The organism is Herbiconiux sp. FW305-C-125, from assembly GCF_058783455.1.
Genome location: NZ_JBYSYO010000010.1, coordinates 108221 through 164123 on the forward strand (window position 1 = coordinate 108221; position 55903 = coordinate 164123).

A 55903-nucleotide genomic window follows, 5' to 3' on the forward strand; every position below is an offset into this window, starting at 1 on the left:
TCGGTGGTGCTGGCGTCGCCGATGATGGCGATGCCGTTGCCGCCGGCGGTGATGGGTGCGGTGATGTCGGGTGCGACCTGGTTGCCGCCGGCGATGCCGTCCTCGCCGGTGGTGGTGGCGCCGTCGCCCGAGCCGGCGGTGGTGCTGCCGGTGGTGGTGACGTCGGAGTCGGTGGTGCTGGCGTCGCCGATGATGGCGATGCCGTTGCCGCCGGCGGTGATGGGTGCGGTGATGTCGGGTGCGACTTGGTTGCCGCCGGCGATGCCGTCCGAGCCCGATGTCGTGGCGCCCTCGCCGGCAGCGGAGCCGCCGTCGGTGGTCGCGACTGTCGAGCCGTCGGAGCTCGAATCGCCGATCACGGAGATGGCGTTGCCGCCCGCCGTCACCGGCACCGACACGTCGATCGGCAGCTGGTTGCCGCCGGCCACACTGTCGTCACCGGAGGTCGACGCGGGGGTCGACGGCGGCGCCGAACCTGTCGTGTCCTCGGGTGGCTCGGCGCTGTCAGCATCCGACACCGCCGAATCCTCCGACGTCGAGTCGCCGATGACCGACACCGCGTTGCCCCCGACCGAGACGGGCACCGCGACATCGACGATGGCCTGGTTGCCGCCGATCAGCGAATCCGCGCCGTCGGTCGACACCGCCACTGCGGGTGACTCCGCGGCGGGCGTGGGGTCGGCTGACGATGAGGCGGTCGAATCCTCGGTCGACGAGTCGCCGATCACCGACACCGCGTTGCCGCCGATGTTCACCGGGAGCTCCACCGAGATGATGGCCTGGTTGCCGGACGCCGCCGCATCGTCGCCGCTCGTTTCAGCGGCGTTCGCGACGCCCGCGCCGAGGACGCACAGGCCCCCGGTGATGAGGACTGTCCACAGCCCTCGCGAGACGTACTTGTTCATGGTTCTTCTCCAATTCGAATGAGTGAGTCGCTCCCGCTCGATGCGGGAACGGATGACCGTGCTCCACGCAGGGCGGAGCAGGGCTCACTCAGTCGGGAGAGGTGTCGGTGTCGTGTGTCGGCGACGACGGCAGATCGTCGTCGGAAGCTGTCCCGCGCGTGCCCACCAGGGCGGCGGCGAAGGCGGCTCCGGCCCCGAGATCGGCGAACGCACCCGCGCCGCCGGAGCCGGCCGCACCCGCACCCGCGCCGCCCGAACCGGTCGACGGCGAGGCCGGGGCCGGCACGCCCACCGGCCCTCCACCGGGCGCGAACGGCCCGGCGCCTCCGGGCGAACCTCCGGCCCCCGGAACGAGACCCCATTCCGCGGCGGCCCCAACGCCCGCCGCGCCCTCGTTCGGGAGGCCGGGGCCGCCCCATTCCCCCCGCACGGATGCGCGCGACGCATCCGAGACCCCCGCGCCACCCCGCGCGGAGAAACCTTCCGGCGCAACGGCGCCGGCATCGGCACCCGAGCCGGCGCCGCCGCCGACGCTCGGCCCGATCGGCGAGCCCGAACCCGAGCCCGATCCCGCCGCCGGTCCCGACGGGCCCCCCGCCGACCCACCGGGCCCGCCCGGCAACCCGGGCAGCCCCGGCAACAGCCCGCCGGCGTCGCCCGCCACAGGCCCGACGACGTCGTGTACCACCGGCGAGACGGCCCCGCTCACGTCGCCCAGCACCACATCGACGGCGCCCGCGACCGGGCCGGTCACCGACCCCGCGGGCGCCGAACCGATCACGTCAGGCACGACGGGGAGTTCGGCGACGACATCGTCCACGACATCCGCCACCGGCTCGACCACGGCCGACACCGGGTCGGACGCGGCGACCTCGCCGACCGCATCCGTCACCTGAGGAATCGTGGCGACCACGTCAGCGACGGGCTCGGGCACCACTTCGGCGACCGGTTCGGTCACCGGCGTGAGCTGCTCGCTTACCGCACTGACGACGTCCGAGTTGGGCAGGGCGTCGGCGACTGCGGCCACGTCGGCCACAGCGGACGCCGCCGTGTCGAGCACATCCGAGACCGAGCCGAGGAGTGCGGACGCCCCGGGCGCGGCAGAAGTCGGTGGGGCAGCCTCGTCGGCGGAGGCGGACTGGGAGCCGAACACGGCGCACAGCACCAGCCAGCCGGCTGCTACCCCCAGGGCACCGAGCCCCAGGCGCAGGAGGCGCCGTGACCGCTCTTCAGTTGCATGTTCCACGACAGTCACCCCCTGCGTAGGAACGGGCTTCCCTCATCGGATGCCCCGGTTCTATCGACCCTTCTCCCAAGAAACGCTCATGTCAACCCCTGTAGCGCACGCAGTGGGGATTTCTCAGCCGCCGAGGTCGGGTCGAACCGCGGCCGACGCGGACTTTTCCAAACGAAAAGGCCACCGCGCCCGCCTGGGCTATCGGTGGCCTTTTCGTTTGGAGAACTCCCGCAGAGCGCGGGGAACTTCAGGCGATGAGGTAGTCGTGCAGCGACTCGTCGCGCAGCATGGCGAGCGCCCGGCGCTGAATCTGGCGTGCTCGCTCACGGGACACCCCGAGCGCCTCGCCGATCTGGTCGAACGACATCGCGTCTTCCCCGTCGAGCCCGAAACGCATGCAGATCACGCGCGCCTCACGCGGCGGCAGCGTCGCGAGGGCCACGGACAGGTCATGGTGCTGCAGCGAGGATGCGGCGGCGTCGAAGGGCTGGGCCTGCGAGGTGTCCTCGATCAGGTCGCCGAGTTCGGCGTCGTCGTCGCCCACCGGGGTGTGGATCGAGACGGTGTCGCGGCCGTGCCGCAGCAACTCCTGCACCTTCTGGGGCGGGAGGTCGACCGCGCTCGCCACCTCGTCGATCGAGGGCTCGCGACCGAGCTCGATCACGAGCCGCCGTTGCATGCGGGTGATGGAGGAGATCTTCTCCGACGTGTGCACGGGGATGCGGATGATCCGCCCGCTGTCGGCGAGGGCCCGGTTGATGGCCTGCTTGATCCACCACGAGCCGTAGGTCGAGAACTTGAAGCCCGCCTGGTAGTCGAACTTCTCGACCGCGCGCACGAGCCCGATGTTGCCCTCTTGGATGAGGTCGAGGAAGGGCAGACCGCGCTCGAGGTAGCGCTTGGCGATCGACACGACCAGCCGCAGGTTGGCCTGGATGAGCGTGCGCTTCGCCGCCTGTCCGTCACGCGCCAGCCACTGCAGTTCGCGCTTCAGCGTGGCGTCCATCACCGGGTTCTCGGCGAGCTTGCCGTCGGCCAGCACGCCCACCTCGATGCGGCGACCGAGGTCGACCTCTTCTTCGGCGGAAAGCAGTGGTGTGCGCCCGATCTGGCGGAGGTAGTCCTTCACCGGATCCTCCGAGGCGCCTCGGATGTTCGTAAGCCGCGCCGCCGGTTCGCTCTCGTCGATCTCGGCGTCCGGTGCTGTTGTAGTTACCGCTGAGCGTGACATCTTCATCTCCTGTAACTGGTCCGTATCCCGGTACTTCGGAAGGCTATGCCCCGCAGGCACGTCCCCCAAAATGGGGGACCGGGGGGTTGACAACGGCCGAGATTAACGCAATGTAGTTAGCCGAACTAGCATTACGAGGTCTAGATGGTCGAATTCGTGGCGCATCCTGCTGCTTCTAGACTGGTCGCACGGAGGTGCGGATGTCGGGCAGAGGAGTGCGGGTCGTCCGCGGGCTCGCTGCTGCCGCGGTCGCTGTGTTCATGGCCGCGTTCTCGCACGCCGCCGCCGGAGGGGGTGCTCCGGGCGGAGCCGGGCTGATGCTCGCGATCGCCCTCTCGTCGGTCGTCTGCGTCGTGCTCGCCGGCCGTCGGCTCTCCGTGTGGGCCCTCACGACTTCGGTTCTGATCAGCCAGTTCGCCTTGCACCTGTTGTTCGCCGTCGGCGCCGGGTCGGGCGTGACGCTCACCGAGAGCGCTCACCACGGGCACGTGACCATGACGGTCGCCGGGGCGACGGATGCGCTGTCAACCGCCGCGCATCCGGGCCACGACTCGGGCTGGATGTGGGTGGCGCACGCGTGCGCCGCCGTGCTCACGATCGCGCTCCTGCACCGCGGTGAACGCACCCTCCGCGCGCTGCTCGCACTGTCCGTGCTCGTGCGTGAGCGAGTGGCCGCGCTGTGGGTTCGAGCCCGGCTGGGCCACGCGTTCGCGTTCGCCCGGGCGCTGCCGGCCGCCTGCACCGAGGCGGCGGCGCACCTTCACCGTCACCGTCGGCGGAGTCGGGCCGGCGAAGCGGGCCCGGTCGACCGGCTTCGCGACCTCCTCGTCGTGACGAGCACCCTTCGGCACCGCGGGCCGCCGGCCGCGCTCGCCGCACGTCTCTAGGCTCCACCGATCGACATCGGCGGGGTGTCGATGTGCGCGCGTTCGCACATCCGCCACCCCGATTCACCGAAGGACAATCATGAGACACCGTCTTCTCGCGCGCGCCGCAACCGCCGGCGCCGCTGCAACCCTGCTCGCCTCGGCAGCCGTGCTGGCGAGCGCGCCACTCGCCGCATCGGCGCACGTGCGCGTCAACCCGGGCCAGGCCGAGCCCGGCAGCTACACCACGCTCACCTTCAAGGTGCCCAACGAGTCGGCCACCGCGAGCACCACGCGGCTCGAGGTCGACCTCCCGGCCGATACGCCGTTCACCAGCGTCTCCTACCAGCCCGTGCCGGGGTGGAGCGCCGCGGTCGTCGTCGGCGACCTCCCGGCCCCCATCACCACCGGCGACGCCACCGTCACCGAAGCGCCGCTCTCGGTGGTGTGGACAGCGGATGCCGGCACGCCGGGCGTCGCGCCCGGCCAGTTCCAGGAGTTCCCGATCTCGGTCGGGCCGGTGCCCGATGTGGCGAAGGTGGTACTGCCCGCGCATCAGAGCTACTCCGACGGCACGGTCGTGGACTGGGACGAGCCGACCCCGGCGTCGGGCGAGGAGCCCGAACTGCCGGCGCCCACGCTGTACATCACTGAGGCGCCGCCCGTGGAGAGGGACGACGCGGGGTCGGCGGCGACCGTGGCGGCGTCGGGCGGTGCGTCGGCCGGTGCGGATGCGTCGGGCTCGGCGGCCGCTGATGTCGCCTCGCTGGCACTCGGCTTCGGCGTGGGCGGGCTCGTCCTGGGCGCCCTCGGCCTCGTGCTCGGCGCGGTGGCGCTGCTGCGACGGCCACAGGCGAGGACGACCGCCGCGGCAACCGTGTCCGCCCCGGCATTCAGCACGGCCGCCGACCCCGCTGCGGCGCCGGAGGGTGCCGCGAGCGACGGACAGGACCGGCGATGAGCGCCGAGCGAGGGCGGCCCGGTTCGCGCCGGCAGGGAGTGACGGCCCGGGCGGCGGTGGTCGCGCTCGCGGCCGCGGCGGTCGTGGCCGGAGTGGCGCTCGGCGGGGCGGAGGGAGCATCCGCTCACGACTACCTCGTGTCGACCTCGCCTGCGGCCGATTCGACCGTGACCGATGAGCTCACGGCCGTCTCGCTCACCTTCAACGAGCCGCCGCTGGCCGACGCGAGCGCGGCGATCGCGATCGAGCTGCACGACCCGTCCGGGGCGAACGTCGCGACCGGACCGGTGTCGATCGTGAACTCCACGCTCAGCATCGCTGTGGCGCCCACGACGCAGGGCGCCTACACGGTGCTGTGGCAGAACGTGTCGGCCGACGGGCACGCGGTCTCGGGGGAGTACGGCTTCGACTACGCGGGGCCGGTCGCGGGTGCGGGGCCGGGCGGCCCGGCCGTCTCGACCCCGGGTGCCGCGGCGGCGGGCGCGGGAACCGCATCCGCGCCGCCGAGGACGTCGAGTCCGACCCCGACGCCGACCGGCACCAGCACTCCGCCGCCCGCGACGTCGGTCGCCTCCGGCGCGGGCGCTGTGTCGGTGCCGCTGGTGCTGATCGGCCTGGGTACTGCGCTGGGGGTGGTGGTGATCGTGGCGCTCGTGCTCATCGTCGGACTGCGCCGTCGCCCCGGGCGCGACGCCTGACCGGATTCCGCCAGGGTCGCCGCCCGTGCCCCGCGCTCGCCGAGCGCGGGCGGCGACTCCACTCTCACCTCAGAACGAGCACGGGACGAGGGCGGCCACTCCGGCGCCCAACGTCGCCGGGCCCCCGATGAGCTGAACCTGCAGGGTGCCCCGATCGGCCATCAGTGACAGCACGCCCTGGGGCACGCAGTCGCCCGGCACGACGAACATCGGCGCGTTCGTCTTCGCGGCGAGGACACCGCCGGCCAGGGCATCGGGGAAGGACGCACCGCTGACGAGGTACACCGTGCTGAAGTCGGCGGAGAAGCTGGTGAAGACGTTGAGCGACACCTCGTAGCGGCTCGACCCCGAGATCCTCGGCACCCAGCCGCCGGCCAGGATGGTGCCCTGGACGCCCGTCGAGACCGAGAGCGGCCCGCCGACCACGGTGGCGACCGAGGCTCCGAGGTCGCGCACCAGCGTTTTCGTGGCGTCGTCGGCGACGGGAGCGAGTCCGTCGACGAGGAGAACCGGGCTGCCACCGGCACCGGCCGCGGCGCCGGCGGAGAGGGCGTCCGGGAAATCGCGTCCGGTGGCCACCACGACGCTCGCAGCGCCGGCCGGGAAGGCGTCGCCGATCACGGAGCGGCTGACGGCGTAGCGATCGGCTCCCGCGATGCGCTTGACGAGCGCGCGGGGCAGGATGCTCCTGACCGTGGCGAGCACACGGTCGGAGACGGTCGCGGGGCCGCCGACCAGAACGACCGAGGTCGGGTTGATGCGCACGAGCGCAGCGGCGACGGAGTCGGGTACTGCATCCTGTGCGACCAGCAAGAGGGGTGCGGCATTCGCGGCGGCTGCCGGTCCGGCGCTCAAGGCGTCCGGGAACGAGACGCCGGACGCGAGGTAGACCGTGTTCGCCGCCCCAGGGGTCACTCGTTTCGCGATCTCGACCGCCAATTCGAACCGATCAGCGCCGCTGATGCGCGAGACGACCGGCGCCACGGCGTCGGCCGGCAGGATGGCGGCGGCGGGCGGGGAGATCGGGCCGGCGCTCGCCGGCTCGGTGATCACCCAGCCGAGCAGCCCCATCGCGATGACGGCGGCGGCGATGCCGACGCCTCGCCTCGACCGCTTGGGTGAACGCTGCGACGCGGACTTCTGCACAACCATCTTCGGACTCGATTCCCCAAAGCCCTCTGCCCCAGCAGCCCCCGACCTCTGGCGCCTCCGACACTAGGGCAAGTCGACGATTTCTCGACTCCCCAGTTAGGGGGGCACGGAGAGTGAGACGTCGCTGACGGTCGAGGTGCGGCGACGGCCGCGGGCCGGACGCGCTCCAGCGGCGGCACACCGCCGGTACGCTTGTGCTCGCGATGACAGAACCTCCTGAGCCAGCGGCAGTGAGCGGTGCCGACGCGCACGGTGAATTGCCCATCGACAGCGACGTCATCGCGGCGGGACGCAGCGAACCGCGGCCGCCGCACCTGCGGGCGGGCTACATCGGCCTGGTCGCGGTAGGCGGGATGCTCGGCACGGCCCTCCGTGAGGCGATCAGCCTCATCGTTCCCGTGGTCGGCGGGTTCCCGGTCGCCATCTTCGGTATCAACGTGCTGGGCGCCTTCGTGCTCGGCGGACTGCTCGAACTGCTCGCCTTGCGGGGGCCGGACGAGGGACGGCGGCGGCGCATCCGACTCTTCGCCGGTACCGGGGTGCTCGGCGGGTTCACCACCTACAGCGCGTTCGCGACCGACACGGCGCAGCTGCTCGGTGATGGCGCATTCGCGGTCGCGCTGCTGTATGCCTTCGCCACGCTCATCGCGGGCGCGCTCGCCAGCTGGGGTGGCATCGTGGTGGGGATGCGGGTCGGCCGGGGCCGGCGCATCCGCCCCGCCGCGCCGGAGCAGCGCTCGTGACCCCGCTGGTCTTCGTCGCGCTGGCGGCTGCCGGCGGGGTGGGCGCCGCGACCCGCTTCGTGGTGGACGGGGCGGTGAAGGCGCGCATCCGCGGTTCGTATCCCGTCGGCACCACTCTCATCAACGTCTCGGGCTCGCTCCTGCTCGGCCTCATCACGGGGCTGGCCCTCACGCACCTCCTCGCCGACGACTGGCGCCTGGTGCTCGGCGGCGGCTTCCTCGGCGGCTACACGACCTTCAGCACCGCCAGCTTCGAGACCGTCCGCCTCGTGCAGAACCGTCGCCGGGGCGCGGCACTCGCGAACGGCCTCGGCATGATGGTCGCGTCGGTCGCAGCGGCTCTACTGGGCCTCTGGCTCGGCTCGCTCGCCTGACCCGCCGCCCGAGCGGACCGGCAGCAGGAGCAGCAACCCCACCAGGAGCACCAGCACGATGCCGAGGATGCCCCAGTACTGCACGTTCGCGTCCGGCCCGAAGATCGCGGCGCCGATGCCGATGAAGAGCGTGAACATCGCCGGGGCGAGGAAGGTCGCCGCCTTGCCGGTGGTGGCGTAGAGCCCGAAGATCTCGCCGTTGCGCCCGTCGGGGATGCGCCGGGCGAGGAACGACCGGCTGGCCGATTGCGCCGGGCCCACGAACGCGCAGAGGGCGAGCCCGAAGGTCCAGAACACGATCTGCCCGCCGTCGTGCAGGAAGAACACGGCCGTGCCGCAGGCCACCAACCCGATGAGCGACGCCACGATGACGGGCTTCGCCCCGAAGCGGTCGTCGAGCAGGCCCACCAGGATGGTCGACGCCCCCGCCACGATGTTCGCCGCGATGGCGAAGATGATGACCTGGCCGGAGGAGAACCCGAACGATCCCGCCGCGAGCACCCCGCCGAAGGTGAACACCCCGGTCAGGCCGTCGCGGAACACGGCGCTGGCGATGAGGAAGTAGGCGGTCTGCCGGTTCTCCCGGAAGAGCGCGCGGATGTCGCGGAGGAGCACGCGGTACGACTCGACGATCCCCACCCGCCCCGCCGTCGACTCGGCCTGCTGTTCCGGGGATCGGTACTCGGGCACCGAGAGGAGCACGGGCAGCGCGAACAGGCCGAACCAGATCGCCGAGACGAGCACCGTGACCCGGATCGGCAGACCGTCGCTGTCGGGCACGCCGAAGAGGGCTGTTCCCCCGATCGGTTCGATGAACCCGAAGTAGACGATGAGCAGCAGCACGATGCCGCCCACGTAGCCCATGCCCCAGCCGAAGCCCGAGACCTTGCCCACGGTCTTCGGCGTCGAGACCTGGGTGATCATGGCGTTGTAGTTCACCGTCGCGAACTCGTAGAAGATGGTGCCCGCAGCCAGCAGGAAGAGGCCGAGCCAGAGGTACCCGGGGTCGGGCGCCACGAAGAACATGGCCGCCGACAGCAGCACCACCACGTAGGTGTTGACGGCGAGCCAGAGCTTGCGGCGCCCGCGCCGGTCCGAGCGCTGGCCGGTCACGGGGGCGAGCAGCGCCACGAGAACGCCCGCGATCGTCATCGCGATGCCGAGTTGCGCCGAGACCGCCGTCTCCCCGCCGAACGCGTCACTCGTCAGGTACACCGTGAACACGAAGGTGGTGATGACGGCGTTGAAGGATGCGGAGCCCCAGTCCCACAGGCCCCACGCGAGCACGTGCGAACCCTTCGGCCGGACGCCCGCGCTCCCGGCGGCCACCGCCGCCACAGCGCTCGTGTTCGCGAGGGGCGGAGGGGTGAAGTCGCTCTTCGCGGAGCCGTCGGTCATGCAGCCACAGTAACCCCAGGCGGTGAACAAACGGTGGCGCTCGCAGAGCCGATGTCGGAGGGTCGGACTAAGCTGAGCAAAACTCAGTCAGTCTCTCTGGAGGTGGTCGTCGTGGTGGCGCTCGTGGTGTCGAGTCTCGTGGTGCGGGTGGTGTCGCAACCGCCGGGGCGAAAGGGGTTCGCTCTCGAGTTCACGGGCGAGTTCGCGGGCTGGGCGCCGGGTGCGCGCTCGGCGGCGGTCACGATCGCCGTCGCTGCGCGCGACGGGTCGTGGCAGGGGGTGGGCCTCGGTGTCGTCGGCCCGGCGAGCGGAGGTCGCTTCCGCGTCGAGACCGGCCCGATCGCTGCACCGGGGGAGTTCACCTTCCGGGTGCAGGTGGGTGCGGATGCACTCTACCGCGGCGCCGTCGAGGTGGAGCCGGTGGCCGAGGGGTGCGGCGTCGCGCTGGCACCCGACCAGGTGGTGCAGGGCGCGACGCTGTGGCTCGACCCCTCGACCGGGGCGGAGGCGCCCTCGCTGGCGTCGAGTTTCTGGTGCTCCGACGATGACGGGGACATCGGCGGCTTCGATGTCACCCTCTACTGCAACGGTCGTCCGCTCGTGCGGTCGGCCGAGCGGCGCAGCGCGGGCACGCCCGTCGAGCTGGCGGTCGTGGACTGCATCGAGGGCCCCGACCGTGCGCACACCTTCCGTCTCGTCGAGGTACGCCTGCCGAACGTGTGGGCCTTCACCCCGGGTTCCCACGTCGCCACGACGACGAACGCACCGAAGATCATCGATCTGAGCGCACGACCCGGGGTTTATGCCATCCGTGTCTTCCGGGGCCGCACGGTCGTCCGGCGGATGCTGTTCGAGATCGGGTGGAGCGGCAGGCTGCGCGAGTCCGGCCCGGTGGAGCGCCGTGCCGACGGTACGCCGGTGATGCTGGTGGGCGGGGCCGGGTTCGGGGCGGGGCCGGGCATCCGGGAGTCGTTCGAGGGTCTGTACGCACCGTGGGCAGGGAGCCCGACCTCGGCTCGCACCGTACTCGACGCAGCGCAGCGCTGGGCGCTGAACCGTGTGGCGCTCGATCTGTCGCGGGTGCTCAGTGCCACCGGCGCTCATGTCGATGCCTCCGGTGGTCGGCTGCACGACCTGCTCGCTCGCATCGAGGAGCTCGAGGACGACGTTCCGCCGAGGTTCCTGGTCCCGGTGGGGCAGGAGCGTCTGCCCTTCGCCCGGTTGCGTTCGATCGTGATCTACCTCATCGAGACGCAACGGTGGGCCGGCTGAAAAACTTGAGTCAGATTAACTCAAGTTTTGCTGTGAGAACTTGACGTGAGGCGTGCTTCCTGGGAAACTTGAAGTCATCGGGCTCAACTCTATGAGCCCGGCCACGACTTCTACGAACACCGTTTCAACGAATCAGGCAACACGACAAAAGGAGAACAGCCGACATGGCTCGTGCAGTAGGCATCGACCTCGGAACCACCAACTCGGTGGTCGCCGTGCTCGAAGGTGGAGAGCCCACCGTCATCGCGAACGCGGAGGGTTTCCGCACCACACCGTCCGTGGTCGCATTCACGAAGGACGGAGAGGTTCTCGTCGGTGAGACCGCCAAGCGGCAGGCCGTCACCAACGTCGACCGCACCATTTCCAGCGTCAAGCGCCACATCGGCACCGACTGGAAGGCCGACATCGACGGCAAGAAGTACACCCCGCAGGAGATCTCGGCGCGCATCCTCGCCAAGCTGAAGCGCGACGCGGAGTCCTACCTCGGCGACACCGTGACGGATGCCGTCATCACCGTTCCGGCGTACTTCAACGACTCCGAGCGTCAGGCCACCAAGGAGGCCGGCGAGATCGCGGGCCTCAACGTGCTGCGCATCATCAACGAGCCCACCGCGGCCGCGCTCGCCTACGGCCTCGACAAGGGCAAGGAGGACGAGCTCATCCTGGTCTTCGACCTCGGTGGCGGAACCTTCGACGTCTCCCTGCTCGAGGTGGGCAAGGACGACGACTTCAGCACCATCCAGGTGCGTGCCACCGCCGGTGACAACCGGCTCGGTGGTGACGACTGGGACCAGCGGGTCGTCGAGTACCTCATCAAGCAGTTCAAGGACACCACGGGCGTCGACGTGTCGAAGGACAAGATCGCGCTGCAGCGGCTCAAGGAGGCGGCCGAGCAGGCCAAGAAGGAGCTCAGCTCCGGCATGTCGGCCAGCATCACGCTGCCCTACCTGTCGCTCACCGAGAACGGCCCGGCCAACCTCGACGTCACGCTCACCCGCGCGAAGTTCGAGGAGCTGACCAGCGACCTGCTGGCCCGCACCGAGAAGCCGTTCAAGGACGTCATCGCCGAGGCCGGTGTCTCGGTCAACGACATCTCGCACGTCGTGCTCGTGGGTGGTTCCACCCGCATGCCCGCCGTCGTCGAGCTGGTGAAGAAGCTCACCGGGGGCAAGGAGCCCAACAAGGGCGTCAACCCGGATGAGGTCGTCGCCGTCGGCGCGGCCCTCCAGGCCGGCGTGCTGAAGGGTGAGCGCAAGGACGTGCTGCTCATCGACGTCACCCCGCTGTCGCTCGGCATCGAGACCAAGGGCGGCATCATGACCAAGCTCATCGAGCGCAACACGGCCATCCCCACCAAGCGCAGCGAGACCTTCACCACGGCCGACGACAACCAGCCGTCGGTCGCCATCCAGGTGTTCCAGGGCGAGCGCGAGTTCACCCGCGACAACAAGAACCTGGGCACCTTCGAGCTCACCGGCATCGCGCCGGCGCCCCGCGGCATCCCGCAGGTCGAGGTGACCTTCGACATCGACGCGAACGGCATCGTGCACGTCTCGGCGAAGGACAAGGGCACCGGCAAGGAGCAGTCGATGACCATCACCGGCGGCTCGTCGCTGCCCAAGGAGGACATCGACCGCATGGTGCGCGAGGCCGAGGAGCACGCCGCCGAAGACAAGAAGCGCCGCGAGGCCGCCGAGGTGCGCAACCAGGCCGAGACCCTCGCGTACTCGACCGACAAGCTCATCAAGGACAACGCCGACAAGCTGCCGGACGACGTGAAGAACGACGTGCAGGCCGATGTCGACGCGCTGAAGTCGGCTCTGGCGGGCGAGGACGACGACGCGGTGAAGACCGCGTTCGACAAGCTCAACGAGAGCCAGCAGAAGCTCGGCCAGGCGATCTATGCTTCTGCACAGGCCGACGCCTCCGCCCCCGCGGGCGGCGAGGAGCCGACCGAGTCGTCGTCGAGCGATGACGACGTGGTCGACGCCGAGGTCGTCGAAGACGAAGACGAGCCCAAGAAGGACAACTGAATCCATGACTGACGACAAGAACGGTCGCCCCGGAGACTCCGAGGGCCCCGAGGAGCCGATCATCCGCGACAAGCGGCGCATCGACCCCGAGACCGGTCAGGTTCGTCAGCCTGCCGCGGAGTCGGGGGCGTCGGAGGACGACGCTCCCGACTCGGGCTTCATTCAGGCTGAGGGACCGGATGTGGAGACCTCGCTGACCGACGCCGACCTCGACTTCCTGTCGGGGCAGAGCACGTCCGACGAGCTCGCCGCCGAGCGGCTCGCCGACCTGCAGCGCGTCACGGCGGAGTACGCCAACTACCGCAAGCGCACCGAGGCCAACCGTGAGGTCGAGCGCGAGCGAGCGGTCGGGGAAGTGGTCAAAGTGCTCCTGCCGGTGCTCGACGACCTCGACCGGGCCGAGAAGCACGGCGACCTGACCGAGGGCGGCCCCTTCGCCGCCATCGCGACGAAGCTCCGTTCGGGTGTCGAGCGAGTGGGCCTGAAGCCGTTCGCGGCGGCGGGCGAGGAGTTCGATCCGCAAGTGCACGAGGCGATCTTCCAGCAGCCCAGCGCTGAGGTGCAGACGCCGACGATCGCTGACGTGGTCGAGTCCGGGTACTACCTCGGGTCCACGCTGCTACGCGCCGCGAAGGTCGTAGTGGCGGTGCCCAATGGCTAGCCAGGACTGGTTCGACAAAGACTTCTACAAGGTGCTGGGGGTGTCGAAAGACATCTCCGACGCCGAGCTCAAGAAGGCTTATCGCAAGCTGGCGCGGCAGTACCACCCCGACTCCAACCAGGGCGACGCGAAGGCGGAGGCCCGCTTCAAGGAGATCAGCGAGGCCTACTCGGTGCTCTCCGACGCGGAGCAGCGCAAGGAGTACGACCAGATCCGTGCCATGGGCTCCGGCGCCCGCTTCACCGCGGGCGGCGCGGGCCAGGGCGGCGGCTTCGAAGACGTCTTCGGCGGCATGTTCGGGCAGGGTGGTGGCGGCGCTCGCGGCGCGAGCTACAGCTACCAGCAGGCCCCGGGCGGCTTCGACGACATCCTGGGCGGCATGTTCGGGCGCGGCGGTGGCGGGTTCGGTGCCTACGGGCCGACCCGCGGCCGCGACGTCACGGCGCGCACCACGATCGACTTCGTCACCGCGGTCAAGGGCGACACCATCAAGCTGCAGACGGCGGATGGCAAGCCGATCACGGTGAAGATCCCGGCCGGCGTCGCCGACCAGCAGAAGATCAAGCTGCGCGGCAAGGGCGAACCCTCGCCCGACGGCGGCGAGGCCGGCGACATCGTGCTCACGGTCTCGGTGCGCAAGCACCCGGTGTTCGAGCGGGACGGGCTGAACCTGCGCGTCAACGTGCCGGTCACCTTCGTCGAGGCGACCCTCGGTGCCACGATCGAGGTGCCCACACTGGGTGGTGCACCGGTGAAGCTCAAGGTGGCGGCCGGAACCCCCTCGGGGCGCATCCTGCGCGTCAAGGGGCGCGGGGTCGAGACCGCCAAGGGCAAGGGCGACCTGCTCGCGGTGGTGCAGGTCGCCGTGCCGAGCCACCTGACCGCTGCCCAGCGCGAGGCGCTCGAGGCCTTCCACGCCGTGGAACCCCCCGAGAACCCGCGCACCGAGCTCCTCGCCAAGGCGCGGGAGTAACCCCCTCCTCGCGACCCGTCGATTTCGGCCCTGTCTGAGGTCAGGAAGGGCCAGAACTGACGGGTCGCGAGGATGACCGAGCGATGTTCGCGAGAAAGAGCGAGGGAGGAAGGAACGCGAGATGAGCGACGTCGACGAGAACTCGCCGCTGTTCGCGATCGCTGTGGCCGCAGAGCTCGCGGGCATGCACCCGCAGACCCTGCGGCAATACGACCGGCTGGGCCTCGTGAGCCCCACCCGCACGGCGGGCAAGTCCCGCCGCTATTCCATGCGCGACGTCGTGCAGCTGCGCGAAGTGGCCCGGCTCTCGTCGGAGGGCGTGTCGCTCGAGGGCATCGCGCGCATCCTTCAGCTCGAGAACCAGGTCTCCGAGCTCGGCGCCCGCGTGCGCGAGCTCGAGTCGGCGCTCGCCGACGAGCTCCTCAACCGCCCGGGCCGCCGGGTCTTCGCGGCCGGCGTCGAGGGCGAGGTCATCTCCCTCAAGCACGGCACCCGCACCCAGCGCCGCACCGAGGTCGTGGTCTGGCGCCCCACTCGCACCGAGTAGGCCGCACCCCGTAGGCGGCACCGCGTACGGTTGACGGGTGACCGAGTTCTCCTTCGACGCCCTCCGCCGTGCCCCCGACGTCGAGGCCGACAACCTGTTCGCGGTCGACGCGAGCGACCGGCTCATCCTCGATGAGGCGGCCGAGGCGCTCGAGGAGACAGCCGGGCATCCGGGAACCGTCGTCGTCATCGGCGACAACTACGGCGCCCTCACGCTGGGTGCCGCGGCGGTGCTCGATCTGCACGGCATCCGAGTGCATCAGGATGTGCGGGCGGGCGAGCTCGCACTCGCCGCCAATGCCCGGCGCGCCGCCGACATCGACCTGAGCGGCCGCTTCACGCACCAACCACTCGGGCGTGCGTTGCTCGAGGGCGCGAGGGTCGTGCTTCTGCAACTTCCGCGCAGTCTCGCGGCGCTCGATGACATCGGCCGCGCGATCGCCGCCTACGCCGACCCGTCGGTGGTCGTCTACGCCGGCGGTCGCGTCAAGCACATGACGCCCGCGATGAACGACGTGCTCGGCACCTCGTTCGAGGAGGTGACGGCGACCCTCGCCCGCCAGAAGTCGCGTGTGCTCATCGCCGAGCGTCGCCGCGAGGGCATCGCGCCGGCCCTGCCGCGCCGGGAACACCACGACGACCTCGACCTCTGGGTCTGCGCATCCGGCAACGCCTTCGCCGGCACCAAGATCGACATCGGCACGCGGCTGCTCATCGACCATCTCGACGAGATGGCGCCGGATGCCCGCACCGCCGTCGACCTCGGCTGCGGCACCGGCGTGCTCGCCGCGCTGCTCGCCCGCTCGCGCGGCGACCTGCGGGTGATCGCCACCGACCAGTCGGCGGCCGCCGTCGAGTCGGCCACCGCAACCATGGCCGCCAACGGCCTGGCCCAGCGGGTCGACGTGGTGCGCGACGACGCGCTGAACGGCTTCGACGACGACAGCGCCGACCTGATCCTGCTCAACCCGCCCTTCCACGTGGGTTCCACCGTGCACGCCGGTATCGCCCTCAAGCTCTTCGAGGCAGCGGGCCGGGTCCTCCGCCCGGGCGGCGAGCTCTGGACCGTGTTCAACTCGCACCTGGCCTACCGTGCCGCGCTGCAGCGCGCGGTCGGCCCGACGCGTCAGGTCGATCGCAACGCGAAGTTCACGGTGATGGTGTCGACGGGGCGTTGACCGGCACCCGGAGGCCGCGCACGGCGACCGTGCGCCGCGTCACGAGCTCGGCCGAGACCAGCACGGCGGCCACCCCCACGACCGCGGTGCCGATGACGGCGACCGGGATCATGGTGTCGGTGTCGAGGCGCGGGATGAGGTCGAGCGGCTCGGTCAGCCCGATCAGCATGAAGAAGGCGGTCGAGTAGAGCACGGCCCGGATGCGCCACACCCGGTCGACGCCGATCAGGGCGAGCAGGGTGAGCAGCCAGAGCCCGTACCAGGGGTGGATGACGGGCGACGCCAGAGTGATGGCGGCGAAGCACGCCCCGAGCAGCAGCAGCGGGTCGGCGCGCCGCTTGGTGATGACGAGATACCCCGCGGCCGCGCATCCGGCCGCCAGCAGGACCAGTTTCACGATCGTCTGGGCCAGATCGCCGTCGAGCCCCAGACCGTTGGCGAGACCGCCGATGCTGATGCCGAGGATGTTGGCGGGCGCGTACCACGACGAGATGGTGACGGGGGTGATGAGCGCACCGATCCAGCCGACGCCGACGCCGATGCCCCAGCCGAGCAGCACCACCGTGCCGAGCCCGACGGCCGCGACGGCCGCCCAGCGACGGATGATGGCGCCCCAGCCGGCGTTCGAGCCCGCCCAGATCAGGCCGATGATCGGCAGCGCGATGACGGCGATCGGCTTGACCCCGATGGCCACCGCGACGAGCAGGGTGCCGAGGATGGGCCGGTCTTTGAGCGCGTAGTAGACACCCGCGACGACGAAGGCGAGCATGAGCGAGTCGTTGTGACCGGCCACCACGAAGTTCATGATGACGAGCGGGCTGGCGGCCACCACCCAGAGCACGCCCGCCTGGTTGAGGCCGCGCAACCGCGCGATGCGCCAGGCGTAGAAGGCGAGCATCGCGAGCCCGGCGGCGGCGATGAAGCGGAAGGCGAAGAGCGCGATCTCGGGGGGCAGCGCATCCGTCGACATCACGACGAGTCGTTCGATCCAGACGAAGACCGGGCCGTAGGGGGTCTGCGTGTCGGCCCACAACGGGTCGACCCCGAGACCGAACCAGCCGGGCAGCTCGGCCATGCCGGTGCTGTAGGGGTTGAGGCCGGCGGCCATCAGGCGGCCCTGCCCGATGTAGGCGAACATGTCCCGGCTGAACAGGGGGAGGGCGAACAGGAGCGGGATGCTCCAGGCCGTCGCCGCGACGGCGACTTCGCGCACCTGCGCGGCGGTGCGCCGGGCATCCGGCCCGCCACGCCCGTCGGTGCCCCGGTCGACCAGGGCCTCGGCGGATGCGGGCAACGCGCTTCCCCGCGAGGAGCGACGCTCGAGCAGGGACATGCCGAGAGACACCCAGGCGGCGAGCAGCAGCACTGCTCCGACCACGACGAGGAGCCCGCAGAAGGTGACCGCGCCGCGCGAGTTGCGGAGCAGTTCGAAGAGGAGCCAGCCCCGCAGCGCGGAGGACGGACCGAGCCAGCCGACCCCCAGCGATCCGACGGCGATGCTCACGGAGCCGACGACTCCGAGCAGCAGGCGCACGCGAGGGGAGAGGACAGGCACGCTTACGTCTTACCATGCCCAGTTGAATGAGTGGCGAACCCTGGCGCCCGTACCGTCATTCTGCTAAACTTGAGTCATATCAACTCAAGTTTGAAAAGGACTTCCGCAGCATGGCCAACCAGCCCAACCAGAACGGCGAGGAGCAGAAGAGCGCCCTCGAGCAGTACGGCGTCAACCTCACCGAGATCGCGGCGAGCGGCAAGCTCGACCCCGTGATCGGGCGGGACGCCGAGATCCGCCGGGTGAGCCAGGTGCTCACCCGGCGCACCAAGAACAACCCCGTGCTCATCGGCGAGCCCGGCGTCGGAAAGACGGCGGTGGTCGAGGGGCTCGCGCAGCGCATCGTCGCGGGCGACGTCGCCGACTCGTTGAAGGGCAAGCAGCTCGTCTCGCTCGACCTCGCGGCGCTCGTCGCGGGTGCGAAGTACCGCGGCGAGTTCGAGGAGCGCCTGAAGGCGGTGCTCGCCGAGATCAATGCGGCCGACGGGCAGATCATCACGTTCATCGACGAGCTGCACACCCTCATGGGTGCGGGCGGCGGCGAGGGGTCGGTCGCGGCCTCCAACATGCTGAAGCCGATGCTCGCGCGCGGCGAGCTGCGCCTCATCGGCGCGACGACGCTCGACGAGTACCGCGAGTTCATCGAGCGCGACGCCGCGATGGAGCGCCGCTTCCAGCAGGTGTTCGTGGGGGAGCCGTCGGTGGAGGACACCATCGCCATCCTGCGCGGGTTGAAAGAGCGTTACGAGGCGCACCACAAGGTCGCGATCGCCGATTCCGCCCTGGTCGCCGCGGCGGCGCTCTCGAACCGGTACATCCCCGGGCGGCAGCTGCCCGACAAGGCGATCGACCTGATCGACGAGGCGGCCTCGCGGCTGCGCATGGAGATCGACTCCGCGCCGGTGGAGATCGACGAGCTGCGGCGCAGCGTCGACCGGCTGAAGCTCGAGGAGCTGGCGCTCAAGAAAGAGAAGGACGACGCGTCGAAGGAGCGGCTCGCCGCCCTGCGCGAGACGTTGCGTGCGCGCTCGGCGACCCTCGCCGAGCTGCAGGAGCGCTGGGAGCACGAACGCGCCGCGCTGAACCGTGTCGGTGAGCTCAAGGAGAAGCTCGACCGCGCCCGCATGCGAGCCGAACGGGCGCAGCGCGAGGGCGACCTCGAGCAGGCGTCGCGGCTGCTCTACGGCGAGATCCCCGTGCTCGAGCGGTCGCTGGCCGAGGCCGAGCGCGACGAGGAGTCCGAAGACGGCGGGGAGCGGATGGTCAACGACCAGGTCACGGCCGACGACATCGCCGCCGTCATCGCGGCGTGGACGGGCATCCCGGTCGACCGGCTCACCCAGGGCGAGACCGAGAAGCTGCTGCACCTCGAGGGCGAACTCGGGCGTCGGCTGATCGGCCAGAAGGATGCGGTGCGAGCGGTGGCGGATGCGGTGCGCCGGTCGCGCGCCGGCATCGCCGACGAAGACCGGCCCACCGGCTCGTTCCTCTTCCTCGGCCCCACCGGCGTGGGCAAGACCGAGCTGGCGAAGGCGCTCGCCGAGTTCCTGTTCGACGACGAGAAGGCGCTGGTGCGCATCGACATGTCGGAGTACGGCGAGAAGCACTCGGTGGCGCGCCTGCTGGGTGCCCCTCCCGGCTACATCGGCTACGAGCAGGGTGGTCAGCTGACCGAAGCCGTGCGGCGGCGGCCCTACTCGGTGATCCTGCTCGACGAGGTCGAGAAGGCGCATCCGGAGGTCTTCGACGTGCTGCTGCAGGTGCTCGACGACGGCCGGCTGACGGATGGGCAGGGCCGCACGGTCGACTTCCGCAACACCATCCTCATCCTCACCTCGAACCTCGGTTCGCAGTATCTCGTCGACCCGACGCTGTCGCGCACCGAGGCCGCAGACCTCGTGCAGGGCATGGTGCGGCAGGCGTTCAAGCCCGAGTTCGTGAACCGCCTCGACGACATCGTGATCTTCCAGGCACTCACCGAGGCCGACCTCGCGCAGATCGTCTCGCTCTACGTCGACCGCCTGTCGCGTCGCCTCGAGCAGCGGCGCCTGCAGCTCGCGGTGACTCCGGATGCGCGGGCGTGGCTCGCCGAACGCGGCTACGACCCGATCTACGGCGCGCGCCCGCTGCGGCGGCTCATGCAGCACGAGATCGACGACCGCCTGGCGACCGCGCTCCTCTCCGGAGCGGTGCGCGACGGCGACACCGTGCGCGTCGACGTCGCCCCCGACGGCGACACCCTGGCGGTCGCCGCCGCGTAGCCCGCCCCCGCCCCTCCTCCTCGCGACCCGTCGATTTTGGCCCTAAAACCCGCGTTTTGGGGCCAAAACTGACGGGTCGCGAGGAGGGTCAGCGGATGCCGGCGCGGCGCTTGCGGAGGCGGGTGACGACGAACCAGGCGAGCGCGGCGAGCACGCCGGCGATCACGAGCCACTGCAGCACGTCGGCGTAGGGCTCCACGAGGTGCCACTGCTCGCCGAGCCAGAAGCCGGCGAGGATGAACGCGGTGTTCCAGAGGAGCGACCCCGCGGTGGTGAGCAGGGCGAACTTCCACACGGGCATCCGTTCGATGCCCGCCGGAATCGAGATCAGGCTGCGGAACACCGGGATCATGCGCCCGAAGAACACCGCCTTCGAGCCGTGCCGGCGAAACCAGTCCTCGGTGCGGTCGACGTCCTGCACGTCGACGAGCGGCAGGTGATGGGCGATGCGGCGCATCCGCTCTCGCCCGAGCCAGGCGCCGAGCCCATAGAGGGCGAGCGCGCCGAGCAGCGAGCCGAGCGTCGTGCAGATGATCGCGAGGGTGAGATCGAGCTCGCCGCGGCTGGCCGCGAAGCCGGCGAGCGGGAGGATGACCTCGCTCGGGATGGGCGGGAACAGGTTCTCGATCGCGACGGCGAGTCCCGCGCCGACCGCGCCGAGCGCCTCCATCAGCGACACGACCCAGTCGCCGATCGGGCCGAGACTGCCCTCGCCGCCCCCGTTCTGCCGCACGCCGATCTGGACGCTCACCCCTGCGCTCATGCCTCCACGCTACGGATGCCCCCTGAGCCGCCCCTGAGCGCGAGGCCCGCCGGAGCCGTCGGAGTCAGGACCGCACGAGTCGCGCGATGGCGTCCGACGCCTCCTTGAGCTTCGCCTGCGCCACCTCCCCGCCTTCGGCCACGGCCTCGACGACGCAGTGGTTCAGGTGATCGTTCAGCAGCCCGAGAGCGACCGACTCGAGCGCGCTCGTCATGGCCGAGACCTGCGTGAGGATGTCGATGCAGTACTTCTCGTCGGCCACCATGTTCTGCAGGCCCCGCGCCTGGCCTTCGATGCGGCGCAGGCGCTTGAGGTAGTCGTCCTTGTTCGAGATGTAGCCGTGGTGGGCGTGCTCGGTGTCGCTGTGCGGCGCATCCGTGTCCATCGTCATGCTCCGATTCTCTCCGCTCGGGCGGCCGGATGCGACGCCACCGCTGACCCCGGCCCCGCGAGTGCCGCCGGCCGCAGGTCGAGGCGGCGGAGCAGCTGGGCGTTGAGCGCCACGATGATGGTCGAGAGCGACATGAGGATCGCCCCGACCGCCATCGGCAGCACGAAGCCGATCGGCGCGAGCACGCCCGCTGCCAGCGGCACCGACAGCAGGTTGTAGCCGGCCGCCCACCAGAGGTTCTGCGTCATCTTGCGGTAGCTCGCCTTCGACAGGGTGATGATCGAGAGCACCGATCGTGGGTCGTCGCTGGCGAGGATGACCCCGGCCGAGGCGATGGCGACATCCGTCCCGGCGCCGATCGCGATGCCGACGTCGGCCCGGGCGAGCGCCGGGGCGTCGTTCACCCCGTCGCCCACCATCGCAACCGTGCGGCCCTCGGCCTGGAGCTCAGCGACCTTCGCCGACTTGTCGCCCGGCTTCACCCCCGCGAACACGCGCGTGATGCCGAGCTCGGCGGCCACCGCCCGGGCGACCGACTCGGCGTCGCCCGTGATCATCACGACGTCGATCCCGCGGGCGCGTAGCCCCGCCACGGCCTCGCGCGACTCCGCGCGCACCTCGTCGGCCAGCGCGATCCGGCCGATCACCTCGTGGTCGCGCAGCACGTGCAACACGGTCTGGCCCGCGTGCGGGTCGTGGACTTCTCCAATCGTGGTGTCGGCCGAGCTGCTCTGGGCGTCGGTGAACGTTTCGTTTGGAGAAGTCCGCGCCGAATCGGGCTCGGTCGCCGGGGCGGTCGCGCCAGGAAGGACGGATGCGGCGGTGCCGTGCTCGGCGAGCAGCGCCGGGCCGCCGACGTGGATGGTCGCGCCCTCGACCTGTGCGGAGACGCCCACCGCGGTCGATGCCTGGAAGCCGGTGGCGGCGGGGACGGTGAGGCCGCGCATCCGGGCCTCCTGCACGATCGCCCGGGCCAGCGGATGCTCGCTGTCGGCTTCGGCCGCCGCCGCCAGTGCGAGCACCTCGGCCTCGTCGTGCCCCGGTGCGGCGACCACCGCGGTGACCGCCGGCTCGCCCTTCGTGAGCGTTCCGGTCTTGTCGAAGAGCACGGTGTCGACGGTGCGCATGGTCTCGAGGGCGAGACGGTCTTTCACGAGGATGCCGGCCTTCGCCGCGCGCTCGGTGGCGATCGAGACGACGAGCGGGATGGCGAGCCCCAGGGCGTGCGGGCATGCGATGACGAGCACGGTGATGGTGCGGATGACCGCGTCGTCGGGGTTGCCGACGAGCGTCCACACGATCGCGGTGATGACGGCCGAACCGAGCGCGAACCAGAACAGCCAGCCCGCCGCGGTGTCGGCGATGCGCTGCGCGCGCGAGGTGGAGTTCTGGGCTTCGGTGACGAGCCGCTGGATGCCCGCCAGCGCGGTGTCGTCGCCGATGGCGGTGACGCGGATGCGCAGGGCCGAGTCGGTGGCGACCGTTCCGGCTACGACGTGCTCGCCCGGGCCGCGTTCGACGGGCCGCGATTCGCCGGTGATCATCGACTCGTCGACATCCGCGGTGCCCTCGACGATCTCGCCGTCGGCGGGTACCCGGCCGCCCGGGCGCACGATGACCAGGTCGCCGATGCGGAGGTCGGCGGGCGGGATGGTCTCCGTCGAGCCGTCAGGGTCGATGCGCTCGGCCTCGTCGGGGAGCAGGGCGGCGAGCGAGTCGAGCGCGGAGGTCGTCTGGGCGAGGGAGCGCATCTCGATCCAGTGGCCGAGCAGCATGATGACGATGAGAAGGGCGAGCTCCCACCAGAACTCGAGCTGCTCGTCGAGGAGGCCGAGGGTGGCGCCCCACGAGGCGAGGAAGCCGACCGTGATGGCGAGGGCGATGAGCAGCATCATGCCGGGTTGGCGCGCGCGGAGTTCGGCGACCCCGCCGGAGAGGAAGGGGCGGCCGCCGAGTACGAAGAGGACGGTGCCGAGGACGGGGGAGATCCAGGTGGTCCAGCCGGACTCGGGGATGCGGTAGCCGACGATCATCGAGAAGGTCGAGCTTAAGGCGACCACCGGCACGGCGAGCACGAGCATCAGCCAGAAGAGACGGCGGAACTGCCCGACGTGGTCGCCGTGGCCGCCGTGCCCGGCATGGTCGTGGCCGCCGTGCCCGGCGTGCTCGCTGTGGTCGTGCCCCGCGTGCTCGCTGTGGTCGTGCCCCGCGTGCTCGCTGTGGTCGTGGCCGGCGTGGACGTGGGCGCTGTGGTCGGCGGCAGCCGACCGGGGCTCGGACTCGTGACTCATGGTGCGAAACTATACCCCCTAGGGGTATTACACAACCGACGTTCGCCCCGGGCCCACCGGGTGATACCGTGAGCGCGTGGCAGGCGATGAGGGAGCGGCGACTCCGGCGGATGAGAGCGCCGCGGCGCCCGCAGGGGAGGGCACGGCGGCCGCCGCCGCGCATGAAGCGCGTCGCACCGACGCTCGCTCGCGCATCACCGGCGTCATCGTGGTGGGCATGAGCGTGGCCGTGTGGTGGCCGGCGTTCACCCTCGGCGCCTGGGGCGACTTCTTCTTCGACCAGATGCTCACCGTCTGGGCCGCCGCCACCGGCGCGTTCATCGTGGTGCTCATCCAGCCACGGGGAAGACCGCGTGTGTGGCGGGCGCTGGCGCTGCTCATCCCGAGCCTGTGGCTCGTGCTGCAATTCGTGGTCTCCGACACCGGCAACGACGACAACTTTGCCGTCGGGCTGGTCACGCTCCTCGGCATCGGCGTGGGCATCCTGGGCGTGCCGGCGGCCATCTGGGTGCTCGTGCGCATGATCTGGCCCGAGTTCGCGGAGGACATCTCGTGGCCGCGCCGTCTCGTGGTGATCGGCGCCGTGCTGGCGATCGCCGTCGCATCCTTTCTGCTGGGGGTGAACCAGTCGAAGTTCCTCACCTGCCATGACTTCACGATCAGCGGCAACTCGGAGCCCTCGGGCTGTACCCCGGCGCCTCCTGACGAGCCGTGACCGGCACGGACATCCTTGATCAGCGTCAACTAGAATCGCCCCGATGAACCCCCAGCACACCCGTCTCTCGCGACTGTTCCTCGCAACTCTCGTCGTGGTGGTGTTCGGCGCGCTCGGCGCGCTCGCGTCGCTGGTGTTTCTCTATCCCCAGCATTCCGCGGCGACCGGTGTCGTGCTCGACATCACGCTCGGCGTGAGCCTCGCCGTCTTCGTGGCGGCCGGCATCGTCGCGATCGTGACCTCGCGCCGGATCGCCGCGCTCAACCGAGCGGCTCGCCGCCGCCGTTGAGCAGAATCGCGGTGGACGACGCCGAGCAGCCGCCCTACGCCCCGAGTTCGCGCCGCAGCGCCGCCGCGAAGGCGTCGATGTCGGCCTCGGTGGTGTCGAACGCGCACATCCAGCGCACCTCGCCGGTCGCTGGGTTCCAGTCGTAGAAGCGGAACGACTCGCGCAGCCGGTCGGCCACCCCGGGCGGCACGATCGCGAACACCGCGTTCGCCTGGGTCTCCTGGGTCAGCGTGACCCCCGGCAGGAAGGCCACGGCCTGGCGCAGCCGCTGCGCCATCGCGTTGGCGTGCGAGGCCGAGCGCAACCACAGGTCGCCGCCGTAGAGCGCGATCAGCTGCGCCGAGACGAAGCGCATCTTCGACGCCAGCTGCATGTCGAGCTTGCGCAGGAACGGAATACCATCCACCGCCGTGGGATTCAGCACCACGACCGCCTCGCCGAACAGCAGCCCGTTCTTGGTGCCGCCCAGCGAGACCACGTCGACCCCCGCATCCGTGGTGAACGCCCGTAGCGGCAGCCCGAGCGAGGCCGCGGCGTTCGAGATGCGCGAGCCGTCGAGGTGCAGTTTCATGCCGCGCTCGTGCACGTGGTCGGCGATGGCCGCGATCTCGTCGGCGGTGTAGGCCGTGCCGAGCTCGCTGGTCTGCGTGATCGAAACCGCGAGCGGCTGCGCCCGGTGCTCGTCGCCCCAGCCCCACGCCTCGAGGTCGATGAGTTCGGGGGTGAGCTTGCCGTCGGGTGTGGGCACGGTGAGGAGCTTCAGCCCGGCGACGCGTTCGGGTGCCGCGTTCTCGTCGGTGTGGATGTGCGCGGTCGTCGAGCACACCACCGCACCCCAGCGCGGCAGCATCGACTGCAGCCCGATGACGTTGGCGCCCGTGCCGTTGAACACCGGGAACGCCTCCGCCTGGCCCCCGAAGTGCTGACGCACCACGTTCTGCAACTCCGCCGTGTAGACGTCTTCGCCGTACGCGATCTGGTGCCCGCCGTTCGCGGCGGCGATCGCCGCGAGCACCTCGGGGTGCGCCCCGGCGTAGTTGTCGGAGGCGAACCCCCGATACTCGCGGTCGTGCAGGGTGGGGGCGGCGGAGGTCTCGGTCACCCTCCCAGTCTCTCAAACCGGCACCGCGCATCCGGCGCTCGCCGCGTGCGTTCTGCAGGCGAAAACGGTGGAGTTCGCGCGCAGCACGCCGATTTCGGCACCGGATGCGCAGGGCGGCGCCGCACCGGTCGACGAGCCGTGACCGTGGCGACTCGGTACGGTGAAGAGCATGCCCGAGACGCGCCGCCCCCTGCCGACGGACCGGATCGGCTTGGACACCCGTTGGCTCAGCGCCTCGCCGGCCGAAGTGGCGGCGGCCATGGCGACGCAGCGACGGACGTCCCGTCCCTCCTGGGTGCCCACCTGGCGTCAGATGCTGGTGCACGTCGTGTGGAGCCTCATCCTCTGGTACTGCTTCGTGGTGTTCATGGTGATCGGCATCCGGGTCGACGGGTACGGCGACAACAGCACCCGTCCGGCCGACTGGCGCGACCTCGCGATCGCCGTGCTCGTTCTCGCGGCCGCGGTCGCCGGTGCGGTGCTGCTGCGCCGCTGGGCGCGACGACCGCCGTCGGCGCGGGCGCGGCTCGCGGATTGGCGGCAGACCCTCACCGCCCTGGCCAACGGTTTCCAGTCACGGCCGAGCGCCCGGTCGCCGTTGCCCGTGTTGATCGCCCAGCCGACGCGGCACGCATCCGCTTACCCGCGTTTCGTGGCGCGCACGGGCGAGCAGGTGGAGTTCGGCAACCTGGTGTTCCGCACCGGCCTGCACGGCAAGCCCGTGACCCGTGGCTATCTCGCCGCAACCCTCCCCTCGCCGTTGCCGCACCTCTACCTCGACGCCCTGGCGAACGGCCGGTCGGCCGGAGACCTGCCGACGAGCGTCGATCGCCGCCAGCGGCTCTCGCTCGAGGGCGACTTCGACCGGCACTTCGCCGCTTACGCGCCGACGGGCTACGGCACCGACGCCCTCTACGCGCTCACGCCCGATGTGATGGCCGCGCTCATCGACCACGCTGCGGGATTCGACGTGGAGATCATCGACGATCGGGTCGTGTTCTCCACCCCGTTCGCCGCGGACTACTCCGACCCGGCCGCGTGGCAGCGCGTCGAGACGGTGCTGAACGGCGTGGTGCCGCGTCTGGTCAAGCAGGCCGGCGGCTATCGCGACGACCGGGTTGAAGGCCGGCACCGGCGCCCGACGAGGATGATCGGGCCCGACGGCCGTCGGCTCGGCAACGGGTACCGCAGTCGCGGTCTCTGGCCCGTTCTCGGCCTGATCGGGTGGATTCTGGCGCTCGTGCTGCTCTACGTCGTGCCTGCGATCTTCGCATTCGCCGGCTTCATGTCGGTGGTCGACAACCGCTGAGCCGCGCCGGACCCATAGCACCGACGCCGTGCGGCCGCTCGGATGACGCGTCGATGTTCGGCGTCTACCGTGCATGGGCATGAACGCCACGATGACCACCGCCATCCGCACCACCGGCCCGATCGCCGCCGTGATCGCGGCCGCCGGGGCGCTCAGTTCGTGCGTTGCCGGCGCAGGCACCGAGTCGCAGACCGCCGCCTCGACGCCGTCGCCGAGCGTCTCGTCGACGCCGGCGCCGGGCCTCATCGAGACCCCTGACCCGCGTGCAGCCGCCGAGGAGGCCCGGTTGCCGATGCCCGCCGACGACATCCCGGAGTGGGCGCGGGAGGCTGTGCCGGCGAGCGGGTCGGTGGGCCATCGCAGCAGCTCGTCGGGTTGGATGAGCGAGCACTCGGCTCGCCAGCTGGTGTCGACCGACGAGACCCTCGAACCCGGAAGCTACCAGCTGCAGCTCGCCTGTCGCGGAGAGGGGACGATCACCGCCACGGTGATGACCATCGATGGTGCGACCGCCGGCGACGGCGCCACGTGCAGCAACGCCACCATCGCGTTCGACGCGGTCATCCCCGTCGCCGGCCTCGTCACGACGCTCCGGCACGAGGGCGAGCCGACGATCTACGCCCTGTCGGTCACCCGCGTCGACTGACCTCCGCGGCGAGCGCGCCCGGGCGCGCACCGTAGCGGCGCTCGTAGGCGCGAACGAAGTGGGTGGCACCGCGGAAGCCCCACCTCGCCCCCAAGGCCGCCACATCCGACCGGGTGAGCGTCTGGAGCGCCGATACCTCGAGCCGCGCCCGCTCCAGCCGCAGCGCACCGATGAACGGCGTCAGCGCGGCCTCCGACTCGCGGAATGCAGCCTGGAGGGTGCGCAGCGACACGCGGAGCTGGTCGGCCACCGCGGCGCTGGTGAGCGACGGGTCGTCGAGGCGCGCGTTCACCACCTGCATCGCCCGCACCACCAGCTGTTGGCCGGGTGTCGCCGGGGCCGCGTCGGCCTCGACGCGTTCGTTCGCCGCCGCCGAGAGCAGCCCGCGCACCGTCACGAGCGCCTGGTGTCGCAGCAGCACGACGGATGCGTCGGCGTGCGGCGACAGAATGCTCCCGAGCACGGCGGCGACGGCCGCGCCCAGCCCCCGCGTTCCATCGAGGGGCACCCATTCGAGCACGGCACGCTCCGCCCGGGTGAGCCAGAGGGCTTCGGTGTCGAACCCCGCTTCCGCGGGTGGGCGGGTGCCTGCCCGCGGTGCATCGTCGGTGTCGTCGACCAGGCGTGGCACGAGCCGGAGGGTGGTGCCCATCACGTGAACCCAGGACGCATCCGCGAGCCCGAGCCCGCCCGGCGCCACCACCCGCACCGTCTCCGGCACCGGCGCACCGCGCATCACGATCGCGCGCCGTCGGACACGGGCGGGCCGCCGCGGCGCCCGGTGGGGATCTGCCCCACGCCGGCCCCGCCCGACTCCTCTGCCGCCCCGACCCGTCGTCGTCGCCACTGCGCCGGCGTCACGCCCTCCGCCGTCTTGAAGGTGCGGATGAAGTGCGTGACATCGAGGTAGCCGATGCTCTCGGCGATCCGCCGCACGGGAAGCGTCGTCGTCTCGAGCAGGTGCCGGGCGCGGTCGATCCGCAGACGCCGCACCGTCTGGCCGAGTGTCTCCCGCTCGTCCTCGAACGCCGCGTGCAGGGTGCGCACCGAGACGTGCAGCTGCTGCGCGATCGCGAGCGCCGAAAGGCCCGGATCGCCGAGCTGTCGGCGCACGACCGTGCGCGCCGCCTCGGCCAGACACGCCCGGCCCGAATCGAGGGTGCCGACCTCGCCCGCATACTCGCGCGTCAGCATCCGCACCGCGTCGACGATGGCGCGTGACAGCGCAGTGCGGCTGTTCTCGCCGAGGTCTCCGCTCTGCGCATCCGCCCCCCGCAGCAGACCGCTCAGCACCGCACCGGCAGCCGAGTGCCGAGTGACGCCGCTCGTCGTCAGGCCGGCGATGAGGCCCGACGACGCTCCCGTGGCGGAGGCGGGCAGCTGCACGATCGTGGTGCGGAACTCCTCCGGATACACGAACTCGAACGGCCTGCTCACGTCGTACACGACGATGCCGCCGGCCGGAACGCTCGTCTGCCGGTCGTCCTGCTCCAGGATCAGCGAGCCCGCGTGCACGAGCTGCACCTGAACGCACTCGGCCGCCTGAGCGGGGACCTCGTCGAGCAGCGCCGTGACGCTCTGCGGCACCGAGGCGATGCGCGACATGGCCAGGTCGCCGAACTGCTGCCGTGACATGCGGCGGTAGGCGGGGACGTCGAGCAGTGTCTTCGCGCTCATCTGCACGAGCACGCAGGCGGGGTTGGACGGCAGGCGCACGTGCCCTCCTCGTGGGCGGTGGGGTTCGTGGATCGATGATTCCACAGACTCGGGCCCTCGCTGTCGGGCTGCCGGGAAACGGGTCGGCAGAATCGGCTTTTTCTGCACGCTTCGCCACCGGATGCGCAAACCTCGCGGCGCTCGCACCGCCGCGAGGCACAGTGACAGCACCGATCAGCGGTGCGCCGAGCATCCGCACGACTCCTTGCCTGACAGAAAGAAGAGGAACATGACCGACAGCCCCACCATCGTGCTCGTCCACGGCGCCTTCGCCGATGCCGCGAGCTGGGCCCCCGTCACCCGTGCGCTGCTGGATGCAGGGCACACGGTGCTGGTTCCGCCGGTGTTCAACCGGAGTCTCATCGGCGACTCGGCCTACATCCGCTCTTTCGTCGAGCAGATCGACGGGCCGGTGCTGCTCGCCGGGCACTCCTACGGCGGGGCGGTCATCACCGTCGCCGGTGCCGCGGACAACGTGGTGGGACTCGTCTACGTGGCCGGCTACGCGCTCGACGAGGGTGAGAGTCTCGGCCAGCTGCAGGGCGGCTTCCCGGATTCGGAGCTCGCTGCCAACCTCGTGTACTCGCCGTACCCGATCGAGGGCGCCGAGCCCGGAACCGACGTCTCGGTGAAGATCGACGCCTTCCCCGCCGTGTTCGCGGGCGGGGTGCCGGAGGAGCGCACGCAGGTGCTGGCGGTGTCGCAGCGCCCCCTCGCGGCCGTCGCGTTCTCGGAGGCCGCGCCGGTCGCGGCGTGGAAGACGAAGCCTGCGTGGGGCATCGTGTCGAGCGCCGATCGCACCATCAACCCCGACGTCGAGCGCTTCGGGTACACCCGCGCCGGGATGCGCCGCCAGATCGAGCTCGATGCGCCGCACCTCGCCATGCAGAGTCACCCTGAGGAGGTCGCGGCGTTCATCCAGAGCGCCATCGACGAGTTGGCGGCGGACGCCTGAGCGGTCGCGATTGATGGTTGCACTGAGAGTAACGATGCACCTAGTGTAACTATCAATCGCGAGCCGACCCGGCATGGTCCGGCACGGTGTCGCGGCAGACCGTGAACCGATCGGAGACACCGATGTCAGATCGCCCCGCCGAACCGCGCCCTGCCGAACCGCGCCCTGCCGAGCCGCGCCCGGCCGAACCGGGCCCCGCCGCCTCGCCGCGAGCGGCGCTGGGCTTCCTCCCGTTCCTGCAGTTCGCCACCGGACTCCTCAGCGCCTGGTACATCGTGCTGCTGAGCGAGATCGGCCGGGAGTTCGCCGTGAGCACCGCCGCGCTGAACTGGGTCAACGCGATCTACATGCTCGCCACGGTCGTCCTCGTGCCCATCCTCGCGAAGCTCGGCGACGTGTACGGCCACCGCCGGCTGTCGATCTACGCCGCGATCGCGGTCACCCTCGGCACGGCGCTCATCGCCCTCGCCCCCTCGTACGGCGTCCTCCTCGCCGGCCGCGCGCTGCAGGCGCCGCTGGCCGCGTTCCTCCCGCTGTCGTTCGCGATCGTGCGGGAGCGGGCCGGTGAATCCTCCGGCAAGGCGGTCGGCAGCCTGGTCGGCTCGGCGACGATCGGTGGTGCGCTCGGCGGCATCGGCGCCGGCCTGGTGCTGCAGGCGTTCGGTGATCTCGGGCCGACGTTGTGGATACCCGTTCTGGTCATCGGCGCGTGCGTGCCGGGGCTCATCTTCTTCGTCAAGGAGACGAAGGTGCGCGCATCCGGCGGCGTCGACTGGGCGGGGGCGAGTCTGCTCGGCATCGGCCTCCTGACCACCCTGGGCGCCTTCGCCAACGCGCCGGCGTGGGGCTGGACCGACCCGCGCACACTCATCGGCATCGGCGTCGGTCTCGTGCTGCTGGTGGTGTGGGTGCTCGTCGAGAACCGGGTGAGCAGCCCCCTCGTCGACATGGCCGTGCTGACCAGGGGCGGAGTCGGACTGCCGCTGCTCATCGCGTTCCTCGGCGGCGCGCAGTTCTTCGGCAGCACGACGGCGACGACCGTCTTCGCGCTGTCCGACCCCGCAGTCGACGGCTTCGGGCTGGGGTTCACGCCCGCCACCGCGGGACTCATCGTGATCCTCACGACCGTCGGCACCATCGTGACGGCCTTCAGCGGAGATCGGGTCTCCCGCATCCTCGGCGTGCGAGCCACCATCTTCATCTCCGGCGTGCTCGTCGCGGGCGCCTACCTCCTGCTGCTCCTGTCGGCCGGATCCGTGGTCGTCTTCCTGACGGCCGCCGTCATCACCGGGCTCGGCAACGGACTGCTGCTCAGCGTCGTCCCCGCCGTCATCGTGCGCATGGCGCCGGCGGATGCGGTGGGCATCGCCTCGGGCCTGTACAACACGGCGCGTGCCGCCGCCGGAGCCGTCGCGGGCGCATTCTTCGCGTTCGTGATGGCCTCGCTGACGGTGGACGGGTCATCCGCCGTGCAGTTCATCGCGGTCTGGGCGATCTGCGGTGCACTCAGCCTCGTGTTCGCCCTGCTCGGGCTCTTCGTGCGGGTGCGTTCGGTCGACGGCGACGCATCCGCCGCCGGGAGCCTTCGTCTCCGGGCCACGCAGGGCCTCATGCTCTCGATGAGCAAGCGGATGGCGAAGTCGGCGCCGACCCTCGAGCGGTCGCGGGAGATCACGCAGGGCGTCGAGAACCGTCTGAAGATCGCTCGCGGGGTGCAGGAGCTCCACGAGGTCATCGACGGCGTACCCGTTCGCCGTTTCACGGCGGGCGCCGCCACGGCCCGGGTGCTGCACGTGCACGGTGGCGCCTACGTCGGCGGGAGCGCCACCTTCGGCCGCGCGCACTCCGACCTCGCCCGGCGCCACCCCGTCGACATCGTCAGTGTCGACTACCGGCTGGCGCCGGAGCATCCGTACCCCGCCGCCGTGGACGACGCGCTCGCCGTCTATCGGTCGCTGATCGGCAGCGGCCCGATCGCGATCGTCGGGGAGTCGGCGGGCGGCGGGCTCGCCCTCTCCCTCGCTCAGCGCATCCGCGACGAGGGTCTGCCGATGCCGGCCGTCGTGGCCGCCGTCATGCCCTGGGCCGACCTCACCCAGACGAGCGCCAGCTACGACCTCAACCGGGGGCGGGATGTGCTCACGCGGGAGGGCCTGACGCGCAGTGCCCGTCTCTACGCCGGTGCGCTGGAGCTCGACGACCCGCTCGTGTCGCCGGTGTTCGGCTCGTTCGCGGGCTTCCCGCCGACGCTCGTGCTCGTGGGTACGCACGACTCGCTGCTGGAGGATGCGCGCGCCGTGCACCGCCAGCTCGTCGAGGACGGGGTGGCGACCGAGCTGGTCGAGGTCGCCGGCGGCGCGCACGGCTTCATCCAGCTGCCGGCCCCGGAAGGGCGGCGCGCGATGGCGCGCATCCACCGGTTCATCCTCGACGCCCTCGCGCTGTGAACCTCGTCGTCGACGCTCGACGCAGGCCCGGCGATCGGAGCGGATAGCCTGTGGTGATGAGCAGCGGAGTGGATCGTCGGGCGGCGCTCAAGGCGCGCCACCGCGACGCGATCCTCGCCGCTGCCCGGGAGCTGATCCGCGAACGCGGGGGACCGACCTTCGGGGTCGACGAGCTGGCCGACCGGGCCGACATCGCCCGGCGCACCGTGTTCAACCACTTCGCCTCGCTCGACGACGTGCTCGTCGCCGTCTGCGAGACCGACATCCTGGTGGTGGTGGATCAGTTCCGCAACGCCATCCGGGCGAACCCGCCCGCGTCGGCGTCCGCCGGGTCGGTGTACGAGGACATCGCGCGGGCGGTGCGATCGACCGACATCCCGCCGGTGATCGTCGCCGTCGTGCAGACGCTCGGTGCTCCTGGCAGCAAGGGCGCCAAGCGGGGGATGCTCTCCCAAGCCGCCCTCGAACGAGCGACCGGTGACCTCATCCACGACGTCCACGACCGCAACCCGGGCGCCAACCCGTTGAGCTCGGAACTGCTCGTGCAGTTCCTGACGGCGGGTCTCGTGGTGATCGGCCGGCACTGGTTCCGGCGCACGGGCGGAAAGCTTGACGCGAGGGGCCGCGCCGAATGGGACGCGCTGGTGGAGGAGCTCCTCGCCAGTCTGCGCCCCCCGCAGGCCGCCTGAGCCGCGGCCGCGCCCGCGTTCCCGTTCGCGTTCGCGTTCGCGTTCGCGTCGAGGTTCGCGTTCGCGTCCGCGTCCGCGTCGATCAGGGCAGGCGGATGCGCGCGCCGTCGAGCTCGCCGGCCGAGGCGTCCCAGAGGGCCACCACCGCCGACGCCAGGGTGGCGACGTCGGTGAAGCCGGCGAAGGTCTTCTCGGGGGCTTCGGCGCGCATCCGGTCGTCGACGAGGGCTTTCACCACGAAGACGGTGGCAGCGGCGCGCAACGAGTCCTCGCCCTGGTCGGCGCGGAAGCCGTGCGCGACCGAGCGCAGCCACGACTCCGCCGCGGCCTTGGCGGCGGTGTAGTCGGCGCCGGACGCGGTCGGCGCGTCGACCGTGGTGGAGGAGACCGCCGCGACACGACCGGCCTCGGAGGCCACCAAGGCCGGGTAGAACGCGCGAGTGGTGTTGCGCAGCGTGCGGAACGAGCGCTCCATCGCGGCCCAGCCCTCGTCGGTCTGGCCCGCTATGCCCTTGCCGCCGACCCAGCCGCCCACGAGGTGCACCAGTCCGTCGACCGGGCCCGAGGCGATCAGCCGGAGCGCGAGGGCGTCGACCGCCGCGCTGTCGGCCAGGTCGCACAGCTCGGTGCCGATCCCCGCGACCTCGAGTGCGAGGTGGTCGAGCCGCTCGGGGTTCGACCCCACCGCGACCACCGTGGCCCCGGCCTCCGCGAGCGCGCGGCAGGCCGCGATCCCCGACGCGCTCGTGGCACCCGCGACGACCACCCGCCGCCCAGCGGCGCCGCCCGGACCTGCGCCGTCGCCACTGTGGCCCTGGCCCGCGTCGTGCGTGTCGCTCATCCCTTCATCCTGGCCTCATCGCCCCGCGCCGTCGAGCGCTTCGCGGCGACCGGTCAGTCTCGGCCCGTGATGCCGGCCGTCGAGGCGATGGTGTCGTGCATCTTCTTGTCGAGCGCCTCGTAGAACATCGAGAGCGGGAATTCGTCGTCGAGCACGGCATCGGTCAGCCCGCGCGGCGGCCCGTCGAGAGGCAGGGCCGACGGGCCCTGCGTCCAGACGGATGCGGGGTTCGGCGTGAGCGTGGAGGTGATCAGCTCGTAGGCGGCCAGCCAGTGCGCCGTCTTCGGCCGGTCGATCGAGCGCCAGTAGAGCTCGTCGATCGCGTCGCCGAGTGCCGTCACCGCGTCGGCCACGTCGGGCCAATCGATGGTCAGCTTCGTGTCGGTCCAGTGCAGCACACCGCGCTGGTGCAGCCAGGCGAACAGCAGCTGGCCGCCGAGACCGTCGTAGTTGCGCACCCGCGAGCCGGTGATGGCGAAGCGGAAGATGCGGTCGAACAGCACCGCGTACTGCACCAGCTTCGCGTGCTCGAGCAGCACGGCGTCGTCGGCGCCGAGCGCCTCGCCCGCGGCCGACGATGCCGCCGAGAGCCGCCGCTCGATCGTCACCGCCTCCCGGAACGCCGTCAGATCGCACCGCAGCTCCTCCAGCGAATAGAGGAAGTACGGCATCCGCTGCTTGATCATGAACGGGTCGAACGGCAGATCGCCCCGCATGTGCGTGCGGTCGTGGATGAGGTCCCACATCACGAAAGTGCGCTCGGTGAGCTCCTGGTCGTCGAGCAGCCGCGCCGCGTCGGCGGGCAGCTCCAGTCGGGTGACGGATGCTGCCTCCCGCACCACCCGGCGGAACCGCGCGGCCTCGCGGTCGGCGAAGATCGCGCCCCAGGTGTACTGCGGGATGCTCGACGTCGCGACCGACTCCGGGAACAGCACCGCCGAGTTGGTTTCGTACCCGGCCGTGAAGTCGAGGAAGCGGATGGGCACGAAGAGCGCGTTCGAGTAGTCGCCGGCCTCGAGCGCCGCGATGAACGACGGCCACAGCACCTCCACCAGCACCGCCTCGACGTGCCGGTCGGTGCTGCCGTTCTGCGTGTACATCGGGAACACCACGAGGTGGCGGGCCCCGTCGACGCGGTGCTGCTCGGGGCGGAAGGCCACGAGCGAGGCCAGGAAGTCGGGCACCCCGAAGCCGGAGGCGGCCCAACTCTCGAAGTCGGCCTGCAGCGCCACGAGGTAGTCGTGGTCGTGCGGGAAGTGGTGAGCCAGTCGCGCGATGTCGGCCACGATAGTGGCCACCAGCGAGCGCGCAGCCGGGTGGTCGACGGGGTCGGGGATCGACCCGTCCTTCACCTGCAACGGCTGGAGTGCCGTCACGGCGGCCTTGAGCGACACCCAGGCGGGTGAGTGGACCAGGGCGTCGGACGAGCCGTGCGAGGCGTCTTCGACGACCTCGGGTTCTCCGATGATGGCCTGGGATGCGAGCGGGGTGCGTGCGCGAGCGGACATGGTCGAACCTCCAATCGGTCGTCCATTCGAGCCTAGGCGCACGGCTTCTGCGCTTCGTTGTCCGCGCATCCGCTTTCTTGCGTAGAACGCCCGACCACACGCGGATTTTCGGCGAGCGCGCTGACCCGCGCCTTCCCAGGAGCGCGCGAGCGCCCCGGGTAGCATGGACCGCGATGGAGAAGCAGACGGCCGCGGCCACCACCAGCGCGAGCCGCCGCACCGCCAGGCAGCGGCAGACGCCGCAGAAGCAGCAGCCGAGCCACTTCTTGCCGCACATCCAGGGCCTGCGCGCCATCGCCGTTCTCCTCGTCGTGGTCTACCACTTCTGGCCCGGCCGCCTCACCGGCGGGTACATCGGTGTGGACGTCTTCTTCGTGATCTCGGGCTTCTTGATCACCCAGCAGCTCACCCGCCAACTCGAGCGCACCGACCGCATCGCCCTGCCGAGCTTCTACGCCAAGCGCGCGCGGCGCCTGCTCCCGGCGGCCATCGTGGTGCTGATCTTCGCGAGCCTCGCGACGCTCTTCATCATGCCGTTGTCGAGTCTGACCGAGAACGTGCGCGAGATCCTGGCCTCCACTTTTTATGTGGAGAACTGGGTGCTGGCCATCAACTCTGTGGATTACCTCGCCGCCGCCAACGAAGCCAGCTTGGTGCAGCACTACTGGTCGCTGTCGCTGGAGGAGCAGTTCTACCTGTTCTGGCCCGTGCTGCTGCTCGGCGCATCCGTCGTGGCGATGAAGTTCCTGAAGGGCAAGCGCTGGCTGGCGCTCATCACCGTGCTCGGCGTCGTGGGCGTCGTGTCGTTCATCCTCTCCATCGTCACCACGGCGAACGACCCCGCGAGCGCCTACTTCGTCACCTACACCCGGGTGTGGGAGTTCGCGGTGGGCGGCGCCCTCGCCTTGCTGCCGCGGCTCCGGCCGACCCGGGCGTGGCAGTCGAACATCCTCGGCTGGGGCGGCATCGTCGTGGTGCTCGCCTGCGGCTACCTCTTCAACCAGGCCACGCCCTTCCCCGGATACATGGCGGCGATCCCGGTGCTCGGCACCGCCGCCATCATCGTCGCCCACCACCGCGAGAAGCCGTGGGATGCGGGCCGCGTGCTGAGCGTGCGCCCGGTCGCCTTCATCGGCGACATCTCCTACTCGCTCTACCTCTGGCACTGGCCCCTCATCATCATCGCGCCCTACATCCCGGGCTGGGGTCTCAGCATCTGGAACCGCATCGCGCTGTTCCTGTTCTGCTTCGTCATCGCCTGGGCCACCAAACGCTTCATCGAAGACCCGGCCCGCACCTGGACCTTCTTCACCAGCCGCCGACCCCGCGTCACGATGATGGGGGTCGTCGCGGTGATGGCGGTGTCGAGCCTGTTCGCGGGCACCGCGTGGGCCGTGCAGCAACCCAAGTACGACGCCGAGGCGTCGCAGCTGGCCGACACCCTGGCGAACCCGCCGGACTGCTTCGGCGCCGCATCCGGCCCCACCGACGGCCTCGACCCGATCGACCCGCTCTGCGTGAACCCGGCGCTTGCGAACGAGATCATCCCGAGCCCCGGCTTCGGCAACGCCGATCGGCCGCTGCACCCCGACTGCCTCAGCACCCTCAACGACGCGACGGTGCGCGACTGCCAGTTCGGCAGCGATGCGGCGGATGCACCCCAGATCGCCCTCATCGGCGACAGCCACGCCTATGCGCTGATGGATCCGTTCATCGAGATGGCCGAACGCAACGGCTGGCATCTCACCACCTACCTCAAGGGCGGCTGCCCGTGGACGACGACCCCGCTGTCCGCGCGGGACGCCTTCGCGGTGTCGTGCGACACCTGGCGGGAGACCCTCACCGGGCAGTTGGCCGCGCATCCGCCGTTCGACGCCGTGTTCACCGCCGCGCTCACCGACCGCAACGTGCCCGGCACCGCCGACGTCGAGCAGATGGCCGCCATCGGCTACGGCGAGGCGTGGAAGCAGGTACTCGACCAGGGCACACCGATCGTGACCGTCGTCGACAACCCGGCGTGGGAGGACGACCCGAACAAGTGCCTGCGCACCCAGTCGGCCGCCGACTGCACCGAGCCGCGCGACGAGGGGCTGGCCGAGTTCGACCCCATCGCGCTCGCCGCGGCCGGCGCCGTGACCCAGGGTCAGGACGTGACGCTGCTCGACTTCAGCGACACCTACTGCACCGAGACGAGCTGCTCGGCGGTCGTCGGCGGCGCGAACGTCTACCGCGACACCGACCACCTCACCCGCACCTTCGCGTTCACCCTCGAACCGTTCCTCGAGCGGGCGATGGTTGCCGCGATCGGGCGCTGAGCCGGGACTGAGCGGATGCGCGGAGTGCGGAACGCGCAGAACGCATGGAGGGTGCGGGCATGCTGGGGGTGCTGACCGGATTCGGGATCATCGGTTTCGTGATCCTCGTGGGCTACGCGGTGCAACGGGCCCGCATCCTGCCCGCCGAGACCCCGCTCGTGCTGAACCGGGTGGTGTTCTTCGTGGCGATGCCGGCACTGCTGTTCACGGTGCTGGCGCGCTCGCATCCGGCCGCCATCTTCGCCACCCCCACCCTGGCGTCGCTCGCGGCGATCGTGGTGGCGGCCGTGCTCTACCTGGTCGCATCGCGGCTCTGGTTCCGGCAGCCGCTGGCCGAGACGACGGTGGGCACGGCCGCGGCGTCGTACGTGAACGCCAACAACATCGGCCTCCCGGTCGCCACCTACGTGCTCGGCAACGCGCAGCTCGTGGTGCCGGTGCTGCTGCTGCAGCTCATCCTGATGGCGCCCGCATTGCTGGCGATCCTCGACATCAGCTCACGCGGCTCGGCCTCGGTGTCGACGATCCTCACGCAGCCGCTGCGCAATCCGATCATCATCGCGTCGCTCCTCGGGATCGTGGTGGCGGTCACCGGGCTTCAGCTGCCGGATGCGGTGATGGCCCCGTTCGAGCTCATCGGCGGGGCCGCGGTGCCGATGGTGCTGCTGGTGTTCGGCATGTCGCTCGTCGGTCAGCGCCCGCTCCGGGCGGGGAGCGGACGGCGGGCCATCGCGGCGGCGAGCCTGATCAAGCTCGCGGTGATGCCGATCGCGGCGTTCCTGTTCGGCAAGTTCGTCTTCGGGCTCGACGCGGAGCACCTGTTCGGGGTCGTCGCGCTCGCGGCGCTGCCGACCGCGCAGAACATCTACAACTACGCGGCCCGGTACGATCGCGCGGTGACGCTGGCGCGCGACACGGTGCTCGTGACGACGATCGGCTCGGTGCCAGTTCTCGTGGTGGTGGCGGCGCTCCTCGCGCCGTGAGGCGTTCGGTCGGCCCGGGTCAGGGGAGTTTCTCGAAGCGCTGCCGGGCGCGGGTGGCGGCCCGGGCGGCGGCGTCGGATGCGCGTTGCGCCACCACGCGCTCCTTGCGGAGGGCGGCGGCGCGGCGATCGGCTTCGGTCAGGGCATCCTGAAGCTCCTCGACGCGCCGCTTCAGGTCGCGGAGCTCCACGGCCGCATCGCGGCGTTCGTCGGCGGTGTCGCGGATGCGCAGGTCGAGCGCCGCGAGTTCGGCTTCGGCGAGCTCGGCGTCGTGCTGGGCATCCTCGGCCTCCTGCTCGGCTCGGCGCTTCGCCTCCCGCCGGGCCTCGCGGCGCGCCGCGAGCTCGTCGCCGCGGTCGGGGCGGGGCGCGGGCGCGTGCGCGGGCGCGTCGCCGGGCCCCGATTGCGCCGTGTGCTTGCGATCGGTGGCGCCGCGGACCGGGGCGGAGGCGGAGGCGCGGGGGGGAGACGGCCGCTCCGGCGTCGCGCCGGGCGCCGGAAGCGCCTCGGGCACCGCGACCGCGGAGGCGAGGTCGACCGGGTCGAGGCCGGACCCCGAGAAGGTGCGCACGAGGGTGCCGTCGCGCACGGCGGCGGCCGCGGCCGGGTCGCCCATCGCGGCCTGGAGCGTCTGCTGCACCTCGACCGCCGCAGCCTCCGAGACGGGCACGCCCAATTCCTCACCGAGCTCGCGGGCGGCGCGACCGATCCCGCCGAGCATCCGCTGCCGGTCGTGGCCCAGTTCGCGCAGCGAGTCGCGGTCGAACGCGTCCTGGGCGGCGCGCATCCGCTCGCCGAGGTCGAGCACGGCGTCGACGTCGTCGAACCGGTGCCGCACCAGGGCGTTCACGGCCCACGCCGCGACCGACGGCTTCGCCAGCGCCCGGATGCGCGTCGCCAGCGCCCGGTCGCCGTCGTCGGCGGCCTCCTTCGCGCGGGCGTTCCGCGCGGCGATGAACTCGGCGGGCGGGAGGGCGTGGAGCTCGCGGGCGATCGACGCGAGGGACTCCATCGCTCCTCCGTTCCCGCCCGCTGTGCTCGGGCCCTGGGCATGAGCATACGGCGCACCGTCATGCTAAAGATGGGACATGAGCGAGTCGACCCCCGAGAACCCCGCCGGCCGCCCGGTCGCCGACCACCGCATCGACGCGGTGCCCGGCGACGGCCGCGACGAGACCGAGAACGAGCGCCTCGACCGCAACTGGAACGAGATGCTGCAGGAGCTGCGGGTCATCCAGACCGGCACGCAGATCCTCACCGGCTTCCTGCTCGCCGCCGTCTTCCAGTCCCGCTTCGAGGAGCTCGACGACTACCAGCGCACCGTCTACCTCTGCCTCGTCGTCACCTCGATCGTGACGACGGTGTTCGGGCTCACGCCGGTGAGCCTGCACCGGGCGCTGTTCCGGCAGCGCAAGAAGGCCGAAGTCGTGCGGGCGACCGACCGCATCCTGCAGTTCACGATGGCCGGGGTGGCGTTGACGCTGGCCGGCACCGGGATGCTCATCTTCGACTTCGTGTTCGGCCGCGCCGGCGGGATCGTGGTGGGGGTGGCGATCCTCCTCGTCGTGGTGGCGCTGTGGGTCGTCGTGCCTCGCGTCGTGCGGCGCACACGGCACATCGAGCTGCGCGGCTAGGGCGCGGGTGCCGGCTCGGCCTCTGCCGGCGTCGACGCAGTCCCGGCGGTGAGGCCGGCCCAGAGCAGGGCGATGGCGGCGTCGATGTCGGATGCGCGGCTCCCGTCGCGGGCCGGCGCGGCGTCGAGGGGCCCGCTCGTGGGGAGGGTGGCGGCGCCGTGCACCGCCCCGAGCAGCACTCGCGCGAGGAGGTCGGCGTCGCCGCGGCCGATGACGCCGGATGCCTGAGCCGTGCGGATGAGATCGGCGACGACGGTGACGCCGACCTGACGGTCTGCCTCGATCTGCGGGTCGGCATCCGACCCCCACATCACCTCCAGTAGTGCGCGATGCTCCACGGCGAATTCGGCGTAGCCGTGCAGGACGGCCGCCAGGCGGTCGCTGACCGGGTGATCGTGTCCGTGGGCGACAGCAGCCGCTGCGAGGCGGGCGTTAAGGGTGGCGAAACCCTCGTGCGCGAGGGCGTCGAGCAGCGCACGCCGGTCGCGGAAGTGCCGCGCGGGCGCCCCGTGACTCACCCCGAGGTCGCGCGCGAGCTGCCGCAGCGACAGGTTCTCGGCGCCCGCGGATTCGACGGTCTGCGCAGCCCGCTCGAGCAGCGCACGGCGCAGGTCGCCGTGGTGGTAGCTGCTCGGGTCGCTCACCCGGCCAGTCTGCCGCACCCCGCCGTCCGGGGCGGGGAATCCTACGGCGGTCAGGGGGCGAGGCGGCGGACGAGTTCCTCCCACCCGTCGGCCAGACGGGTCGTCGTCAGCCCGCTCACCGCGCCGGGCGGCAGCACGAGCATCGCCTCCAGCATCGAGATGAGGTTGAAGGCCAGCACGGGCAGGTCGCCCGTCACCCCGGCCTGCCGCAGCAGGCCGACCACGTGCATCTCGGTCACCTTCCGTGCCGGAACCGCGTAGCGCGACTCGGGCGGCGCCTCCGACTCGCGCAGCAGGTCGCCCTCGGTGGCGAGCACGTCGATCCGCGCGCGGCCGAAGGCGACGAGCCGCTCGATCGGATCGGCTCCTGGGCCGAGCGGAGGTGGCCCGCTCATCATGCGGCCCTGGAACTCGCGCTCCGCGTCGTCGAGCAGCGCGCGGAAGACGCCCGTGCGCGACCCGAAGCGGCGGAAGATCGTGCCCTTGCCCACGCCCGCCTCCGCGGCCAGCCCGTCCATCGTGAGGGCGCTCATGCCGTCCCGCTCGGTGATGCGGCGGGCGGCGGCGAGAATGCGGGCGCGGTTGCGCGCCGCATCCGATCGCTCGTGGGCGGGTTCGTCGTCAGGCGTGCTCTCGGCGGGCCGGATGCTCGTCGGCAACCCGAGCGGCACGCTCGAGCCGGCATCGGGCGAAGACATGCACGGACTGTAGCACGGGCGGGAATAACCGGACCGCGGTCCGGTTTAATTCACGGTATCGCCAGATCCGCCGCCCTCCGGCGCGGCCTGTCCACCCGTTCACAAGGAGAAAAATGACTGACATCCTCGTCCTCGTCGGCAGCCTGCGCGCTGCATCCACCAATCGCCAGCTCGCCGAAGCGGCGGTCGCGGTCGCTCCGGAAGGGGTGAACCTGAGCGTGTACCAGGGCCACAGCGCCCTCCCGCTCTTCAACGAGGACATCGACGTCGAGGGCCAGGTGCCCGAGGCCGTCGTCGAGTACCGCGCGGCGATCTCCGCCGCCGATGCCGTGCTGATCGTGACCCCCGAACACAACGGCACCATGCCCGCCAACCTGAAGAACGCGATCGACTGGTCGTCGCGCCCCTTCGGTGTGAGCGCCATCTCGGGCAAGCCGGTCGCGATCATCGGCACCTCGTTCGCGCAGTACGGGGGTGTCTGGGCGCAGAACGAAGCGCGCAAGGCCCTCGGCATCGCCGGCGCCAAGGTCATCGAGAACACCGTGCTCGCCGTGCCGAACTCGATGGTGCGGTTCGCCGAGACCCACCCGAAGGACGACGCCGAGATCGTGGAGCAGCTGCGCGCCTTCCTCGCCGAGTTCGTGACCGAGCTCGATGCCCTCGAGGCGGCCCCCGCCGCCGAGGAGCAGGCCGCGTAGCGCCGCCCCCAGCGTCCGGCCCCTCCGGCTTATTCGGCCGGAGCCCGGGTCCCGCGCTGCGCGGGACGCCGCAACGACGGAGTTCGCCCGCAGGTACGGATGCAGCATCCGTAGTCGCCGAATTCGGGCCTGATCCTCCGTCGTTGCGGAGGCCGCGCGAAGACACGAAGGGCGCCCGCACGACTGCGGGCGCCCTTCTGTGTGTGGCGAGACTACTCGGTCGCGCCGCCCTCGGCGGCTGCCGCCTGCTGCTTCGCGACCGCCTCGGAGTAATCCTTCTTCACGGCGTCCATGTCGAGTCCGCGCACCTGAGCGATGACGTCTTCGAGCACGTGACCGGGCAGTGACCCGGGCTGCGCGAAGATCGGGATGCCGTCGCGGTAGCCCACCAGTGTCGGAATCGACGTGATGCCGTACGACGCGGCGAGCTGCCGCTGGTCTTCGGTGTCGACCTTGGCGAAGGTGATGTCGCCGTGCTCTTCGGAGGCCTTCTCGAACACGGGAGCGAACTGCTTACAGGGGCCGCACCAGTCGGCCCAGAAATCGATGAGCACGATGCCGTCGGCAACCGTCTCGTCGTGGTTCTCAATGGTCAGAGTCTTCGTGGACATACCTCAGTCAACACTCCACGCGCGCCGAAATTCCAGCGGTCCAGCGGATGCTCAGCTCACGTGCACCTCGGGCCGGTGCCGTCTGTCCCGTTCCGCCCGCCGCAGCACCTCCCGGGTCACGGGAGCCACCTCGCCCGTGCCGGTCACGAGGTATTTGAACATGTTGGAGATCGGGCTGCCCTCGGTCCACTCGAAGTAGATGTTCGGCACCACCCCGGTGATGTCGCGGATCTCGAGCAGCACCGTCGCGATGGTGTTCGGGATGTTGCCGCTCGTCACCCGCAGCACCCGGAAGCCGTGGGCGGTCTCGCCGCGCACCACGAGGTCTTCCTCGAAGTCGGACGAGTCCGACGGGTACACCTCGAGGAAGATGACCGGCGAGCGCTGCGGGATGCCGCTGTCGCGCCGCTCCTCCGCGATCTTCTGGCTGTACTCCTGCGCCGACCCGTCGTCGGGTTCGTTGGCGACGATGCGGATGGAGTCGTACTCGTCGGCATCCGTCAGCACGAAGTCGATCGCCGCCGGGTCGAGGGTGACCGAGGTGGCACGCAGCTGGAACGAGCGCTGCACCCGCGAGATGATCGACACCGCGATGATGGCGATGATGAACAGCGCCGCGATGCGCACCCCGTCGGGCCGCTCGATCACGTTCGCCACCGTCGTGTAGAGGAACACGACCGACACCACGGCGAACCCGATCATGGCGGCGCGCTGCTTCTTGCGCAGCGCCGAGAGCGTGACCGCGACGGATGCGGAGGTGATGAGCACGAGCACGCCCGTCGCGTAGGCGCCGGCCTGGGCATCCACGTTCGCGCCGAACCAGAGCGTGATGAGCACGGCGATGGCGGTGAACACGAGCACGAGCGGTCGCACGAGCCCGGCCCAGTGCGGCGCCATGCCGTAGCGCGGGAGGTACCGCGGCACCAGGTTGAGGAGGCCGGCCATCGCGGAGGCGCCCGCGAACCAGAGGATGGCGATGGTGCTCACGTCGTAGACGGTGCCGAACACCTCGCCGAGGTACTCGTGCGCGAGGTAGGCGAGCGCGCGGCCGTTCGCGGGGCCGCCGGCCTCGAAGTCCTTCTGCGGAATCAGCAGCGTCGTGGCGAAGCTCGACGTGATGAGGAACGCGCTCATGATGAGCGCCGCCGTGGTGAGCAGGCGCCGGGCGCCACGGATGCGCGCCAGCGGCTTGTCGGGCCGATCATCCGGCCCGCCCTTGATCTGCGGCATCACCGCCACACCGGTCTCGAAGCCGGACAGCCCGAGGGCCAGCTTCGGGAAGGCGATCAGCGCGATGCCGACCATGACGAGCGGATTCCCGTGCGAGGCGGTGAGGGCACCCCACCAGTCGTCGATCACGACGGGGTTCTCGAACACGTGCCCGAGCGCGACCACCACGACCACGGCGTTCAGCACGAGGAACACCGCCACCAGCACGACGGCGATGTTGATGGCCTCCTTGAAGCCGCGCAGGAACACCACCGCGAGGGCGGCGATCAGCACGAGCGTGATGATCACCTGCTGCCCCTCGAACCAGCTCGGGGCGAACGGGTTCTCGATGGCGTGCGCCGTCGCATCCGCAGCGCTCAGGGTCATGGTGATCATGAAGTCGGTGGCCGCGAAGCCGAGCAGCACCAGCACCACGAGCTTGCCGCCCCACCAGGGCAGCAGCCGCTCGAGCATGGCGATCGAGCCCTCGCCGCGGAAGCTCTCGCGGGCCACCCGGCGGTAGACGGGCAGCGCGCCGGCGAGGGTGATGACGATGAGGATGATCGTGGCGAACGGGCTCAGGAGGCCCGCGGCCAGCGCCGCGATGGCGGGCTGGTAGCCGAGGGTCGAGAAGTAGTCGACGCCGGTGAGGCACATGACGCGCCACCAGGAGTGCGTCTTCTCGGGTTTCGCGGCGCCCGGGCCGGGGTGTCGCCCGGCGTTGTCGGTGCTGCCCACGAGCCAGTTGGCCAGTCGGCCGTGCTGACGCTGCGAGCTCGGATGCGGCACGCCGGGAGTGATGTTCGAACCGGCGCCGACGGAGGAGGACATGGGTTTGGCGGGCCGGGGTCAGCCGAAGATCATCGGGCGGTCGTCGTCGTCATCGGCCGACGGCAGCGGATCGAGGTCGACGACCACCGGCACGTGGTCGGAGGGGGCGTCGCCCTTGCGTTCGTTGCGGTCGATGCGCGCCGCCGACACCAGCTCGGTGAAGGGCTCGGAGCCCATGATGAAGTCGATGCGCATGCCCTCGTTGCGGGGGAAGCGGAGCTGCTTGTAGTCCCAATAGGTGTAACCGGTGGGCACGAGGGGGCGCACGACATCCGTCAGCCCGATCTGCTCGAACACGGAGAAGGCGGCGCGTTCGGGCGGCGAGACGTGGGTGGCGCCGGCGAAGACCCCGATGTCCCACACGTCGGAGTCGAGCGGGGCGATGTTCCAGTCGCCCATCAGCGCGAGCGGCTGCGTGGGGTTGGCGGCGAGCCAGGCCTTCGTCTGCGCCGCGAGTTCCTCGAGCCAGGCCAGCTTGTAGACGTAGTGCGGGTCGTCGACCAGGCGGCCGTTCGGCACGTAGAGGCTCCACAGCCGCACCCCGTCGACGGTCACCCCGAGCGCGCGCGCCTCGAGCGGCAGCGACCCGTCGTCGAGGGGCTTGCCGAAGCCAGGCATGCCGGTGAAGGTGTTGGCGAGGTCGGTCATCGGCAGGCGGCTCGCGAACGCCACGCCGTTCCATTGGTTGAGGCCGTGCAGCACCACCTCGTACCCGGCCTCGTGGAAGGCGTCGAAGGGGAACTGCGACTCCTTGCACTTGATCTCCTGCATGGCGAGCACGTCGACGTCTTCCCGCACCAGCCAGTCGACCACCCGGCCCACACGCGCACGGATCGAGTTCACATTCCAGGTCGCAACACGCATGCCCATACGCTACCGGCACCCTCCGTCATCACCATCACCCGATGCTCCCGTGGGTTCGGCGGCGCCTGACGGTCAGCGTCACCCCGGCCACCAGCGCGGCAAGAGCGGCGATCGCGAGCACGAGCAGAAGCGGGGATGCACCCGTGGCAGCCAGTTGGCTCGACCCGGCACCGGCACTCGCGTCCGGCGTGCCCGTCTCGCCTGGGGTCCCTCCGGGGGACGAGGGTTCAGGGGCGGAGGCATCGACGTCACCGAGGGGAGACGCGCTCCCCGGCGCGGCCCAGACCGTGTCGGGCGAGAGGGTGAGGTTCCACGTGCTCCAATTGACGTCCGCCCAGGGGCCGAGGGTGATCGGGGCTTCCCATCCTTCGGCGCCCAAGGCCGCGTTCCCGGAGCCGGCGATGACGGCCAGTGCCCCTGCCTGTGGTTGGAAGGTCCAGTCCTGCTGCGCGCCGGGAGCATCGGCGGGGTAGGCGCAGGGTTGTCCGGTGAGCGTGTCGGTGGTGTACGAAGCACACAGCCCGGCCGTGCCGTTGGCGATCTCGAAGGAATCGGCGCCGACCGTCGTCGGCAGCAACGCCCATTCCTGGATGCCCGACTCACCGATCGGGATCACCGAGGTGATCGGGTTCCCCGCGCCCGCGGGCGGAGCCACCCACAGGTGTCCGTCGGTCTGGGTGATCGCGTACTCGTCGGCCAGCACGGGCTGGAAACTGACCGAAGGCCCGGACGTCGAGGTGGTGAAGCCGGCTTGCGCGACACCTGACGCGAGGTAGCTGCCTCCGCCTCCGCCGCCCGCACCGGCGTAGTCGCCGGTGGAGCCGCCTCCGCCTCCGCCGCTGCCCCAGCCGCCGCCTCCGCCGCCTCCGCCTCCGCCGCCCCAGTCGTGGAAGGGGTTGCTGCTGGAATTTCCACCCTCGCCGCCGGTGCCGCCGGTGAAGCGTGTGCCGTTCGAGCCGGAGCCGGCGTAGTTGCCGTCGTGCTCGCCCGCCGAGCCGGCGCCGATGAGAGTGCCGCCGGTGCCGCCGCCGGTGTCACCGTCCACCTCATCGAGGGATTGACCCGCGCATCCGTTCACGACGCATCCGTTGCCGCCGTCGCTGCCGCTGTTGTGACCATCCATGCCGCCCGCTCCGCCTCCGCCGCCGGCGATGGTCAGCCACTGCGAGCATCCGGCGTCGGCGCTGATGCCGGAGAATCCGCCGCCGCCTCCCCCGGCTCCGGGAAAACCGCCGCCGGTCGCGATGGCCCAGCCTCCCGATGCGCCGCCGCCGAATCCGCCGCCGCCGGGAGCCCAGTAGGTGTTTCCTTCGCCGTCGTCGCCGTTCTGGTAGCCGTCGCCGCCGTTGCCGCCGACCTGGGCATAGACCGTCGCGCCGGCCGAGAGCGGCAGCACGGCGCTCACTTGCGCACCGGCTCCGCCGGCGTTGTGGTCGCCGCCCGACCAGCCGCCGCCGCCCGTGCCGCCGGTCACCGTGACCCGGACCGCGTTCGCGCCCTCGGGCTGGGTGAAGCCGTTCGCGGTGCACGAGCTCGTCGAGGAGAACGTCGTCCACTGACCGATCGCCCCCGTGGTGCCCAGGGTCGCTGGAGCTGTGACGACATCGACAGCGGGTTCGACCGCGGGGGTGCCCGTCGCGATCGGAAGGTCTGCTTCGGACGGGACGGACGGCCCGGAGGGCACGGTGGCGGGCAGATCGGGTGGGGTGGCCGTCACGGAGCTGACGAGAACGAGCTGTCCGGCGTACCCGGTGCCGGGGGCCGGCGTCATGGCGGTCGGCGCCGCGGAGGAGGGGTTGTTGAAGCTGTAGACGGAGTCCGAGTCTCCGTCGACGAGGACGGGCGGGATGGTGGCGATCGAACCGCCCTCCGGTACCGCGAAGGATTGCGCGCTGAGTGCGGGGATCTGTTCGGCGGCAGCCCAGGCCGCGACCCCGGCATTGGGGTCGAGGCCGGACAGGGTCGTCGACCCCGAGCCGGTGTTCCAGGGCGCCACCCAGCTCTGCCAGTCGGCCGCCGTGGGGACGCGCCACCCCGCCAACCCGAGTGGATCGGTTGCGAGCAGGCTGGAAACCGGGATCACACTCGGCACGATCGTCGTGGAGACCACGGTCGACGGGGTCGCGGCCGCCTCCCACACGTTGTAGACGCAGAGCGAGGCGGGAGTCAGGCAGTACTGGTTCGAGTTGGTGCCGGCGATCTGAACGGGCACGGTGGTCCACAGGTTGTAGACCCCGTTCGAGCCGCTCTTGAAGTCGATGGCCGTGCCGGCAGGGATCGCGGGGAGGTCGCCGGTCGCCGCGTCGGTCCACGCCAGGACGTCGAGCTGCAGCTGCGAGTAGAAATCGGTGATCTTGTCCGAGTGGTCGGGGTCGAGCGCCTCGACGCCCGGCGAGGCGGCGCTCTGCCAGTGGACGGCTTCGGCGTACGCATGGAACAACTGCGCCGACAGTCCCACGTAGTAGTTGAGCAGCGAGCTCATCGTCTGCAGATAGGCGCTGGTCCAGGTCGACTGAGAGGGAGGAGACGAGGCGGAGAGGGTCGCGTTGTCCCACACCGCCTGCCGGTAGATGGCGATGATGCCCGCGCCGCCGTTGGAGCCCATGAGTGCGCCCGACAGGTCGTTGAGGTAGTTCATCCCGCTGTTGCGCAACGTGGTGATGGTGTTGATGTCGGTCGAATCCGGGAGGTAGGGGTTCTGAACGCTGTAGGTCGTGGCCTCTCCGGCGAGTTCGCAGACCGCTTGGACGCTCGACTGGATGTTCGCGATGTTCCCGTTCTCCGACGCGACGAGGGCATCGTAGGTGGATTGCGTCAGTTGCGCCTTGAGCGCGAACTCGGCATCGGTGAGCTGATTCGCGAGCGCGTTCACGGAGGCCTGGATGGAGTTCAGCTCCTGCTGCTGGGCCTGCTGGTTGGCCAGCAGAGTGCTGTCGTCGTCGTTGCCGTCGCTGTTGCCGAGCATCAGGCTGAGCAGCCAGCCCGCTCCGTCGGTGGCTCCATCGGCGACCGCGTTGGATGCGATGGAGACGATGAAGTCGAAGACCCCCGAGTCGGCATCCCCCAGACCTGAGCCGGGACCGGATTCCAGCGTCGACTGGGCGTCGGCCGCGGTGCTCGGGATGATGTCGCACGAGGCGGCGTCCGCCGCCGCCGCGGCCGGTGCGGTGGCGACCTGCGCGATGCCGATGCTCGACCCGAGCAGCGCAGCACCGGCCAGGAGCGCCGCGATGCGTTTCGGCCGCCGCGAGAGCGTGTGCAGAGGGGTGAAGGCGGACATGGATCTCCTCAGACCGATCGGCGGCGGATGATTGAGCGGCGCCGCAGCAGGACGGCGATTCCCGCGAGCAGCGACAGGGATGCCGCGAGTACCGGCACGACGGCGTCAGCGCCTGTGTCGGCCAGAGTCGCGTCGCGTGCCGGGGCCGGCGTGGCGGGACTCGCGATCAGCAGCGACAGGATGCGGGGTGCGAGCTGGTCGATGCCCGCCGCGTTCTGGTTGAACATCGAGGTCACCCCGATCCGCAGACTCGGCGCGAGCAGGGTGTCGGTGCTGCTCCCCGCGGTCCCGCCGTTCTTGTGCGCGTAGGGCACGGTGATGCCTTCTGCTCGGGCCGCGTAGCGCTCCCAGCCGAGCCCCATCGCGAAGTCGGCGGTCGTGCAGGTGTCGCTGGGCGCCGCGGTCGTTGCCGGCGACGGGCTGGGCGTCGGAGTCGGAGTCGGCGTTGGCACCGGGCCTGCCGGAGTGCAGGACAGCGTGATGGGCACGACGGGGGCGACGGTGTCCGCCACCGCTTTCAGCCCGGCGGGTGCGTCTGCCGGAAGGTATCCCAGGCTCGCGGCGACGAAGGCTCCCATGTCGTCGGCGTTCGAGATCAGGCCGCCACCGCCGACGTAAGCGTCGTAGTTGTTCCACCGATGGATGGGGTCCGCGCCGTTGTACGGCGTCGCCGGGGTGGTGTCCGGGAACTCGACCGTGGTCGAGGTCATGCCGAGTTGGTTCAGGAACGTCGTCTCGAGGGAGTCCTGGAACACCCTTCCCGGGCCGGTCTCCCCGGCGGGAACGTCGCCGGGGGTGATGAGCCCTGCCACGATGTCGCCGAGGAGCGCGAAGCCCCAGTTCGAGTAGTTCCAGGCGGTGCCGGGCTTCCAGAGCGGGCAGAGACGCTTGTCGGCGCAGTCTTTCGAGAAGGAGTCCCAGAGCATGGCCGGCGTGTAGCCGGGCTTGGGGTTGGCGCACTCGTCGTGCCCCTTGGGGCAGCCGTCCTGCAGGTTCGGTGCGCCGTCCGTGAGTCCTGCGGTGTGGGTCGCCAGATCGAGCAGGGTGATGGGCGTCTTCTCCTGGGTCACCGGGTCCACCCACTCCGGCACGACCACATCGCTCGGGGCGTACTTCTGAACGGGGTCGTCGAGGGAAACCGTGCCCTGGGCGACGAGGTAGGCGAGCAGGTCGGCCGTGAACACCTTCGTCTCCGAGCCCAGCTCGAATTGTGTGGACGCCTGCACGGGCGCCCCGCTCTCACGATCCGCGACGCCGGCGGCGAAGGTGGTGATGCGGGGATCGGGCCCCTCCGCATCCGGGGTGACGACGGCGATCGAGATCCCGGGTACGGACGGGTTGTCGTCGAGGAACCCCTCCACCATGCCCTGGATCTGGGCCTCCAGCTCCGGGGTCATGGTCACGGGGTGTTCGGATGTGGCAGGGTCGGCCGTCGCGGCCGCGACGGGAGCCGCCAGCAACAAGGCTGCTGTCACGCCTGCGGTGGCGGCAGCCAGCATCCGTCTCCGGCTCCGCTTCGTCATTCCGGTCATCGACGGGCTCCTTCCAAGGTCGTGGAGCGGGTGAGTGCATCGGTGCTGGGGACCGGATCACGACGGCGAGCGACCGCGTGCCAGATCACGAACGCGAGACCGACCACGTTGATGGTGATGTCGCCGATGAGGAGGAGGCCCGTGTTGTTCACCGCGTAGTCGTGGTTGACGACCATCTGGTAGACGTGGCCAGCGGCATCCCCGAGTCCGGAGACGAAGGCGGCGACGACGACACCCACCTTCGCCCGGAATTGGGCCCGGCGGCCGAAGACGAGGAAGGCGATGATCGCGAAGCCCAGGCTGGCCAGGGCGAGTTCGAGCTGGAAGGGCGACTGCGCCCAGCCGATCGTCTTCGCCGCGTAGTCGCCGAAGACCGAGTGCATGACGAAGTTGATCGCGAAGGCGACGCCCAGCGCGTAGAGGATGAATTCGTTGAGGAAGATCCCACTCACCACCGAGGCCGTGCGGTTGCCCTTCCAGCGGAGCACCTTGACCGCCGCCACGATGAGGCCGAGCACGAAGCAGCTGATGAGGTAGTTGCCGATGACGGCGGCGAGCACGGTCGAGATGACGTCGGAGATCATGAGGCGCTTTCGGGAGTGACGATGGAGCCACTGTCTGCGCGCCCCGGCTCGACGATAGGTGCTGGAGCCCGTCGTGTCTGCCGGGCATCCGGGCGTCATCCGATCGGACGACAGCCGCTGTCGTCCGATCCGGCCGAACATCACGCCGGCGTTTGATCGGCGGCCGCACAGCGATGATGATGGTCCTCGAGGGCCGGTGCGCCCGGGCCGGGGGAGAGTGTGAATATCACGGTCGCCGTCGGCGACGACCACCCGGTCGTGCGAGCCGGCCTCGTGCACCTGCTGATGGCATCGCAGGTCGTCGACGTCGTGGCGGAGGTCGATGACGGCGCACAGTTGCTCGAGGCCATCCGCACCACCAAGCCCCAGGTGGCGCTCTCCGATTTCCGCATGCCCGGTCTCGACGGGGCGGCTCTGGCGCTGGCCGTTGCCGACGCGAAGCTGCCGACGCGGGTGATCGTGCTCTCCGCCTATGCCGAACCCGCCATCGTGTTCCGGTGCCTGGAGAACGGCGCTGCCGGATTCCTCTCGAAGGACGCCGACCGCGACACCCTGATCGCTGCCATCCGCACGGTCGCGTCGGGTGCCGACGTGCTCCCACCGGAGTTCGTCGGCGACGTGCTCGATCAGATCCGGCAGCGTCGAAGCACGCCCGTGGCGGTCACGCTCAGCCCGCGGGAGCGGGACATCCTCGTGGCGGCGGCTGCCGGCCGATCGGCGCCGGAGATAGCCCGAGCGATGCATCTGTCCACCTCCACCGTCAAGACCTACCTGCGGAGGCTCTACGAGAAGCTCGGTGTCGGCAGCCGCGGCGCCGCGATCGCCGAGGCGATGCGCCTGGGGCTGCTGCAATGAGGTCGGCCGACCGCCGCCAGAAGGGCAGCTCCCTCCCGCTCGGCGCGCGCGTGCTGGGTTCCGTTCACCGGGTCACCGCGCTTCTGCGGGTGGCGCTCCTCGCCCCGCTGATCGTGCTCGCCGTCTTTCTCTCCGATTCCGGCGACGCCGGCGCTACCGCGTTCTCGGCATTGGTGGCAGTGTTCGGCGCCTGGGGACTGTTCACCGTGGGCTGGTCGGTGTGGCGTCCGGTCCCGTCATGGGCCGGAACGGTCAGCATCGTCATCGATCTGGCCTTCCTCATCGCGATGGCGCTGAGTTCCGCCGGCGCGACGTCGTTCATCACACCGGTCTTCTACCTTTACCCGGTGTTCTCCGTGTTCTACTACCGGCCCGCCCTCACCGCGGTCGTGGGCGGGCTCGTGGCAGGCGGGTACGCGGCGGTCTGGCTGGAGAATCTCGCGGTGCGGGGCGGACCGGCGGAGCCCGGGATCGTCTGGATGCACTTCCTCCTGCTGACCTGGATGGCTCTGACCACGACGGCCCTTTCGCTGGTCCTCGCCCATCGCGCCCGCACCGACACCGCAGCACAGAGCCTGCAGTCACGCTTGGTCGCCCAGGTGCTCGCCGCCGACCACCGCGCAGGCACCCGGCTCGCGAACGACCTGCACGACGGGCCCCTGCAGGACGTGATCGCCGTCCGCCGCCTGCTCGAACAGATCGGCGACACCTCACCCCAGACGGATCTCATCAGCACGGCGGACAGCCTGCTCGAGGAGACGACGGCCCGGCTCCGCGGAACCGTGCAGAGCCTGCACCCGCAGGTGCTCGCCGAACTCGGCCTGGCCGCCGCCGTGGAAGAACTGGCCCGCACGGCGTCGTCGCGCGGCACGGTGCCGGTTTTCGCCGCCGTCGAGCCGGTGTCGTCGATCGGATCGGAGCGGGAAGCCGCCCTGTTCGGTGCGTGTCGGGAATTCGTCGCCAACGCCCAGCGCCATGCCGAAGCGAGCCGGATCGACGTCACACTCGCGCGCCGCGACCACTTCGTCGTCCTCTCCGTCACCGACGACGGCAAGGGCTTCGTCGTCGACCCGTCGACCTCGAGCGATGCGATCCGCGCCGGTCACGTCGGTCTCGCATCGCATCGACTGCGCATCGACGGCCTCGGCGGGAGCGTCACCGTCAACAGCCGCCCCGGTGCCGGCACGGCCGTCAAGGCCGCCCTGCCCCTGACGGATGCGGTTGCTCCCGGCTGAGAACGGGCGCCGCTTCGCGGGCCGCCTAGGCGTTGGCCAGGAGGTGCTGGGTGGGGAGGTAGTCGATCTTCCAGTCGACGTAGACGCCCGCGAGGCCGTCCTGGGTGCAGCGCAAGCCCACCGAGACCCACCGCACCTCCCCCTCGGCGTCGAACGCGAATCCGGTCGCGGACGCGAAGACGTCGTTTCCGCAGGAGCACCGCGCCTGCTCCACCTCGTCGACGTCATCGAAATGCTCGCCGGAGTCCGCGATCTCCGCCTCCGTCTCACACTCCGTGCAGATCCGCACCGCGACGCCCACCTCGTCGTCGAACACGAGCAGGAATCGACGGTTCCCGCATCCGCAGACCGCCTCGATCACGCGATCGACGGGGCGGCCCCCGGCGGCGAACTCCTCGATGCTCGCGCGGAGCTCCTCGAATGCGGGATCGTTGACCTGCGTGGGGGAAGCCATACCCACGATCTTCCCGTACCCGCCCGGCCCGCACGCGCATCCGTCGCGGTCGCTAGGCTGACCGCATGAGCGAAGACCCGACGCTCCGCGGTCGCCTCGAGCAGCACTTCGAGGAGCCGATCGCCCGCGTCACCACGCTCACCCAGAACACGCTCGCCCTGTTCCCCACCCGGGTCTGGCGCCGGTTCCTCGCCGGCAACGGGTTCCTGCTCTCGTCGGGCATGAGCTACCAGGCGCTGTTCGCCGTGTTCGCGGCCGTGTACATCCTCTTCGCCGTGGCCGGCATCTGGCTCACCGGGTCGCCCGAGACGATGACCGCGCTCATCGACCTCATCAACACCTACGTGCCCGGACTCATCGGCACCCCCGGTGACCCTGGCGTGATCTCGGTCGACGACCTCAACACCATCGCGAGCTCCAGCACCTCGGTGCTCACTGTCACGGGCATCACCGCGTTCGTCGTGCTCGTCTGGACCGCCATCGGCTGGATCACCTACTCCCGCATCGCCGTGCGCGCCATGTTCGGCCTGCCCAAGGACCGGCGGTCGTACGTGATGCTCAAAACACGCGACTTCTTCGTGGCGTTGGTACTCGGCGTGGCCCTGTTCGCCGCCGCGGTGCTGAGCGTGGCGAGCACGGCCGCGATCGACTGGCTGCTCTCGCTCTTCGACGGGCCGTTCCGCGAGTGGTCCACGTTCCTCCTCGGTGCGGCGGGACTCGCGGTCACCTACGCGATCGACGCGATCGCGCTCATGGTGCTGTTCCGCTTTCTCGCCGATGCGCTCCTGACGGTGCGACGGATGCTCGGGGGCGCCCTCCTCGGCGGCGCCGCGGTGCTCGTGCTGCAGGTGCTGGGCGGGCAGTTGCTCGGGGGCGCCACGCGTAATCCGCTGCTGTCGACCTTCGTGGTGTTCATCGCGATGCTGCTGTGGTTCCGGCTCACCAGCGTGGTGACGTTGGTGGCGGCATCCTGGATCGCGGTGGCGGCGGAGGACCGGGGCCACGCGCTGTACCGGCCGAGCCCCGAGGAGGTGGCTGCGCTCGAGCGCGACGCGCTGCAGCTCGCGGCGCAGGTGCGCCTGCGCGAGGCGACCGCCGCACTCGCGGCCGCCCCGTGGTGGCGGCGCCCCGCCGCTCGCTGGCGCCGTGACGCCGCCGAGGAGGAGCTGGCGGCGCTCGCCGCCGCAGCCCTCGGCACCCCCGGCGGCGCCCAGCGGCCCGACCCCCTCAGCTAGCGACGCCCTGGGGAGGAGTCGCGAACGCGGGCTTGCCAGCCACGCCGGCAGCCGTCATCATCGTGAGCATGAACGACATCTCGCGCCGCTCGGTCGTGGCGGCGGCCTGGTCGGCGCCCGTTCTCGTGGCTGTCGCGGCGGCTCCCGCGGCGGCGGCCAGCGACCAGACCTCGTCCCTCACGTGGAACGCGCAGAACGGCGACTTCCAGGCGCCGAACTCGCTCATCCTCACGATCCCGGCCGGCTCGGCAGACATCGGTGGCACGGTCGCGATCCAGGTGTACGCCGTGGGCATCCCGTTCGCGCCGACCTTTCAGAGCCTGCCGGCAGGCTGGAGCTACAACGCCATCTCATCCTCGGGCTTTCTGACCTTCTCCGGGCCGCTGGCCGCGGGCAGTTACGTCTTCACCACGAACCCGTGGATCGACTGGACCGACGGCTACGACGTCTACGCGGAGTGGAGAAACAGCAGCGAGACGTTGTCGACGCAGATCAACGTCGGCGCGGCAGGCCGGCCGTTGATGACGTGGGATGC

Annotated in this window: 51 protein-coding genes (1 of these 51 only partly in view); 27 read left to right on the plus strand and 24 right to left on the minus strand. The window is 70.7% G+C overall.

Going from position 1 to position 55903, the window contains the following annotated elements:
* The 3 genes from AC3WLB_RS19825 to AC3WLB_RS19835 form a co-directional block, all read right to left on the minus strand.
* Positions 1–905: hypothetical protein (locus AC3WLB_RS19825; protein ID WP_492508939.1), on the minus strand; the 905-nt coding region annotated here is incomplete at its 3' end.
* 88 nt (positions 906–993) lie between these two features.
* Entirely contained in the window at positions 994–2151 is a 1158-nt protein-coding gene (locus AC3WLB_RS19830; protein WP_492508941.1) for a hypothetical protein, read from the minus strand.
* Positions 2152–2389: 238 nt separating this feature from the next.
* Entirely contained in the window at positions 2390–3373 is a 984-nt protein-coding gene (locus tag AC3WLB_RS19835; protein ID WP_492508943.1) for a sigma-70 family RNA polymerase sigma factor, read from the minus strand.
* A 200-nt stretch (positions 3374–3573) separates the two neighbouring features.
* Between AC3WLB_RS19835 and AC3WLB_RS19840 the strand changes: the two genes are divergently transcribed.
* The 3 genes from AC3WLB_RS19840 (at position 3574) to AC3WLB_RS19850 (ending at position 5898) form a co-directional block, all read left to right on the plus strand.
* Positions 3574–4260 carry a hypothetical protein gene (locus AC3WLB_RS19840; protein ID WP_492508945.1) on the plus strand — a complete coding sequence of 229 codons (687 nt, stop codon included), beginning with the start codon at positions 3574–3576 and terminating at the stop codon, positions 4258–4260.
* Positions 4261–4339: 79 nt separating this feature from the next.
* A complete protein-coding gene (locus AC3WLB_RS19845; protein WP_492508947.1) occupies positions 4340–5200 on the plus strand; it encodes a YcnI family copper-binding membrane protein in 861 nt (286 codons plus the stop codon).
* On the plus strand, positions 5197–5898 hold the full coding sequence (locus tag AC3WLB_RS19850) for a copper resistance CopC family protein (protein WP_492508948.1): 702 nt from the start codon (positions 5197–5199) through the stop codon (positions 5896–5898). The genes AC3WLB_RS19845 and AC3WLB_RS19850 overlap by 4 nt, the downstream gene beginning before the upstream one ends.
* 69 nt (positions 5899–5967) lie before the next feature.
* On the opposite strand, the gene AC3WLB_RS19855 is transcribed toward AC3WLB_RS19850, so the two are convergent.
* The gene (locus tag AC3WLB_RS19855) at positions 5968–7050 is read right to left on the minus strand and encodes a cell wall-binding repeat-containing protein (protein ID WP_492508950.1); all 1083 of its coding nucleotides are present in this window, start codon (positions 7048–7050) and stop codon (positions 5968–5970) included.
* A 230-nt stretch (positions 7051–7280) separates the two neighbouring features.
* Here AC3WLB_RS19855 and AC3WLB_RS19860 point away from each other — a divergent pair, with 230 nt between their 5' ends.
* Positions 7281–7793: a fluoride efflux transporter FluC gene (locus AC3WLB_RS19860; protein ID WP_492508952.1), complete on the plus strand. Its 513-nt coding sequence runs from the start codon at positions 7281–7283 to the stop codon at positions 7791–7793.
* Positions 7790–8167: a fluoride efflux transporter CrcB gene (gene crcB / locus AC3WLB_RS19865; RefSeq protein ID WP_492508954.1), complete on the plus strand. Its 378-nt coding sequence runs from the start codon at positions 7790–7792 to the stop codon at positions 8165–8167. Before AC3WLB_RS19860 ends, crcB begins: the two co-directional genes overlap by 4 nt.
* Here the strand turns inward: crcB and AC3WLB_RS19870 are convergent.
* The gene (locus AC3WLB_RS19870) at positions 8135–9565 is read right to left on the minus strand and encodes an MFS transporter (protein WP_492508956.1); all 1431 of its coding nucleotides are present in this window, start codon (positions 9563–9565) and stop codon (positions 8135–8137) included. The two genes, crcB and AC3WLB_RS19870, sit on opposite strands and share 33 nt — an antisense overlap.
* A 102-nt stretch (positions 9566–9667) precedes the next feature.
* Between AC3WLB_RS19870 and AC3WLB_RS19875 the strand changes: the two genes are divergently transcribed.
* From AC3WLB_RS19875 to AC3WLB_RS19900, 6 genes are all read left to right on the plus strand, one after another.
* Positions 9668–10837: a hypothetical protein gene (locus AC3WLB_RS19875; RefSeq protein ID WP_492508958.1), complete on the plus strand. Its 1170-nt coding sequence runs from the start codon at positions 9668–9670 to the stop codon at positions 10835–10837.
* A gap of 164 nt (positions 10838–11001) precedes the next feature.
* A complete protein-coding gene (dnaK, locus tag AC3WLB_RS19880) occupies positions 11002–12870 on the plus strand; it encodes a molecular chaperone DnaK (RefSeq protein ID WP_022896930.1) in 1869 nt (622 codons plus the stop codon).
* A 4-nt stretch (positions 12871–12874) separates the two neighbouring features.
* A complete protein-coding gene (locus AC3WLB_RS19885) occupies positions 12875–13531 on the plus strand; it encodes a nucleotide exchange factor GrpE (protein ID WP_022896931.1) in 657 nt (218 codons plus the stop codon).
* Positions 13524–14504 carry a DnaJ C-terminal domain-containing protein gene (locus AC3WLB_RS19890; RefSeq protein WP_492508960.1) on the plus strand — a complete coding sequence of 327 codons (981 nt, stop codon included), beginning with the start codon at positions 13524–13526 and terminating at the stop codon, positions 14502–14504. The genes AC3WLB_RS19885 and AC3WLB_RS19890 overlap by 8 nt, the downstream gene beginning before the upstream one ends.
* 121 nt (positions 14505–14625) lie before the next feature.
* A complete protein-coding gene (locus tag AC3WLB_RS19895) occupies positions 14626–15051 on the plus strand; it encodes a heat shock protein transcriptional repressor HspR (RefSeq protein ID WP_022896933.1) in 426 nt (141 codons plus the stop codon).
* A gap of 37 nt (positions 15052–15088) precedes the next feature.
* Complete coding sequence (locus tag AC3WLB_RS19900; RefSeq protein ID WP_492508962.1) at positions 15089–16228, plus strand: class I SAM-dependent methyltransferase; 1140 nt, start codon at positions 15089–15091, stop codon at positions 16226–16228.
* Here AC3WLB_RS19900 and mptB read toward each other — a convergent pair.
* The gene (mptB, locus tag AC3WLB_RS19905) at positions 16200–17783 is read right to left on the minus strand and encodes a polyprenol phosphomannose-dependent alpha 1,6 mannosyltransferase MptB (RefSeq protein ID WP_492508963.1); all 1584 of its coding nucleotides are present in this window, start codon (positions 17781–17783) and stop codon (positions 16200–16202) included. The two genes, AC3WLB_RS19900 and mptB, sit on opposite strands and share 29 nt — an antisense overlap.
* A gap of 110 nt (positions 17784–17893) precedes the next feature.
* Between mptB and AC3WLB_RS19910 the strand changes: the two genes are divergently transcribed.
* Positions 17894–20044, plus strand: coding sequence for an ATP-dependent Clp protease ATP-binding subunit (locus AC3WLB_RS19910; RefSeq protein WP_492508965.1), 2151 nt, complete (start codon positions 17894–17896; stop codon positions 20042–20044).
* 88 nt (positions 20045–20132) lie between these two features.
* Here the strand turns inward: AC3WLB_RS19910 and AC3WLB_RS19915 are convergent, their stop codons facing one another.
* From AC3WLB_RS19915 to AC3WLB_RS19925, 3 genes are all read right to left on the minus strand, one after another.
* Positions 20133–20807, minus strand: coding sequence for a DedA family protein (locus AC3WLB_RS19915; RefSeq protein WP_492508967.1), 675 nt, complete (start codon positions 20805–20807; stop codon positions 20133–20135).
* Between the two features lie 64 nt (positions 20808–20871).
* Entirely contained in the window at positions 20872–21192 is a 321-nt protein-coding gene (locus AC3WLB_RS19920) for a metal-sensitive transcriptional regulator (protein WP_492509035.1), read from the minus strand.
* 2 nt (positions 21193–21194) lie between these two features.
* Positions 21195–23489, minus strand: a complete 2295-nt coding sequence (locus AC3WLB_RS19925) for a heavy metal translocating P-type ATPase (protein ID WP_492508969.1) — start codon at positions 23487–23489, stop codon at positions 21195–21197.
* Between the two features lie 76 nt (positions 23490–23565).
* Between AC3WLB_RS19925 and AC3WLB_RS19930 the strand changes: the two genes are divergently transcribed.
* Positions 23566–24204 (plus strand): hypothetical protein, encoded by a 639-nt coding sequence (locus AC3WLB_RS19930; protein ID WP_492508971.1) that lies wholly within the window; start codon positions 23566–23568, stop codon positions 24202–24204.
* 43 nt (positions 24205–24247) lie between these two features.
* Positions 24248–24493, plus strand: coding sequence for a hypothetical protein (locus AC3WLB_RS19935; protein ID WP_022896157.1), 246 nt, complete (start codon positions 24248–24250; stop codon positions 24491–24493).
* 34 nt (positions 24494–24527) lie between these two features.
* On the opposite strand, the gene AC3WLB_RS19940 is transcribed toward AC3WLB_RS19935, so the two are convergent.
* A complete protein-coding gene (locus AC3WLB_RS19940; RefSeq protein WP_492508973.1) occupies positions 24528–25595 on the minus strand; it encodes a threonine aldolase family protein in 1068 nt (355 codons plus the stop codon).
* Between the two features lie 169 nt (positions 25596–25764).
* Between AC3WLB_RS19940 and AC3WLB_RS19945 the strand changes: the two genes are divergently transcribed.
* Entirely contained in the window at positions 25765–26904 is a 1140-nt protein-coding gene (locus AC3WLB_RS19945) for a hypothetical protein (RefSeq protein WP_492508975.1), read from the plus strand.
* A 79-nt stretch (positions 26905–26983) separates the two neighbouring features.
* Entirely contained in the window at positions 26984–27550 is a 567-nt protein-coding gene (locus AC3WLB_RS19950) for a DUF6023 family protein (protein WP_492508977.1), read from the plus strand.
* On the opposite strand, the gene AC3WLB_RS19955 is transcribed toward AC3WLB_RS19950, so the two are convergent.
* A complete protein-coding gene (locus AC3WLB_RS19955; protein WP_492509037.1) occupies positions 27534–28286 on the minus strand; it encodes a helix-turn-helix domain-containing protein in 753 nt (250 codons plus the stop codon). The genes AC3WLB_RS19950 and AC3WLB_RS19955 overlap by 17 nt on opposite strands.
* On the minus strand, positions 28286–29266 hold the full coding sequence (locus AC3WLB_RS19960; RefSeq protein WP_492508979.1) for an AraC family transcriptional regulator: 981 nt from the start codon (positions 29264–29266) through the stop codon (positions 28286–28288). Before AC3WLB_RS19960 ends, AC3WLB_RS19955 begins: the two co-directional genes overlap by 1 nt.
* Positions 29267–29495: 229 nt before the next feature.
* On the opposite strand from AC3WLB_RS19960, the gene AC3WLB_RS19965 reads away from it, so the two are divergent.
* The 3 genes from AC3WLB_RS19965 to AC3WLB_RS19975 all read left to right on the plus strand — a co-directional run bounded on the left by AC3WLB_RS19965 (position 29496) and on the right by AC3WLB_RS19975 (position 33357).
* Positions 29496–30221: an alpha/beta hydrolase gene (locus AC3WLB_RS19965; protein ID WP_492508981.1), complete on the plus strand. Its 726-nt coding sequence runs from the start codon at positions 29496–29498 to the stop codon at positions 30219–30221.
* 122 nt (positions 30222–30343) lie between these two features.
* Positions 30344–32668, plus strand: coding sequence for an MFS transporter (locus tag AC3WLB_RS19970; RefSeq protein WP_492508983.1), 2325 nt, complete (start codon positions 30344–30346; stop codon positions 32666–32668).
* A gap of 56 nt (positions 32669–32724) precedes the next feature.
* Entirely contained in the window at positions 32725–33357 is a 633-nt protein-coding gene (locus tag AC3WLB_RS19975) for a TetR/AcrR family transcriptional regulator (RefSeq protein WP_492508985.1), read from the plus strand.
* Between the two features lie 82 nt (positions 33358–33439).
* Here the strand turns inward: AC3WLB_RS19975 and AC3WLB_RS19980 are convergent, their stop codons facing one another.
* Complete coding sequence (locus AC3WLB_RS19980) at positions 33440–34198, minus strand: SDR family NAD(P)-dependent oxidoreductase (protein ID WP_492508987.1); 759 nt, start codon at positions 34196–34198, stop codon at positions 33440–33442.
* Between the two features lie 53 nt (positions 34199–34251).
* A complete protein-coding gene (locus AC3WLB_RS19985; RefSeq protein ID WP_492508989.1) occupies positions 34252–35706 on the minus strand; it encodes a DUF6421 family protein in 1455 nt (484 codons plus the stop codon).
* 173 nt (positions 35707–35879) lie between these two features.
* On the opposite strand from AC3WLB_RS19985, the gene AC3WLB_RS19990 reads away from it, so the two are divergent.
* Both AC3WLB_RS19990 and AC3WLB_RS19995 read left to right on the plus strand, forming a co-directional pair.
* A complete protein-coding gene (locus tag AC3WLB_RS19990; protein ID WP_492508991.1) occupies positions 35880–38021 on the plus strand; it encodes an acyltransferase family protein in 2142 nt (713 codons plus the stop codon).
* A gap of 59 nt (positions 38022–38080) precedes the next feature.
* Entirely contained in the window at positions 38081–39004 is a 924-nt protein-coding gene (locus tag AC3WLB_RS19995; RefSeq protein WP_492508993.1) for an AEC family transporter, read from the plus strand.
* 19 nt (positions 39005–39023) lie between these two features.
* Here AC3WLB_RS19995 and AC3WLB_RS20000 read toward each other — a convergent pair whose 3' ends face one another.
* A complete protein-coding gene (locus AC3WLB_RS20000) occupies positions 39024–40016 on the minus strand; it encodes a hypothetical protein (RefSeq protein WP_492508995.1) in 993 nt (330 codons plus the stop codon).
* A 76-nt stretch (positions 40017–40092) separates the two neighbouring features.
* Here AC3WLB_RS20000 and AC3WLB_RS20005 point away from each other — a divergent pair, with 76 nt between their 5' ends.
* Positions 40093–40638 carry a DUF6328 family protein gene (locus AC3WLB_RS20005; protein WP_492508997.1) on the plus strand — a complete coding sequence of 182 codons (546 nt, stop codon included), beginning with the start codon at positions 40093–40095 and terminating at the stop codon, positions 40636–40638.
* Here the strand turns inward: AC3WLB_RS20005 and AC3WLB_RS20010 are convergent.
* Both AC3WLB_RS20010 and AC3WLB_RS20015 read right to left on the minus strand, forming a co-directional pair.
* Positions 40635–41282, minus strand: a complete 648-nt coding sequence (locus AC3WLB_RS20010) for a TetR/AcrR family transcriptional regulator (protein WP_492508999.1) — start codon at positions 41280–41282, stop codon at positions 40635–40637. The genes AC3WLB_RS20005 and AC3WLB_RS20010 overlap by 4 nt on opposite strands.
* Positions 41283–41332: 50 nt before the next feature.
* Entirely contained in the window at positions 41333–41980 is a 648-nt protein-coding gene (locus AC3WLB_RS20015) for a TetR/AcrR family transcriptional regulator (protein WP_492509001.1), read from the minus strand.
* Positions 41981–42093: 113 nt separating this feature from the next.
* On the opposite strand from AC3WLB_RS20015, the gene AC3WLB_RS20020 reads away from it, so the two are divergent.
* Positions 42094–42678 (plus strand): NAD(P)H-dependent oxidoreductase, encoded by a 585-nt coding sequence (locus AC3WLB_RS20020; RefSeq protein WP_492509003.1) that lies wholly within the window; start codon positions 42094–42096, stop codon positions 42676–42678.
* A 212-nt stretch (positions 42679–42890) separates the two neighbouring features.
* On the opposite strand, the gene trxA is transcribed toward AC3WLB_RS20020, so the two are convergent.
* From trxA to AC3WLB_RS20050, 6 genes are read right to left on the minus strand one after another with little or no spacing between them, the layout of a single operon-like run.
* The gene (gene trxA / locus AC3WLB_RS20025; RefSeq protein WP_492509005.1) at positions 42891–43289 is read right to left on the minus strand and encodes a thioredoxin; all 399 of its coding nucleotides are present in this window, start codon (positions 43287–43289) and stop codon (positions 42891–42893) included.
* 51 nt (positions 43290–43340) lie between these two features.
* Positions 43341–45329: an APC family permease gene (locus tag AC3WLB_RS20030; protein ID WP_492509007.1), complete on the minus strand. Its 1989-nt coding sequence runs from the start codon at positions 45327–45329 to the stop codon at positions 43341–43343.
* A gap of 18 nt (positions 45330–45347) precedes the next feature.
* A complete protein-coding gene (locus AC3WLB_RS20035) occupies positions 45348–46193 on the minus strand; it encodes an exodeoxyribonuclease III (RefSeq protein WP_492509009.1) in 846 nt (281 codons plus the stop codon).
* Between the two features lie 34 nt (positions 46194–46227).
* Positions 46228–49473, minus strand: coding sequence for a hypothetical protein (locus AC3WLB_RS20040; RefSeq protein ID WP_492509011.1), 3246 nt, complete (start codon positions 49471–49473; stop codon positions 46228–46230).
* 8 nt (positions 49474–49481) lie between these two features.
* Positions 49482–51005 (minus strand): serine hydrolase domain-containing protein, encoded by a 1524-nt coding sequence (locus AC3WLB_RS20045; protein ID WP_492509013.1) that lies wholly within the window; start codon positions 51003–51005, stop codon positions 49482–49484.
* Positions 51002–51589 (minus strand): DUF6790 family protein, encoded by a 588-nt coding sequence (locus AC3WLB_RS20050; protein ID WP_492509015.1) that lies wholly within the window; start codon positions 51587–51589, stop codon positions 51002–51004. Before AC3WLB_RS20050 ends, AC3WLB_RS20045 begins: the two co-directional genes overlap by 4 nt.
* Positions 51590–51808: 219 nt before the next feature.
* Between AC3WLB_RS20050 and AC3WLB_RS20055 the strand changes: the two genes are divergently transcribed.
* Together AC3WLB_RS20055 and AC3WLB_RS20060 are read left to right on the plus strand one after the other, a co-directional pair.
* Entirely contained in the window at positions 51809–52444 is a 636-nt protein-coding gene (locus AC3WLB_RS20055) for a response regulator transcription factor (RefSeq protein WP_492509017.1), read from the plus strand.
* Positions 52441–53679, plus strand: coding sequence for a sensor histidine kinase (locus AC3WLB_RS20060; RefSeq protein WP_492509019.1), 1239 nt, complete (start codon positions 52441–52443; stop codon positions 53677–53679). The genes AC3WLB_RS20055 and AC3WLB_RS20060 overlap by 4 nt, the downstream gene beginning before the upstream one ends.
* A gap of 25 nt (positions 53680–53704) precedes the next feature.
* Here the strand turns inward: AC3WLB_RS20060 and AC3WLB_RS20065 are convergent, their stop codons facing one another.
* A complete protein-coding gene (locus AC3WLB_RS20065) occupies positions 53705–54133 on the minus strand; it encodes a hypothetical protein (protein ID WP_492509021.1) in 429 nt (142 codons plus the stop codon).
* Between the two features lie 65 nt (positions 54134–54198).
* Here AC3WLB_RS20065 and AC3WLB_RS20070 point away from each other — a divergent pair, with 65 nt between their 5' ends.
* Positions 54199–55368, plus strand: a complete 1170-nt coding sequence (locus AC3WLB_RS20070) for a YihY/virulence factor BrkB family protein (protein WP_492509023.1) — start codon at positions 54199–54201, stop codon at positions 55366–55368.
* Positions 55369–55436: 68 nt separating this feature from the next.
* A protein-coding gene (locus AC3WLB_RS20075; RefSeq protein ID WP_492509025.1) for a hypothetical protein crosses the window boundary here: on the plus strand, positions 55437–55903 show its 5' portion. 316 nt of this gene lie beyond the right edge of the window; only the first 467 of its 783 coding nucleotides appear in the window; its start codon is at positions 55437–55439; its stop codon lies off the right edge, out of view.

What these genes read in the sequence shown, in the direction of transcription:
- dnaK (WP_022896930.1), top strand. Translation starts at nt 11,002, where the DNA reads ATGGCTCGTGCAGTAGGCATCGACCTCGGAACCACCAACTCGGTGGTC.
- AC3WLB_RS19945 (WP_492508975.1), top strand. Translation starts at nt 25,765, where the DNA reads ATGCCCGAGACGCGCCGCCCCCTGCCGACGGACCGGATCGGCTTGGAC.
- AC3WLB_RS20045 (WP_492509013.1), bottom strand. Translation starts at nt 51,005, where the DNA reads ATGACCGGAATGACGAAGCGGAGCCGGAGACGGATGCTGGCTGCCGCC.
- AC3WLB_RS19995 (WP_492508993.1), top strand. Translation starts at nt 38,081, where the DNA reads ATGCTGGGGGTGCTGACCGGATTCGGGATCATCGGTTTCGTGATCCTC.
- AC3WLB_RS20020 (WP_492509003.1), top strand. Translation starts at nt 42,094, where the DNA reads ATGACTGACATCCTCGTCCTCGTCGGCAGCCTGCGCGCTGCATCCACC.
- AC3WLB_RS20065 (WP_492509021.1), bottom strand. Translation starts at nt 54,133, where the DNA reads ATGGCTTCCCCCACGCAGGTCAACGATCCCGCATTCGAGGAGCTCCGC.
- AC3WLB_RS20060 (WP_492509019.1), top strand. Translation starts at nt 52,441, where the DNA reads ATGAGGTCGGCCGACCGCCGCCAGAAGGGCAGCTCCCTCCCGCTCGGC.
- AC3WLB_RS19910 (WP_492508965.1), top strand. Translation starts at nt 17,894, where the DNA reads ATGGCCAACCAGCCCAACCAGAACGGCGAGGAGCAGAAGAGCGCCCTC.
- AC3WLB_RS19985 (WP_492508989.1), bottom strand. Translation starts at nt 35,706, where the DNA reads ATGTCCGCTCGCGCACGCACCCCGCTCGCATCCCAGGCCATCATCGGA.
- AC3WLB_RS20000 (WP_492508995.1), bottom strand. Translation starts at nt 40,016, where the DNA reads ATGGAGTCCCTCGCGTCGATCGCCCGCGAGCTCCACGCCCTCCCGCCC.
- AC3WLB_RS20050 (WP_492509015.1), bottom strand. Translation starts at nt 51,589, where the DNA reads ATGATCTCCGACGTCATCTCGACCGTGCTCGCCGCCGTCATCGGCAAC.
- AC3WLB_RS19920 (WP_492509035.1), bottom strand. Translation starts at nt 21,192, where the DNA reads ATGGACACGGATGCGCCGCACAGCGACACCGAGCACGCCCACCACGGC.
- AC3WLB_RS19915 (WP_492508967.1), bottom strand. Translation starts at nt 20,807, where the DNA reads ATGAGCGCAGGGGTGAGCGTCCAGATCGGCGTGCGGCAGAACGGGGGC.
- AC3WLB_RS19975 (WP_492508985.1), top strand. Translation starts at nt 32,725, where the DNA reads ATGAGCAGCGGAGTGGATCGTCGGGCGGCGCTCAAGGCGCGCCACCGC.
- AC3WLB_RS19850 (WP_492508948.1), top strand. Translation starts at nt 5,197, where the DNA reads ATGAGCGCCGAGCGAGGGCGGCCCGGTTCGCGCCGGCAGGGAGTGACG.
- AC3WLB_RS20035 (WP_492509009.1), bottom strand. Translation starts at nt 46,193, where the DNA reads ATGCGTGTTGCGACCTGGAATGTGAACTCGATCCGTGCGCGTGTGGGC.
- AC3WLB_RS19840 (WP_492508945.1), top strand. Translation starts at nt 3,574, where the DNA reads ATGTCGGGCAGAGGAGTGCGGGTCGTCCGCGGGCTCGCTGCTGCCGCG.
- AC3WLB_RS19980 (WP_492508987.1), bottom strand. Translation starts at nt 34,198, where the DNA reads ATGAGCGACACGCACGACGCGGGCCAGGGCCACAGTGGCGACGGCGCA.
- AC3WLB_RS19895 (WP_022896933.1), top strand. Translation starts at nt 14,626, where the DNA reads ATGAGCGACGTCGACGAGAACTCGCCGCTGTTCGCGATCGCTGTGGCC.
- AC3WLB_RS19990 (WP_492508991.1), top strand. Translation starts at nt 35,880, where the DNA reads ATGGAGAAGCAGACGGCCGCGGCCACCACCAGCGCGAGCCGCCGCACC.
- AC3WLB_RS19970 (WP_492508983.1), top strand. Translation starts at nt 30,344, where the DNA reads ATGTCAGATCGCCCCGCCGAACCGCGCCCTGCCGAACCGCGCCCTGCC.
- AC3WLB_RS19835 (WP_492508943.1), bottom strand. Translation starts at nt 3,373, where the DNA reads ATGTCACGCTCAGCGGTAACTACAACAGCACCGGACGCCGAGATCGAC.
- AC3WLB_RS19890 (WP_492508960.1), top strand. Translation starts at nt 13,524, where the DNA reads ATGGCTAGCCAGGACTGGTTCGACAAAGACTTCTACAAGGTGCTGGGG.
- AC3WLB_RS20015 (WP_492509001.1), bottom strand. Translation starts at nt 41,980, where the DNA reads ATGTCTTCGCCCGATGCCGGCTCGAGCGTGCCGCTCGGGTTGCCGACG.
- AC3WLB_RS20005 (WP_492508997.1), top strand. Translation starts at nt 40,093, where the DNA reads ATGAGCGAGTCGACCCCCGAGAACCCCGCCGGCCGCCCGGTCGCCGAC.
- AC3WLB_RS19955 (WP_492509037.1), bottom strand. Translation starts at nt 28,286, where the DNA reads ATGCGCGGTGCGCCGGTGCCGGAGACGGTGCGGGTGGTGGCGCCGGGC.
- AC3WLB_RS19935 (WP_022896157.1), top strand. Translation starts at nt 24,248, where the DNA reads ATGAACCCCCAGCACACCCGTCTCTCGCGACTGTTCCTCGCAACTCTC.
- AC3WLB_RS20030 (WP_492509007.1), bottom strand. Translation starts at nt 45,329, where the DNA reads ATGTCCTCCTCCGTCGGCGCCGGTTCGAACATCACTCCCGGCGTGCCG.
- AC3WLB_RS19965 (WP_492508981.1), top strand. Translation starts at nt 29,496, where the DNA reads ATGACCGACAGCCCCACCATCGTGCTCGTCCACGGCGCCTTCGCCGAT.
- trxA (WP_492509005.1), bottom strand. Translation starts at nt 43,289, where the DNA reads ATGTCCACGAAGACTCTGACCATTGAGAACCACGACGAGACGGTTGCC.
- AC3WLB_RS19870 (WP_492508956.1), bottom strand. Translation starts at nt 9,565, where the DNA reads ATGACCGACGGCTCCGCGAAGAGCGACTTCACCCCTCCGCCCCTCGCG.
- AC3WLB_RS20040 (WP_492509011.1), bottom strand. Translation starts at nt 49,473, where the DNA reads ATGTCCGCCTTCACCCCTCTGCACACGCTCTCGCGGCGGCCGAAACGC.
- AC3WLB_RS19855 (WP_492508950.1), bottom strand. Translation starts at nt 7,050, where the DNA reads ATGGTTGTGCAGAAGTCCGCGTCGCAGCGTTCACCCAAGCGGTCGAGG.
- AC3WLB_RS19845 (WP_492508947.1), top strand. Translation starts at nt 4,340, where the DNA reads ATGAGACACCGTCTTCTCGCGCGCGCCGCAACCGCCGGCGCCGCTGCA.
- AC3WLB_RS19925 (WP_492508969.1), bottom strand. Translation starts at nt 23,489, where the DNA reads ATGAGTCACGAGTCCGAGCCCCGGTCGGCTGCCGCCGACCACAGCGCC.
- AC3WLB_RS20070 (WP_492509023.1), top strand. Translation starts at nt 54,199, where the DNA reads ATGAGCGAAGACCCGACGCTCCGCGGTCGCCTCGAGCAGCACTTCGAG.
- AC3WLB_RS19950 (WP_492508977.1), top strand. Translation starts at nt 26,984, where the DNA reads ATGAACGCCACGATGACCACCGCCATCCGCACCACCGGCCCGATCGCC.
- AC3WLB_RS19885 (WP_022896931.1), top strand. Translation starts at nt 12,875, where the DNA reads ATGACTGACGACAAGAACGGTCGCCCCGGAGACTCCGAGGGCCCCGAG.